Origin of the sequence: Selenomonas ruminantium subsp. ruminantium ATCC 12561, from assembly GCF_000424065.1 — a bacterium.
Lineage (GTDB): Bacteria > Bacillota > Negativicutes > Selenomonadales > Selenomonadaceae > Selenomonas_A > Selenomonas_A ruminantium.
On sequence record NZ_AUJE01000001.1, the window covers coordinates 114889 to 172559 of the forward strand.

The window sequence follows — 57671 nt, forward strand, 5'->3', positions numbered from 1 at the left end:
TACGCCAGTGCGCATCATGGAGAATGGATTGAGGAGCTGGAGAGAGAGGAAGAACACCGGGATACGCAGGAAGGCAAGGAGGCGTTGGAATTCTAAATAACTAATGCAAATTATCTGAAAATCTCATGGCTGGGTGATACAAGTCACTATGCCATGAGATTTTTTTTGTTATAATAAATTAAATTGGGATATTAGATGTTCGAGAATATGGAAAAGGAAGTGTTAAACATGATGGGGCAAGAAACGATTGCTGGCGTAATCCAGCTGCATTTGCGCAGGATTTTTCTGATGGTGGCAGCAGTGGTGGCGATTGTAGGCTTCAGCCTGTATCTGTTCACCAGCTATGTTGCACTGGTGAATGATGCCGGTGTTGTCCGCGGCGGCAGCCAGCGGATTGTAAAACAGGTGCTGGCAGGAGCAGATGCCAGCAAGACCACGGCGAAGATAGAGGGACTGCTCTCCGGGATGAGCAGCCGCATGCATATCGGCAGTTTCCCTGCCCGTAGGGACGAGGTAGAAAAATACTGGCAGGGAGAGGTTAAGCCTGCTATAGCAGATTATCAGCAGAGCAAAAATCCTGCTCATCTGTTGGAAGTAAGTGAAACTTATTTTGACAAAACTAATGCCATGGTGGATGCAGCCCAGACTATGGTGGATGTGATGGCGGTAATCCTTTATGTCCTGCTGGTGGCCTTTATCGCTGCCGTGTATCTTGTGCTGAAGCGAGTGACGGGAACTTTTGAAGAACGGGTGGTGCAGCCGCTTTCAGCTTTAGAGAGCAGCGTGAACCAGCTGGCTAAAGGGCATATGTCACAAAAACTCAGTTATCCCCGCAAGGATGAAATTGGTGCACTTTATGACCTGCTCAACGAAATGCGTCAGGAAATCCTCGGTTATGTACAGGATATCGAAAAGAATCTCAACACTATGGCAGGTGGTGATCTGGTCACGATTACAGATATGAAGTATATTGGCGATTATGCACCCATACAGGAAAATATCGCGCATATCCGCAGAACGCTGTGTCAGGAAATGCAGAGCATGGGTGATATGGCTGGCATGGTGGCAGTCAGTGCCGGCGAAGTATCCAAGGTTTCCCAGAGCCTTGCCGAAGGGGCCATGAAGCAGAATGAAACGGTGCAGGACCTTCAGACCAAGATTCAGGAAGCCATCGATGAAAATGCGAAGGTGGATTCGCTGGTGGATAATGCCTTAGAGGCCCGCAGGCAGACGAAGGACAGCATTGCCGCCACCCAGGAGCAGATGGATAACGTGGTAAAGGCCATGCAGGAAATCGGCACGGCTTCACAGGAAATCCGCACCATTTTGAGCACGCTGGATGAAATCAGCAGCCAGACGGCGCTGCTCTCGCTGAATGCGTCCATTGAGGCGGCAAGGGCAGGCGAAGCCGGACGGGGCTTTGCCGTGGTAGCGGAAAATGTGAGAAAACTTGCCGAACAGTCGGCAGACTCCACGCAGAATATCCAGCAGCTTATCTCCAATGCGCTGGCGGCTATTGACCGGGGGACGGAAGTGGTAAATAAAGCTGCTGAGTCTTTGGCCGGTACTTCACAGAATACTGCGGTAGTGGATGAAGCCTTCCAGAAGATGAAGGAGCAAAGCCTTACCCAGCAGAGCAAGATGGAAGAAGTCGGGGCGCTGTCGCAGGATATTTTAGGCGTAGTCACCGACAACAGCGCCGTATCCGAAGAATGCGCTGCTTCCAGTACGGAGCTGTCCAACTTCTCGGATTCCTTGAAGGAAAGTGTAAATAAATTCCGTACGGCTTAATAGGCTGATGAGGAGATGTATGCGTATGGCTTTGAGCAGTGTATTGCTGAAAATGAAAAACGGTCAGGAGGAACATGTTCGTTCCTGTTTGGCAGAGATTCCCGGCGTAAGCGTTGAGACGACGGCGCCGAGCGGGGAATTAATCGTAATCGTGGAAACGGATAATATTCAGGAGCTGCATAAACAGTGTCTGGCTATTGAACGCTTGGAAGGCGTGCTGGGCGTTTATCCGAGTTATGTTACCACGGAGGATGAATCAGAGGCTGAGAAAAAATAATTTTGAAGTGGTGACTCTGGCAACATAAAGCTGTGCTTAAATAGTATATAATGATAATGATAGCGAAGAAACAGAAGTAAGGGATAAAGGGGGGCGTTTATGGAAAGACGGTCTCTGATTAAGATGCTGCTCGGGGGCGGCATCTTCGGTTTGCTATTGGGAAATAGCAGCTTGCGAAAAGGGGAAGCTGGTTTTATTCGTCCGCCGGGAGCAGAGCCGGAAGAACTCTTTTTGGCAACCTGTGCCCGTTGTGGTAAGTGTGCCGAAGTTTGTCCCCTCGGCTGTATTAAGATTGCACATGGAGAACAGGGACTGGCTATCGGTACACCTTATATCGTGCCGGTAGAAGGCTATTGTGACCTTTGCATGAAATGTACGGAAGTCTGTACAACGGGGGCCTTAAAGCCTGTGCCGAAGGAGAACGTACGCATGGGACTGGCTGAGATCGACAAAGATATCTGTCTGGCCAGAAAAGGGGAGGACTGCAGGGTGTGTCATGCAGCATGTCCTTTCTATGATAAAGCGATAAAACTGGAAAATTACAAGTACCCTACGGTGGATCCGGATTATTGTACCGGTTGTGGACGCTGTGAAAATGTATGCATTGCCAGTCCGCAAAAGGCTGCTACCGTGAAGCCAAGGAATGATTAGGGGGTGCGGTATGAGGTCGTCCGTACGATTTGTTCGCAAAATTATCCAAATTTTCTTTATTGTCATATTACTGTTGCCGATATGGTATGTGGACCTTTTTTGGTATGGTACGTATATTTCGGCAGATTTAATGGGAACAGCTTTGACTGACCCGCTGACGGCGTTGGAAATCACTTTTGCAGGCAAGAGACTGTGGATGCCCTTGCTGCTTTCTGCTATACCGTTGACTGTGGCAGCCATCTTGGGCGGACGCTTGTTTTGTGGTTATGTCTGTCCGTTGAATTTTCTGTTGGAGCTTATTCCTGTGCGAAAAAAGAAAAATTTGCGGGAAAAACGGCTTCCCTTGCTCGCCTTAGGGATAACCCTGGCGTTGTCGCTGCTCATATCCCTGCCGGTATTCAATACGGTATCGCCGGTTTTTGCATTGATGCGGATGTTGCTTTTCGGTGTGGGACTGGAAATGGTATTGCTCTTGCTGGTCTTAGCTGCGGCCTTTGTCTGGGGGCAGAAGATATGGTGCCGTACGCTTTGTCCTTTGGGCGCTTTGTATGGTTTGCTGGGGAGCAAAAGGATTTTCACTGTTCAGGTCGATAAGCGTAAATGCACCCATTGCGGCAAGTGTGCAGCCGTTTGTTCCATGGGCACAGCTCCGGGGAAAAATAGCTGGGATGATCATATGCTCTGTACGAATTGTGGAGATTGCATTGATATATGCAAAGAAGGAGCGGTAAGGTTTACCGTGAAAAGGCGCTAGCGCCAATAAGGAGGGTGTATTATGAGTTTGGGAGAGAAAAAAATAAAACTGAAACATCTGGCTATAGCAGGCTTGGTTTGTATTATTGCCTGTACAGGAGCTTATGGCATGATTGAAGCGACGAATCAAAATACATTTTGCGGGGAACAATGCCATGAGATGGACCCCATGTATGTGACTTGGCAGCATTCCAATCACAAGAATGTGGATTGTGCGGATTGCCATGAACAGCCAGGCTTCACGGGCATGGTACAGTCGAAAATGAAGGGAACTAAGGAACTTATTTTGCATGTGACAGGTAATGTTCCGGACCCAATCAAGGTGCAGGATACCAATGAAGTAAATTGCTATAATTGTCATCAGGATAAAATCAAAGATGCTGAGGTTGCCGGGCTGCGTAAAGACCCTCATACGGCAAAGCATTTTGAGAATGGCATGAATTGTGTCACCTGCCATACGGGCATTGTGCATAATGATGCCGTCAACAAGGAACTGCCCAGCCGTGAGCGCTGTTATACCTGTCATCTGGATGCCATGGGTTCACTGTAAGGAGGGTCGGCAATGGATATGAAATTTACCAGACGTGATTTTTTGAAGGCTATGGCCATTTCGGCAGCCATGTTTACGGCAGGCTGCGGGACAAAGAGAGATACGCACAAGGGCCCTGTAGAGCAGAAGGATGCGGAAAAGTGGGTCAAGGGGGTCTGCCGTTACTGTGGCACCGGCTGCGGGGTGCTGGCTGGTGTTACCGGCGGCAAGATTGTGGCTGTAAAAGGCGACCCGGATTGTCCGGTCAACAAAGGCAGGCTGTGCGTGAAGGGCATCTTGCTGCCGAAGATTATGGATACCAAGGACCGCCTGCTGCATCCGCTGATAAGAAAAGATGGTCAGCTCGTGGAAGCCAGTTGGGACGAAGCCATGAATCTGGTGGTGTCCAAATTCAAGGAGGCCATTGAAAATTACGGCCCGGATTCCGTAGGCTTCTATGGTTCCGGTCAGACCTTTGCCGAAGAAACTTACACCATGCAGAAGATTTTCCGTGCGGGCATTGGCACGAACAATGTGGAGGGCAATCCCCGTACCTGTATGGCAAGTGCCGTGGCGGGCTTTGTTACCACCTATGGCGCAGATGAACCCATGGGAACCTATGCCGATATTGAGGCCGCCGATACCTTCTTCCTGATTGGCTCGAATTCTGCGGAAGCGCATCCGGTGCTCTTTTCGCGGATTATTGACCGGAAAAACAGTGACCCCAATGTAAAGATTATTGTGGCTGACCCCAGAAAGACGCGTACCGCAGATATTGCGGATTACTATCTGCCCTTCATTCCCAGCCGCGATTTGGCACTGATGAATGCCATGGCTTATGTCATCATCGAAGAAGGTCTTACCAATGAACAGTTTATTGCTGAGCATACAGAATTCATGAAAGGCGCCAGCGATAAGATTACCTATGATGAATATAAGGCCTTCCTGCAGGATTATGCGCCGGAGAAAGTGGAAGCTGCCTGCGGGATTCCGGCAGCAACCATCCGTGAGGTGGCCAGATTATTTGCTGACCCCAATCGCAAGACCATGTCTATGTGGTGCATGGGCTTTAATCAGCGTACACGCGGTGTCTGGGCGAACAATCTGGTACACAATCTCCACCTGCTCACCGGCAAAATCTGTACGCCGGGCAATACACCATTTTCCCTTACGGGACAGCCTAGTGCCTGCGGCAGTGTTCGTGAAACAGGCGGCCTTTCGCATATTTTGCCAGCACATCGGTTTGTGGCTAATGAGAAGCATCGCAATGAGTTGGAAGAAATTTGGGGTGTGCCTAAAGGAACACTGCCCTCTAAGCCGGGATATCATACTTTGGAAATGTTCAAAGCAGCTGTTACCGGCGATTTGAAATGCCTATGGGTGATGACGACCAATCCCGGCCAGTCTTTGCCTAATCTCAATTATTATCGGCCTGGCATGGAGAAAACCTTTATGGTGGTTTCGGAAACCTATCATCCAACCCGGACATCGGAACTTGCCGATGTGGTACTGCCGGCTGCACTTTGGATGGAAAAGGAAGGTGTTTATGGCAATGGCGAACGCCGCACCAATCATATTGCCAAAGCGGTAGAGCCGCCGGGAGAGGCAAGACCGGATTTGGATACCATCATTGATTTTGCCAAGCGCATGGGCTATGAAAAATTGGTGCCTTTCAAGACACCGGAAGAAGTCTGGGCAGAGTATCAGAAATGTCAGGAGGGTACGGACATGCAGATGGCCTCCTACAAGCGGTTGCGGGAAGGCCACGGCTTTACCTGGCCGGTACCCGATGACAATTCGCCGGAGACCTATATCCGCTATGCCGAGGGGTATGACCCCTATGTAAAACCGGGTGAAGGCATAAAATTCTATGCCCGCAAGAACAACCGTGCGGTTATCTATGCCCGTCCACAGATTGACGCGCAGGAAATGCCGGATGCAGAATATCCATTCTTCCTGACCACAGGACGTATGCTGGAACATTGGCACACGGCTACGATGACCGGGAATGTGCCGGAATTAAAGAATGCGGCGCCGGAAATGTATGTGGAAATCAATGAGGAGGATGCCAAGCGCCTGGGGATAAATGATGGCGATTTGGTAAATATCACTTCACGCCGGGCAACTTGCAAATTCAAAGCCAAAATCAATGGCCGCGGCAAACCTATGCCTGGTCTGGTATATGTATCCTTCCATGACAAGGAAGATGACCGTTTGATAAATAAGGTGCTGCTGGATGCATTTGACCCTGGTTCTAAGCAGCCGGAGTATAAAATCTGTGCAGTACAAATCAGTAAGGCTTCGTAAATTTTTCTCAATCGCAAAAAAGTAGCAGTTCCATAACACCTGGGACTGCTGCTTTTTGTTGTGCGGTGTTTCGCTTGTTTTGTTTTTATTGACATTTTTGTAGAATGGATTATAATAAAAAAGGTAGTTAGCCAACTAACTAAAATAGAGGGGGATATTATGAAACGGGAAATGATTCCCACTTTTGCAGAGCTGGAACGGCATAAACAAATGGTGCCAGAGATAAATCCGGCGGCGGTTATCGCCATGCTGAGCATAAAAAACGCCAGCGAAAATATACAGCAGTCCATACTCGATGTGCTGCAGCAGAACTATCATTTGTCAGAGGGAAAATTTTGTACGCTGATTGTTCTTCATCAGCATGGTATGCAGGGCATTGCCCCTTCGGAATTGGCGGCCAAAGTCGGCGTAACCCGGGCAACCATCAGCAATATGCTTCAGCGCATGGAACGTGATGGCCTGATAGATGTTCGTCCTGCAGCTCAGGATGGCAGAGCCAAGGTGGTCAGTCTGACAGAAGCTGGCTGCAATTTCATGGAGAAAATCCTGCCACCGCATTATTTGCGAGTCAGCAAGCTGATGGAGAAGCTGACGGAAGACGAACAGAAGCAATTGATTTCGTTATTGGAAAAATTAAGTGCGTAATGCACTTTATTTTATCTATATAGTTAGCTAGTAAACTAATTGAAGGAGAGAATAGAGGATGAACACAAAAGAAAAAGCCAAGCGTACAGGGATGATATTTATTGCCCTGCTGATTATTGGCGGGCTGGTGCTGATGTACAAGGGCAATGATGCACTGGTGCTGGCTACGGAGAAAAAGGAAGGGATACTTACCGCTGAACAGGTGAAGATGTCCTTTGATTCCGTCAGCGGGCGGCTGATTAAAGAGGCGGTCAAAGAAGGGGATTTCGTCAAAAAGGGCGATGTCATCATGGAACTGGATTCCACGGATACTGACCTTGCCATTGCCAAATTAAAGACACAGATTGCGCAGATGGAAGCGCAGATTGCGTCCACAAGCGGCACGCAGGGGATTAACTTTATGAAGGCGGATACCGATGAAAGTCAGAGTTATCGTGGTATTGACCAGCAGCAGGCGGCCTTGCAGTCCGCAAATGTCACGCTGAAAAATGCACAGCTTGACTACAATCGTAAAGCATCTTTGGTGCAGGCCGGTGCCATTGCTCAGTCCCAGCTCGATGATGCGGAAATGACCCTCAATGTGGCCCGGGCTAATGTGGAACAGCAAAAACAGCTGCTCAGCAAATTGACTGCCGCCACTAATGGCAGCGGTACGGACAGCATTGCGCAGGAACGTCTGGCAGCATCCAATATGGCTAATGACGTAGAAGCCCTGCGCCAGCAGAAAGCGGCCCTCGAAGTGCAGTTAAAGGAACTGGAAGTGGCTAAAGAACGTCTGACCCTGCGGGCACCGGAAGATGGCAAAATTCTCAAAGTGCTGGCTAAAGAAGGGGAAATGATTTCGCCGTCTACGCCAGTGGTATTGCTCGAAAGCAACCGCAGTTATTACGATATCTATGTCAGCGAAAAGCAGGCTGCAGGCCTCTCGGAAGGTATGGAAATTACCGGTACGACAGTAGCCGGCGAAAAGCAGGTTACGGGTACGGTACGTCTCTTGACGCAGGCTCCGGGCTTTGCCGATTTGAAACAGAGCCGCGAAAAAGGGCAGTCGGACCTTTCCGCGTTCCAGGTGCGCATTTACATTGACAAGCAGGATGGCATTTTGCCGGGCATGACTATTGGGGTGAAAGACAGTGAATTCACTAAGAGATGAAATTAAGTTCCTGTTTTCCGGTCAGGGCATGCCCTATGAAAAGGTCTGCATCATGGTGGCCATGGTCATCACGTTATTTGTGTCGGTACTGCTCACTGGCAACATTGCCAAGGATGTTAAAATCGTTGTTATCGATTTGGATAATTCGGCTTATACGCGCGAATTGACCAATCGCATAGATGCGTCGGAGTTTATGAACGTGACGGCAGTCTTAAATACGGCACAGGACCCCAAGGATTTATTCTATCAGGACAGGGCTTTTGCCGTGGTATATTTCCCCAGAGGTCTGGAAAAGGATAGATATACGGGGGTAGCATCCAATATTGGCGTGTTCTACGATAACACGAACTCGGCCAATACCAGTAACATCAAGGAAGCCTTAAATGAAATCGTGGGGCTCGATAATGCGGCCGCAAATGGTGATGTGGGCAGTACCAATGACAGCATTTACGGTAGTGTGAGCCTTGCAACCCGTAACCTCTTTAATCCGCAGGAATCTAAGGACAACGGGGAAACCTTAGGGTTTTTGTTCTTCTTTGGTTCCATGTTCTTTACCTTTGCGACCATTGGTATGATACCGCGTCTTAGGCTGACCCATCAACTGGACAAAGTATTACTTGAAGGTACGCCGTGGGATTTGCTGGCAAGGCTCATTCCCTATGCCTGCTGTCTGCTGGTATCCTGGGTGCTGGGGTTGGCAGTCCTGCGTGTATGGGGCGATTTGACCTTTTCGGGTAATCTGTTTACGTTTATTTTTGTGCAGATTTTCTATATCTTTACGGTGGGAACGCTGTCACTGATGTTTGGCTGGACGGCGGCCAACCCTGGTATTGCGTCAAGCCGCATGATTCTCTTTATTCCCGGTGGTTTTATTTTGGGCGGCGGTGCCGGGCCAACCACTTTCTTTGCGGATTGGGTGGTGAAGTTCAGCCATGTATTCCCGCTGACCTGGGAATTTCATTTTGAACGGGATATCATAGCCCGTGGAGCAGGTTTTTTTGATATTACGCAGACCTTTGGCGCATTCCTCATCTATATGGGGATTGTGGGGATTTTATTCTGTCTGCGGTTTAATGCGTCCCGCAAGGAACTTTTGGCAAAACAGGCAGATGCAGAACGTCAGCATAAACAGATGGCAAAACTTGCCAAAGAACTGACAGAATAGGGGATGACGTTATGGAAACAGCACAGATGGACACAGCTGCGATTATTGAGGAAATCAAAAAACGTCCCAAACAGGCGATAAAATGCGACCGCATTCTTCTGCCTACGGATGGTTCGGGGCAGGCATTTAAGGCCGTCAGTGAGGCCATTCATTTGGCGGCGGTGACAAATGCTGAAGTCACCCTGTTGATGGTCGTGGATTACAACAAAAATGTGGCGGCTTTTGAACAGGTCAGCCTGAGTGGTTATGTACCGGCGGAGCTTAAAATAGCTGCTTATCAGTTCTTAGCGGAACTCATGCATGTGATTCCAAGTGAAATCAAAGCGCATACCCGCGTGGAAGTAGGTGACCCTGGGGAGGTCATTTTGAACGTGGCCGAGGAAGAAGAAAGCGATATGATTATCATGGGGACCCATGGTTTCGGCACCTTCCGCAGTCTGCTGCAGGGCAGCGTATCCAGCTTTGTCACGCAGAATGCCAACTGCCCGGTTATGTTGTGCAAGGGGATGCCGGATGACTGGGATGATGAGGAACATTACATCAAGGGAAAATAACATAAGCGTAAAAAAATACCGTGCGGACATCATGTGTCAGCACGGTATTTTTTATGAAGTTTTACTTAGCCAACCAAAGTCTGGCCGAAGTAAACGATAAGGCCCATTGCGATAACGAAGGGCAGATAAACCTTAGCGGCAAAAGCCAGCAGCTTGCCGTCAGCACCAGACGTTTTGATAGCGGCTACAGCGATGGCAATACTCTGAATGGAAATCATCTTGCCGGCGCAGGCGCCCGTAGCGTTAGCCGCAGCAATCCATGCCTGTGCGGCAGGTGTAGCACCGATAGCCTGAGCAGCTTCGGTCTGAAGTTTGCCAAAGAGTACGCAGCTCGACGTTGCCGAACCGGTGATGAAGGTACCGATGGAACCGATAAAGGCGGCAATCAACGGATAAGCCGTGCCCGTTGCGGCAACAGCAGCTTCGGCAATCTCATGCGTCATGCCGGCATAGCCCATGACCTTTGCGGTCGCGATAACGGAGATAATCGTGAGAATGGTGAAGCGCAGGCCGTATACGGTCTTTTGGAGCACGCCGAGCATTTCGCCGAAACCTGCACCCTGCTTGGCACCGCCGATGAAGGCAGCCAGGAAAATCAGAACGCCCGGGGTAGCAACCCAGGTAAAGGTGTAAGGTGCGCCGCCTTCGCCATCATAAATCAGTACGGAGGACTTAATGAGATTCAGCGGGTCATGGATGGCCGGAATCAGTTTGGACGTAGCCAGCAGGAAGACGAAGATGAGAATGAATGGCAGCCATGCGGTAATGGCTTTGCCAGCCGTCAGCTTTTCGCCGTCATCTTCATGGGCGGGCATAGCGTAAGCCGGGTCATTGACCGGGAACATCTTGGCACAGGCCACGATAGCACCCATAGCGCCGATAGAACCAGCGACAACAGCCAGTTCCGGGCCCATGGTAGCAGCTACGGCCAGTTCCGGAATGAGGAAACCAAAGGACGCACCAAGGCAGGTAGCAATCATGCCTTTAAGAGCCTTCAGGGAGCCGCCGGCAACCAAAGTCATAATGAACGGGCAGAGGATAGTCAGCGGTGCCAGCTGCAAACAGGTATAAGTAGCGAGCGTCGTAGCATCGTTGCTGGTGACATTGCCCAGCGTAACCAGAGGAATACCGATGGAGCCGTAAGCAGTCGGCACGGAGTTGGCGACCAGGCAGACGCTGGCGGCTAAGATAGGATTGACGCCGATGCCAACGAGCATACTGGCAGGAATGGCGATAGCCGTACCAAAACCGGCCATGCCTTCCATGAAGCCGCCGAAGCCCCAGCCGATGAGCAGAATCAGCACGCGGCGGTCATTGCTGACGGAGGTCAGCATTTTCTTGATACCGTCCATGCCTTTCGTGTGTTCCGACAGATTGTAGGTAAAGATAGCGGCAATGATAACCAAAAGGATTGGCCAGCAGGCCAGAGCCACACCTTCCAGGAAGGCCTGGAACGCATGAATGGTGGTCATGTCGTAAAGACCGATGCCTACGACCACCGAAAGCAGGAGGGCCAGCAGGCAGGCCTTGTGAGGCTGCATGTGCAGTACGCACAGCGCTACAGCCAGCCAAAGGATTGGTGAAAGCGCAATCAGAAACAAAAAATCAAGTCCTTTCTTAATATAAGACCATGAAAATAATATGAATAAGATACTTCATTATATAAGCAGGTACTAAAAAATGTCAATGGGAGAATTAAAGGTTCTATCTTAAAAAAAGTGTGGAAAATCTAACAACTATCATAAATAAGTCATAAAAGTGGCACCGGCCCATGAGGTCTTATTCCTGCGTTAGTAGGTGCAGAAGTGACACCAGCCCATGAGGACTTATTCCTGCGCTAGTACGCGCGGGGCGCGTAAATCGCTTAGGAACAAGTCCTCATGGGCCGGTGAAGTTCATTGGTTACTATATTGTTTTCGCTAATGGCAGTATATTTAGCCTTCCATGGCAACTTCGAGTTCTTCGAGTGTTTTCTGTTTGCTTTCCTTGCCGAGCAGGATAACAACTGCTGAGATAATGACAAATACCGAAGCGAACATCAGGAAGATGGTGTTCATGCCGAAGGCGTTGCCGAGCATTACGCCGACCAGCATGGGGGCCAGCATGCCGCCGATGCGGCCAAAGCCGGCGGCCCAGCCGCTGCCCAGAGCGCGGATAGCGGTGGGGTACTGTTCCGGGGTGTAGGTGTAGATAACGCCCCAGGCACCGAGGTTGAAGAAGCTCATAGCAGAACCCCAGGCGAGTAATGCAGTGGAGGTTTCGGCGTTGCCGAAGAAAAAGGAGCAGACGCCGGAGAGCAGCAGGAACAGGGACAGGGTGTACTTGCGGCCAATCACATCTACGAGCCAGGCGGCGGCATAATAGCCGGGCAGCTGGGCAAGGGTCATGATGAGGACATATTCAAAGGTCTTGACGACTGCAAAGCCCTGTGCATAAACGATGGAGGGCAGCCACATGAAAATGCCGTAGTAGCTGAAGACGATGCCGAACCAAGCGAGCCAGAGCATGGCTGTACGGGTGCGGAACGGTGCACTCCAAAGTGCCGTGAATTTTGGCTGAGCAGATTTTTCCTGACGGGTCAGTTCAGACAGGTCAACTTCCCCCGTAAACGGCTGACTTTGAACGCCGAGTTTTTTCTCGAGCATCAGGATAACGTCCTGCGCCTCTTTTATGCGGTTTTTCGTCAGCAGGTAGCGGATGGATTCCGGCATATGCAGGCGGATCAGGAAGACATAGAGGGCGGGCAGGGTACCGATGACGAAGGCAATCTGCCAGCCAAAGGCGGGAATCAAGAGATAAGAGATGCAGGCAGCCACCAGCCAGCCTACGCCCCAGAAACTTTCGAGCAGGACGATGAAACGGCCGCGCAGATGTGCCGGCGCGTATTCGCTCATGAGGGTTGCGGCAACCGGCAACTCACCGCCGAGGCCAAAGCCGACAAGGAAACGGAATACGAGCAGGGATTCATAGCTCCAGGACAGGGCACACATACCCGTAGACAGACTGTAGAGCAGAACGGTTAAAGAAAATACCCGCTTGCGGCCAATGCGGTCCGCCAAAGTTCCGGCGAGCACTGCACCCAATGCCATGCCGATAAGCCCGATGGAACCAATCCAGCCCACCTGTGCAGGCGTAAGTGCCCACTCTTTGGCCAGTACAGGCAGGACAAAGGCAATAAGCCCCGTGTCCATGGAGTCAAAGAGCCAGCCAAGGCCCGTCAGTAACAATAGCTTGTAATGAAATGTGCCCACGGGCAGGGATTCCAAGCGCTGCAAAATCATAATGAATACCTCTTTCCTAAAATGCGACAACTGTCATGACAATGAAAAATAACAATATGCATTATACACTGTCTTGACACCTGTCGCAAGAGCGTTTTACTGATGTTTACGAATTTACGCGTTTTTTTTCCAAAAATGTAAACTTTTTTGGGGAAAGCAGTTGCAGGAAGCATGCAGGCTTGTTAAAATGTAAGATACGAAACTTATTGACCGGAAATAATAGCGGTTGAAGATGCCGCAGGAAATGGTAGATAAAATAAGGATTTTTAGGGAGGACAAACTATGATTAGAGAGCATCGGAGCCGTGCTAAGCTCGAAGCCTATTATGAAAAATTTGCCCGTGATGGTGTACTGGACCCTAACGTACATCCATGGGTGGCGGATTCCTGGCAGCAGAGCAAAAAACATGGCGTGGGAACGGAAAAGATGGCCATTCATCATCTGCTGTCGAAAGAGGCGTTTCACGAACTGCAGTTGAAGCATGCAGATGCCATTGAATATTTAAGCGACCTCAGTGATGGTATCAAGGAATTTTTCCAGGAATACAATCTGAGCCTGTTGCTGATTGATGCGGATTGTACGGTTCTCAAGAGCTATTCCCTGCCCTTTTATCAGATGACCCCCGGTGAAATCGAGGGGGCTAATGTAGGCATTGATCAGGTGGGCACTTCTTCCATTAGTGTCGCCTTGGAGCATAAGGCACCTTTTTGGATGTTCGGCCCGGAAATGTGGGTCAAGGAATGTCAGCTCGGCGATGCCTGTTCGGCGCCGGTGATTGTAGCCGGTGAACTTACCTACATTATCACGCTGGTTTCCATGGAACAGGTGGCCATGCCGCAGGATGCGGTTATTTCCCTGCTCTTTACCATGCGCAAGGCGTTGGAGCGTCATCTGAGTGAAGCCGTTCGCATCAAGGCTGAAGAAGCGATTTTGGATGCGACTCCCTTTGCGGTATACCATGTGCTGCCCGGCGGTGAAGTAGCCTATGCTAACCGCCTGGGCCATACCCGTTTGGAAGGTATTGGCGCCAAGCGTGATCCTGGCACGCGCCGCAGTGCATCCAACCTCAATGATGTGATTATGAACTATCAGCATACGCCGATTTATAAAGGTTTCCGGGGAATCCCTTCTTATAATAAAGAAGTGACCTGGATTACACCGGCCAAGACTTATGAGGATATTACCACGGTCGTGCCGTTGGAACGTGACGAAGACCAGGCTGTACAGAGTGTGGTTGTCGTTTCTATGCCCATTGAAGATTTGCGAACGCTTGTAGCCCATGCGGCTGGTTATACGGCTAAATACAGCTTAGGTTCCATGGTCGGTGAGGGCACAACCTTTGCCAGCGTTCGCAATAAGGCAGCCCGCGTAGCTAAGAACAAGCATCATGTGCTGATTCAGGGCGAGGCCGGAACCGGCAAGCAGCGTATGGCCCATGGCATACATCAGGGCAGTCCGCGGGCTGCCGGACCGCTGATTACCCTGCGCTGCGGCGATACGACACCGGAACTTCTGGAGCAGGAACTCTTCGGTGTGGTGCTGAATTCTGAGGTCAGCCATCAGGGGCGGTTGGAACTAGCCTCAGGCGGTACGTTGTTCCTGGACGAAATCGAAAAAATGCCGAAAAGCATCGCTAAAGAATTGGCAGCAGCTTTGAATACGGGCAAGGCCTGCCGGGTGGGCGAGCAGGTAGAGCGCAGCATTGATGTGCGCATCATTGCTGCCTGCGACAGTGATCTGAAACGTCTGACGGAGCGCGGCCTCTTTGACCGTGATCTCTATGATGCCCTGTCCAAGAGCATTGTGCGTGTACCGGCCCTTCGCAGCCGCCGGGAGGATATTCCCAAACTGGCTGCTCATATCATCAGCGAACTGGCTGAACAGCATCAGATGGCGCCTAAGAAAATCCTGCCGGAAACGGAAGAGGTGCTGCGCAATTACGATTGGCCAGGCAATATCAAGCAGTTACAGAGCGTGCTGGAGTATGCCTTCTTCAATACGACGGAGTCGGAGATCAATCCTCATGACATCAGCCTGATGGGCGATGTGAAACCCGACAACAAGTGGAAAGAGGACAAGGAAGTCTTTGTAAAGGCCTGGCAGGCGGCAGGCGGCAATGTAAGCCGTCTGGCAAATCTCTTGAATGTCAGCCGCGTGACCTTGTACCGTTATTTGAAGAAGTATGGATTGGAAAAGAAGTAAGGAGAAAGATTGTGCGTTTACGTAGAAAGCCTTGGGTAGATGAAGCTATCCATGAATTTGATGCCTTTGTCATCAGCAAGGACCAGGAGATTGGCGAGGAGAAAAAAGGCCAGTGGAGTGAAATCTTTGGCCGCAAGGCGCCGCTGCATGTGGAGCTTGGAACAGGTAAGGGGGATTTTATCACGCAGCTGGCTGAACGCAATCCTGAGATTAACTATATTGGGATTGAGGCTCAGCAGGATGTACTCTATTCTGCTGCGAAGAAAGTAGCAGAAAAGGGGCTTACCAATATTCGTTTATTGGTATTTGATATCAATAATATTGAAAACATCTTTGCGGAAGGGGAAGTTGACCGTTTCTATGTGAACTTCTGCGACCCCTGGCCGAAGAAACGTCATGCCAAGCGCCGTCTGACCCATGTGGGTTTCCTGGAAAAATACCGCAAGCTCCTGAAAAAGCCCGGTGAGCTGCATTTTAAGACAGACAACCGTCCGTTGTTTGATTTTTCGTTGGAACAGTTCGAGGAGGCCGGCCTTAAAGTGCAGGATGTTTCCTTTGACCTGCATGCGGAGAACCGTCCGGATAATATTATGACGGAGTATGAGCGTAAGTTCAGCGGCTTCGGCGAGAAAATCAACCGCTGTGAGGTTATATTCGCATAAGCGAAGGCACAAGGAGGCTTTTTCGTGCGGATTCGGAAAAAGATTTGGAATAACGATGCAGAACCGATAATCGTCATTATGGTGGTACTGATGGTGCTGGGGACGATTAATGTTTTTAGTTCCAGCTTTGTGCTGGGGACTACGGACTACGAAAATCCTTATCATTTTTTGCGACGCCATGCCATCGTTATGGCCGCAGGTTTGTTTCTGTTTTTTGTGTTCAGGAAGATAAACTATCGGCGCTGGCGGCCCTTGCAGGGGCCGTTGATGCTGGCGTTTATCGCCACGACCTTCCTGTCGCTGGTGGCGGTGTTGGTCGTTGGTACAGAGGTTAATGGTGCCAGACGCTGGCTTTTTGGTGCTCAGCCCGCAGAGCTGGCCAAGTTGGTATCTTTGATGTTGGCGGCGTCTACGCTTTCCTCCCGGATAAAGCGGGGGAAAGCAGATTCCATTTTTAATGTAGTTAACCCGAAATACGGCATAATTGTTCTTATGGCGGTGCTGATTGAGTTGGAGCCGGACATGGGCACTGCTGCTATCGTGCTGGGGGTACCCTTGATTATGGCCGTGGTGGCTGGAATGTCGATGAAATACGTTATGGGGCTTTTGGGGCTGGTGGTGGTTGCTGTTGTTGCCCTGGTGTGTTTGCAGCCTTACCGTATGGCACGCGTGAAGGTCTGGTTTGATCCCTGGGCCGATGCGCAGGGCATGGGCTATCAGACGGTACAGTCGTTGTCTACTATCGGCTCTGGCGGTTTCTGGGGCATGGGCCTTGGCGAAGGTGTCAGCAAGTATGAATACCTGCCTGAAGCCCATACGGACTTTGCCTTTGCCATCTTTAGCCAGGAGCATGGCTATATGGGCGCCTTCATGGTGTTTCTGCTGTTGGCACTTTTGGTGCTGTTATGTGTGCGTATTGCCAACCGTGCGCCCGATGAATTCGGGCAGATGCTGGCAACAGGTATCATGGTGCTCATTGCCGGACAGGCTATTGCCAATATCATGATGGTGGGCGGACTGCTCCCTGTGGTTGGTGTGCCATTGCCATTTATCAGTTATGGCGGTTCATCCCTTATCGTCACCATGGTGGCGATGGGAATGCTCTTGAATATCTGTGACCATGGGCGAACGCTGCGGGAGAATTACGATGGGCCGGAGATGGCCGAAAAAGAACCTAAGGATAATAAAACGCATTTGCGGTTGGTGAAATAAGTTTCACTGCTATGCTAAAAGACGCGCGGTGACTGGTAATACCTTTCCTTCGCCATAGACAGGCTTGTCAAAAGCTGCGGAAAGGCATAACCAGTCACCGCGCTTAGTGCGTACATTACAAAGATATGCAAAGGACGCCCGGTGGCTGATAATCTTTTTCCTCTGCTTATGCAGGCTTGCCTAACGCGACGGAAAAGCATTATCAGCCACTGGGCTTAGTGCATACGTCACAACGATAGGTTAAGGCGCCCGTGGGAACTGGTAATATTTTCCTTCGCCATAGACAGGCTTGTCAAAAGCTGCGGAAAACATCACCAGCTTCCGCGGGCTTACTTCATATATCGTTGTATGGGTTGCAGCGAAGTGCTAATCTTAGGGCTGGCAGTGAGGAGGGAGGGGGCGGGGATGGCTTTCGGACGCGTTTGACAAGCTTGTCTAAGCAGACGAAAGTTATTGCCGCCCCGCCACTCCGTCTTTTTGTGTATAACTTTTTTGCAAAATACATTGCCCTATCTTAACAAAAAAAGTATAATAAACCTAAATAGTTATAGAAACTATGAGTTTTTCATATAGTAAGAAAGAGGCAGGAAATGGACATCAAGGATATGCGGGCGTTTTACGCCATTGTAGAGGAAGGAAATATCAGTCACGCGGCGCAGCGCCTGGATATTGCCCAGCCCGCTTTATCACGGCAGATGAAACGGCTGGAATCTTCGTTGGGGGTGCAGCTTTTTGAACGGGGCAGCCGACGCATCCGCCTGACTGATGCCGGACGGGTCATGTATACCCGGGTAGAGCATATATTGGGCATGGTTGATGGCACTGTGCGGGAAATTACGGAAATAGGTTCTGGCATTGCCGGTTCCATTCGTCTGGGGACGATTACGACTTCGGGGGCGCTTTTGCTGCCGGAACTCATCTCGGAATTTCACTCGCGTTATCCCAATGTCACCTATCAGATTTGGGAAGCCGAAGGCGCCCGCATATTGGAACTTCTCGACAATCGGGTGATTGAAATTGGCATTACGCGCACGCAAGTGGATTCCAAGGTCTATGAGTCCATTGTCCTGCCCAATGAGCCTCTAGTGCTCATTATGAACAAGGAGCAGGAAATCGGTGCCGCCAGCGACAAGGTGGAACTCAAGGAACTCAAAGACCAGCCGATTATCATTCCGCTGCGCTGGCAGTCGGTCTTTATCGCAAATTGCCGCAAGCTGGGCTTTGAACCGAAAATCATCTGCGTCAGTGACAGTATTGTGCAGGATTTGCTGCTGGCCAAGATGGGTATGGGGATGGCGCTCTTGCCCGTGTCCTCCAAGACGCTTTTGACCGATGGCAATCTGATCTATAAAAAACTGGTTGAACCGGAGATGAGTACGCATACGGTAATCGCCTGGCTGAAAAACCGCACCCTCTCATCTTCCAGTGAGCATTTAATTCGTCTGTTCCGGGAGATGTTCCTCGGAGAGAAAGGAGTTTAATATGGAGCTTACACAGGTAAAGGCAGGATTGAAAAACACCGTCAGCGAAGAGGTAACGGAAGCGAATACAGCATTGGCTATGGGCAGCGGCAGTTTGCCGGTCTATGCTACGCCAGCCATGACCTGTCTGATGGAAAAGGCGGCCACAGAAGCGGTGGAGCGTTTCATGCCGGAGGGCTGGACAACTGTAGGCATCAGCCTGCATGTGGCACACAAAGCGGCTACACCTGTGGGGCTTACCGTGCGGGCCGAAGCAGAGGTTACAGCGGTAGAGGGACGCAAGCTTGTCTTTACCGTACGAGCCTATGATGATAAAGAAGAAATTGGCGTGGGCACCCACGAGCGCTTTGCCGTAGCCAGGGAGAAATTTTTGGCTAAAGCGGCAGGCAAGGTACAACATTAAATTTCCATTATAAATGCGTGGCAAGGCTTTTCAAACCTTGCCCTTCGTTATATTATATAAACAGACCGTTTTATTAATAGGAGGGAATTTGCATGGCGAACCCGAAGATTTTTATTGTGGAAGATGAACATCGTATTGCCCGTTTTTTACAGATTGAACTGGAACATGAAGGGTATGACACGGCTCTTGAGGATAACGGCCGTCATGCTTTGGATAGAATCTTAAAAGGTGGTTTTGACCTCGTACTTTTGGATGTAATGCTGCCGGAAATGGACGGCATGGAGATCTGCCGCAGGGTGCGGGAAACCTCGGATGTTCCCATCATTATGCTGACGGCGCGGGATGATGTATCGGATATGGTATCGGGGCTTGATTTGGGGGCTGATGATTATATCACGAAGCCCTTTGATATGCAGGAACTTTTGGCCCGTATTCGCCGTGCACTGCGCAGCCATTACAAGGAAAGCACCACTGAGGATGATGACAATGAACGTCTGACCATCAAAGACCTCATCATGATTCCCAGCCGTTATGAAGTGCGGGTTAAGGGCGAATTTGTCCAGCTGACCAAGAAAGAATATACGCTGCTGGAATTCCTTCTGCGCAATAAGCGCAATGTTCTTTCCCGTGAGCAGATCCTGCAGGCGGTATGGGGCTATGACTATAGCGGGGATACCAACGTGGTGGACGTGTATATCCGCTATCTGCGCTCGAAGATTGATGAACGTTTTCAGGAGAAATATATTTATACGGTTCGGGGCATAGGTTATGCAGTTCGGGATTAAGGCCTGGCTGCGGCATCCCAAGATGATGCTGAATCGCCTGCGCTATGCCCAAATTTCGACTAAGATTACCTGTTTTTATGCGTCAGTGCTCTTGCTGGTATTGCTTCTGACCAGTGGCCTGACCGGTTTGGGGGTATTCTTTTCCTTTTACCATCAGGCCGAAGTGGAACTGGAAATCAGCATGAATCATGTGCTGAAGGTTATGGAGCAGGGGCGTTCCATTGATATGGACTTTGGCCGTGATGATCTCGTTCTGCCCGGTGTGGTATTGCGTATTGTAGACAGCCGGGGAAAAATCGTCTATGAAAATGATGTACATTACCCGCCGATTAAACGGATTGAGGAAAGTACGGTAAAAAATCCGCCTTTCTGGGCCAACAAAAATATGCAGGTTGCACAACTGCGGAATGCAACCCTGTATCATGCCCGCATGGATGTGGAATATCGTGGGCAGATTTACCAGATGCACTTCTTCAAGACCATTACGGCGGAAAAGCACTTTTTGGAGACCCTGCAAAAGATTTTATTTCTGATGACCATTTTGGGCTTTCTGCTGGCACTGGTGGCGGGGTTCTTTGTGAGCCGCCGTATATTGCAGCCCATTCGGGAGATGACGGCGACCGCCCGCAAGATAGAAGTGGAGAAGATGGACAGGCGCATTGCTGTTCCGCCGGCACGTGATGAACTGGCCGAGCTTGCCGAAACCTTCAATCATATGCTGGATAGATTGGAGGGCGGCTTTGAACAGCAAAAGCGTTTTGTGTCTGATGCCTCGCATGAGCTGCGCACACCGGTAACGGTTATCCTAGGCTATTCGGATCTGCTTTCCCGTTGGGGGCGTTCGGACGAAGCTGTGTTGGATGAAGGCATAGCGTCCATTCGTTCGGAAGCGGAAAATATGCAGCAGCTTATCGAAAAACTCCTTTTTCTAGCCCGCGCTGATCAGAACCGTCAGGTCCTGCACAAGGAAAATATTGAGCTCAGTGAACTTCTTGCCGATATCATCAAAAAGATGAAGCTCGTAACCAAAGACCATACGGTAGAACTTTTGCAAAATGATGATGGCATGATTTATGGCGATTTGGTCACTGTGCGACAGATGTTCCGGATATTTTTGGATAACAGTACGAAATATACGCCCAAAGGGGGGCGTATTGTCGTGGTTTCCCAAAAAGTGATTAATGCGGAAGGTTCCTTTATGGAGGTCGATTTGTCGGATAATGGCATCGGTATTGCCAAGGAAGACCAGCAGAAGGTCTTTGAACGCTTCTACCGCGTGGATACTTCCCGCACCAAGGTGCAGGGAGGCGTCAGCGGTACAGGCCTGGGGCTTTCCATAGCCAGCTGGATTGCCGAGCAGCATGGTATAGAAATTTCGCTCACGAGTGAACTGGGCGAGGGTACAACCATTCATTTACGAATACCGCTATGTGAATAAGGGGCAAATCTGGGCCGTTGTTTCACGGATATGCCCTTTACATTTTTTCTGATGTATGCTAAAATTGCTTATAGTTTAGTAGTGTTCGATATTATTTGGATGGTGACATTGAGTTGGCCAAACCTTCAAGACGCATATATGCTTTTTGGAGGGGTAGTTATGTTTAGAGAGATGAAGGCAAAATTTACTTGACGGGGCGTACTGTCAGGTTGTTTTGCCTTTTTATTTTGCCGTATTTAGGATTCCAAAGAAGTTCAGGGGGAAAAATCGTGCAGATAAAAAAGATATTGAATAATAACGTAATCGTAACGGAAGATGAAAACGGCTGCGAAGTCGTGGCCATGGGCAGAGGTCTTGCCTTTGGCAAAAAGAATGGCGACAGCGTGGAAGATGGCAAGGTTGATAAGGTTTATCGGCTGAGTGACCATGAAATGCTGGAAAAATTCAAGGAACTGCTTTCCGGATTGCGTGTGGATTATCTGGACGCCAGCACGGCTATCATTGAACTGGCGGAAAAAGAGCTGGGCGTAAAACTCAATGAAACGGTGTATATCTCCCTGACCGACCATATCCATATGGCGATTCACCGTCTGCGGGAGGGCATCAATATCCGCAATATGATGCTTTGGGAAACCCGGCGCTTTTATCCTAAGGAATTTGCCATTGCCGAAAAAGCGGTGCTGATGCTTGAAGCGCAATTCGATATTGATATTCCCGAAGATGAAGCCGGCTTTATCGCCATGCACATCATCGACGGCCAGCTCGATATGAAACAGCCCATGGCCGATAAAATTGTGACCCTGATTGATGAAATAACAAGCATCGTCCGTCGTTTCTGCGGCATCGAATTTGACCGCGAATCGCTGGCTTATTATCGCTTTGTCACCCATTTGAAATTCTTTGCCCAGCGTATGTTCAGCGGAGCAACCCCTAACGGCGATGAAATCGACGAAGAGATGGAAGCCATGGTGCAGAAAAAATATAAGCTGGCCCATGAATGTGTTGACCGTATTGTGGCCTTTTTGGCGAAAAAATATCGCTATGCAGTCAGCGGGGAAGAACAGTTTTATTTGATGATTCATGTGGCCAAGGTTATCCGCAAGTGTCAGGAGCAGGCATAAGCCTGTCCATATAAATGGAGATTAACGAAAATCAGGGTGTGTACCTTCGGGGGAGGGGCAGCCCTCTGATTTTCGGGAAAGTGAGTTGATGAAGCAGGAACGAACCCCGGTTGGATGGTGACATTAAGTTGGCCAAACCTTCAAGAATTTACAATTAAGTAATTTTTTGGAGGAATTGAAATGAAGACTTGGAATCTGCTGAATGCAGGAAAAATCGGTACGGCAGCGGTTATGACGGCGGCTGTTGTAAGCTGCGAAGCCAGCGCGGAAGCGGCAGGCGGCTTTTTGACGGAGGTACCGGCAGGTGATTGGTCGTACACTGCGGTGAATGAGCTGATTGCTGCCAAGGCGGTGCCGGATTATGCGGTAACGATTCCAGAAGGCAGGGTGCTTAGCCGTTTGGAAATGGCCATGATTGTGGATAGTGCCATGAAAAATCAGGCCAATATGAGCGACGTGCAGCAGGAGAAGCTAAATCAGCTGAATAGTGAGTATTACTACGACATAAAAAAACTCACCCTTCTGAATCGTCTGGATAATCTGGACAATGCGCAGATGGATAAGCTAAACGACAGTCAGAGTGGCGAAACCTTGACGGCTGAAGAAAAGGCCGGATTGAAAAAGGCGGCGGCATTGGCCGATAAATTATCCGTCAGCGGCTATGCCCGTATCCGTAATGACCATTATCTGAAGGACACAGGCCGTACCACGCGGGCTAATATGATTCATATTGCCGTTAACAGCACCTATAAAGTCAATGATAATTGGGCGGCTCACGCCGATATTGGTTATCGTAACAGTTTCAGCGGTTTTGATGAGACGAAAAGCCTGACGCCTAACGAAAATCAGACCGGTCTGACTGTGGACGGCTATGTAACCGGTAAGTTCCCCAAATTGGGACTGGAAGCTAAAGTCGGTAAATGGAACGAATGGAACATTTACGGCTGGGGCATGGACATCGACTGCGATTTCAGCGGTATTCAGCTGGTGCAGGGCAAGAAGAAGTTTAAGACATTCTTTACTGCCGGGCAGATGGATCTCTGGGATGATGCTATGGGCGGTACCCGTACGCAGGAAAAAGTCACCAGTCTGCGTTTCTTCTATCCTTTCGACGCCAAGAATGATATCAACTTTGGTGTATCCTACAGCTCGGCTATGGCCAGTCGTTATCAGGACCCCGACCAGGGCAGAGTGTTCTACTATTACACCCATGCGCATCACAAATTCGACAATAACTGGGGCGTGCGTGCCGGTATCATCAACAGCAATGCAAAACGTGACCCCAATAATACCGTGGCCGGAACGAAAACCAAGAAACCGGGGCATTGGCTGCAGCTTGACTACAAAGGTGCCAAACTCGATAAAACCAACAGCTATGGCGTTACCCTCACTTACCGTTATGAGCCGGCGCTTTCCTGGCCGACGGTTACCGACTGGTGCGGCTTGAACGAAAAGTTCGTCCGTTTGGGCTTTAGCTATGTTCCTTACAAGAATATTCTTTTGGATACCTTCTACACCTGGGGCCGTGAAATTGACACGGGCGCTAGAAGTGACCTCTATCGTTTCCAGGCACAGTTCTTCTTCTAATGTGGACTGTGGCTTAACATGAATAGATGAAGTCTAGGAGGCTTGTAACAATGAATAAAAAGAAGTTGGCGGGGTTAATCCTAGGAACATTGGCGCTGGGCGCCATTTTACCACAGCACAATGTTGCCGCGGCCAAGGAGCGTCCGCAGACGGTCGTGATGACCGATGGCGAAGTGGACGATATGGATTCCTTCCTGCGTTTTTTGCTCTACACCAATGATGTGGATGTCAAGGGCATAATCTACACGAGTTCCATGTGGCACTACAGCGGCGACGGCAAGGGCACGTTGTTTGAATCCAATATGGATTGGATAAAAAAATATCATCCGGGGAAGCATACGGATTTGCGCTGGTGCGGTACGGATTGGATTACGGAGTATATTGAAAAATATCGCAGTGTTTATCCGAAGTTATCCCAGCATGACAAGGATTACCTAGCACCGGATAAATTACAATCGTTGGTCAAAGTCGGCAATATCGACTTTGAAGGTGAAATGGCCAAGGATACCGAAGGCAGCCGCTGGATTGAACAGCTGTTGCTTTCGGCGGATAAGACTCCCATTCATTTTGAGACATGGGGCGGCAGCAATACTTTTGCCAGAGCCTTAAAATCCATTGAGGATAAGTATAAGGGAACAGCTCAGTGGGCGAGCATTTATAAACAGGTAAGTCAGAAGGCGATTCTTTACAACATCATGAATCAGGATGAGACGTATAAGAATTATATTGCCATTAACTGGCCGGATATCAAGGTGGCATTTAACGAACTGCAGTTCGTCAGCATTGCTTATGCCTGGCCGAAAGTTGCACCGCCCTCGCAGAAAAAATATTTTGGCGGGGAATGGATGCAGAAAAACATTCTTAAAGGTGCGATTGGCGGCAGCTATATGACTTATGGAGATGGGCATAAGCTGGCCGGTGACCCGGAGGATAAATTCGGCTCGCTGGAATTTGCACAAAAGGCAGGTTATCAAAAATATGACCTCATTTCCGAAGGCGATTCGCCATCGTATCTATATTTAATCGACAATGGCCTGCGTTCGGCAGAGAATTTCAGCTATGGCGGTTGGAGCGGGCGGCTGAGTCCGTCCCGGGCAGTGCCGAACCTTTGGGAAGATAACATTGCTTCGTATGACTACAATCCCGAAACGGGGAAAAAAGATAGATTTTATTCCCAGACACGCTGGATAAAGGATTTCCAAAATGATTTTGCCGCCCGTGTGGATTGGACGATGAAGGATTATCAGGAGGCAAACCACGCACCCAAGGTGGAAATCGTTGAGGGGCTGAATCAGCAGGTAAAACCGGGGCAGAAAATCACACTGCATGCGAATGTGTCTGACCCCGATGGCGATAAGACGAATTGCTGCTGGTATGTCTATGAGGAAGCGGGTACGTATGGTGCTGCCGTACAGATAAGCGCTAAGGGAACGGAAGCAAGCTTGGTGGTTCCGCAAAACATTGGCAGTGGCGAAACGATTCATGTAATCTGTGAAGTGACGGATAATGGTCAAATTCCGTTGACCCGTTATGCCCGTATTATTTTGACTGCTGAAGGAGAGAGCGAATTATGAACATGAAGAAAACAAATGCTTTGGCGTTGGCTATTAGTTTGTGTTTAATGGGACATCAGGTGCAGGCGGCAGATGTCCAAGAACAGACGACCGCTGATGGCTATACGCTGGTATCGCAGCAGGGGGCTGAACTGGCGTATTCCAAGGAATCCGGTGTAAAACTTTTGCAGGTTGACGGCAAGGTATTCAAGGATATGAACCGCAATGGCAAGCTGGATGCCTATGAAGATTGGCGTCTTACGCCGCAGAAACGGGCGGAGGACTTGGCCAAACAACTGAGTACGGAAGATATCGCAGGACTTATGCTCTACAGTATGCACCAGCGCAATCTCAAACCGCAATTGACGGACGATCAGAAAAAAATGCTCTCCGCTGACCATGTGCGCACGGTACTCAATGCCGACAGCACGGCGAGCAACGAAGTGACGGCCCAGTGGAACAATGCCCTGCAGGCCTATGCGGAAAGCCTGCCCTTTGCCATTCCGGCCAATACCAGTTCCGACCCCAGAAGCGATGCCCGCGGCAATGGCGTGTATCTCAAAGACGTGACGGGCGGCGTATCCCGCTGGCCGAGCAATCTGGGCATAGCGGCTACCTTTGACCCGCAGATTGCCAGAGAGTTCGGCGAGATTTCCTCCAAGGAATACCGCCTCTTGGGCATTGGCACTGGTCTTTCCCCGCAGATTGATTTGGGCACCGACCCACGCTGGACGCGTTACTACGGCACCTTTGGCGAAGACCCCGCGCTGGCCCGTGATATGGCCAAGGCCAATATGGACGGCGTGCAGTCCACGATTGAAAAAGGCAAGGACATGGGTTGGGGTAAGTATAGCGTCAACGCCATGATGAAACACTGGCCCGGTGACGGCGTGGGCGAAGGCGGCCGTGAAGCGCATTCCAAATACGGCAAGTATGCTGTCTATCCCGGCGGCCAGTTCAATACGCAGCTGATTCCCTTTGTCGATGGCGGCCTTAAACTCACGGGCAAGACGAAAATGCCCAGTGCCGTGATGTCGTCCTATTCCATTGCCTGGAGTGAAGACGGCTCTTTGGGGGAAAAGGTCGGCAGTGCCTTCTCCCGTTACAAGATTGGCCTGCTGCGCGACAAGTACAACTATGATGGCGTTATCTGCACCGACTGGTGCGTGACCCATGATGTGCCGAAAAAACTGGGCGAAGGCAATATTTCGACCGCCTGGGGCGTGGAGAACGATACGGAAGTAATCCGTCACTATAAAGCCCTGATGGCTGGTGTTGACCAGTTCGGCGGCAACAACGATATCAAGCCGGTACTCGCCGCCTATGAAATGGGCGTCAAGGAACACGGCAAGGACTATATGGACAAGCGTTTCCAGCAGTCGGCTGTGCGCCTTTTGCGCAATATTTTCCAGATTGGCCTGTTTGAAAATCCCTATCTCGATGTCCAAAAGACCGTAGCGGAAGTGGGCAATCCTGCCGACAAGGCCAAGGGCTATCAGGCACAGTTAAAATCCATTGTCATGCTGAAAAACAAGGGCAATGTGATTCATCAGGCCGAAGCACAGAGCACGAAGCCTGTGGTCTATATCCCAATGATTTATCGTCCGGAGCAGGAAAACAAAACCTTCCATACCTATAGCCCGGCGCATTGGGCACTGCCGGTTGACCTCAAGGTGGCCAGCGAGTATTTCACGGTCGTTACCGATAAGGTCAAAGAACTTACGGCCAAAGACCGGGACGGCAAACCGATGGCGTCTGTAATGGATATTGAGCGCCTGGCCCCAGCAGAAGTCGCCAAGGCCGATATGGTGCTGGCGGTTATCGACAATCCCACCGATGCAGGCAATCAGTTTGATGGCATCGGCTGTGATGAACAGGGCGGCTTTATCCCCCTGTCCCTGCAGTACAAGCCCTATACGGCTGATTCGCAGTATGTACGCAAGCAGTCCATTGCCCATGATGAAGGCGAAAACCGCAGCTACTTTGGCAAGACGGCACGCATCATCAATGCTACTGACCTCGACAGCGTGGCTTATGGCCGTGAATGTGCAGCCAAATCCGGCAAAAATATGCCGGTAATCACCATGGTACACGCCTTGAAGCCCATGATTTTCAGCGAGGTTGAACCATTGTCCGATGCTATTCTCGTTGGCTATGGTGTCAGCGATGCTGCGTACTTCGATATCCTCACGGGCAAATTTGAGCCGCAGGGTTTCCTGCCCATGCAGCAGCCCAAGGATATGGAAGCTGTGGAACGTCAGCTGGAAGACACGCCCCGCGATATGGAATGCTATAAAGACAGCGAAGGCCATACCTATGACTTTGCCTATGGCCTGGATTGGAAAGGTCAGATTAAAGACGCCCGTACCGCAAAATACGCTGTACCGGTATTGAAGAAATAAGGAGTGACTGAACATGATCAGCAAAAAATTAAAACGAGCAGTTCGTTTAGGTCTTTGCGGCGTAATGCTGGCAGGCTTTATGACGGCAGGCGATATCGCCTCCGCCGCTGTGCCCACGCAGCAGCCGTCCTATAAAACCGTAACGGAAACCTTTGACTGGGGCCCGTCCGTGTCCAAGGTCATTGTCAACTTGGGCAGTACGGTAAAGAGCAGCGAACTCAATACCGGCATGTTCAAGGTGCATGTGCGCCGTGAATTGGCGGAAGGGGCAATCTCGCCTGCCGAAGCCATGCGGGAAAAGAAAGATGCCTTTATTTCCCTGGGGGCAGAATCGACTTCCAACAAGGATATCGAAGGTGACCGGCAGGTAACGAAAGCTTATGTATCGGATGCGCAGGGCAATCCCGTGGACAGCGGCGAATACGTGACGCTGGAAATGGCGGTAAGCCCTACGGATACATTGGGAGCGGCACTGAACTTTGATTTGCACACGCTGTTCAACAACTGGGTTAAACCCCATTACACCATTACCGATGGCAATCGTCTGGTGGTAGACAATAATCAGGGGGATATCCGCCCGCAGGCCGATAAGTTCAAGTACAATCACAAACTGATTGGCATTCACGATTCCTACCCCTATGCAAGCTTCGAGCCGGAACAGGCAAGCGCACAGAACAAAAAGCCGCTGATCATCTGGTTGCATGGCATGGGCGAGGGCGGCAACTCGCCGTCTCTGCCAATCATGGGCAACAAGGCCACGCAGTTTGCCGATGCGTCCATCCAAAAATACTTTGACGGAGCTTATGTGCTGGCGCCGCAGGCGCGTACCTATTGGATGCATGGCTATAACGGCTTTGCCGATGGTACGAGCATCTATTCCAAGACATTGATGGAATTCATCAAAGCCTATGTGGCAGAACATCCGGGCGTGGATGAAAACCGCATCTATGTGGGCGGCGACTCCAACGGCGGCTATATGACCATGCTGCTGGTGCGGGATAATCCGGGCTTCTTTGCTGCGGCTTTCCCGACCTGCGAAGGCCTCAAGGACAGCCTGATCAGCAAGCAGGATTTGGCCAACATTGCCAAAACGCCGATATGGTTCACGGCGGCCAAGACCGATACGGTGTTGCCGCCGAAGGACTATGCCGTACCGACCGTGGAACGGCTCAAAAAAGCCGGTGCTGATGTGCATTTCAGCTACTTTGACAATGTTATCGACACCAGCGGCAAGTATAAAAAAGCCGATGGCACGCCCTATGAATATATGGGGCATTGGTCCTGGATTTATGTCTACAATGACCAGTGCGAAGACACGATTAACGGCAAGAGTGTAAAACTCTTCCAGTGGATGGCAGAGCAGAAACGTAAATAAAGCCTTGTTTTTACCATAAAAGGCGGACCGCTGACTGGAAATAGTCGGCGGTCCGCCTTTGTTATGGGGGCGTGTTGATTCACGCCCCTTTTGACGTTTACTTTTTGCACAGCGGCAGGAACAGTTTCAGTTCTGCACTGTGGGTAAGACCAGTTTTCTTGAGAATATTGGAGATGTGGAAACGGACTGTGCGTTCCTTGATGCCCAGTTCCTCGGCAATGGTGATGGCGGTTTTTGCTTCCAGAATTCCCGTGAGTACATCCAGTTCACGTCGGGTGAAGTCAAATTTCTGCTGGTAATAGGCAAGGTCATGGGTGACTGCAGAAAGGCTGTCACCGCTGGCGGTGATTGTCTCCGGCAGCGGGAGGGCAGCCGCCGGAATGGGGGCACCTGTAGGTTCTACAGGTATGACAGGGGCGGGGACTTCGGCGGCATTTCGTTCATAGGTGGGAATTTCCAGCCACTCACGGAAGGCGGCATGGTAGAAAAAGAGATTTAAGAGCGCCAGTATCAGCACATAGGCCGCCATAAAGCCGGGTAAGGAAAAATTATCGAGAATCAGGGCAAAGACATTGGCCGATAACGCCGAAATGGGCAGCGCAAGCGTGCGTCCCATGCCCGCCCATAAAGATGGCTTGTCCGATAGTGGCGCAATATCCATAAAGTAGAGCGTATAGCTCATGATGCAAAAGGAATCAATAAAGTATTCGGTGCTTTGGGCGAGGAAAAACATATCCTGCGTGTTTGTCGTAAGCAGGCTGATTATGCGGAGCAGCAGGGCAAGGGCTGTAACACTGAGAAGATATTTCCGCTGGGCATAATCTGCTACACAGCCCGCAGCTATGATGCCTGCGGGAAAAAACAGACGCGCCGTATCATGAAAAAGGGATTCGTCAAACTGCGCATAGTGTTTCAGTGCCATGATGTCACCGCAGCCGTGCAGTGCTGCCAGGCAGGAAACCATGACGATCAGCATGGCGATAAAACGTGGCGAAGGTGGAACATTGCGCTCGTTCATAGGGGACTGGTCATTTGCGGCAGTTTGCAGGCGGGCATCAAGCGCTGTAAATGAGCGGAAGGCAAGAAAAGACAGACAAAGCAGCACCAGCATGAGCAGATACCCTGATACGTCCTTGCCGCCGGATGAGAGCAGATACTGAATCAAAACGGTCAGCGTGATGGCACCGCCCAGAAACCTTCCACGGAAAGGGGCGGGGATGGTCATGGCACTGACATAATGGGCGCCGCCGGCAAAATAACCTGCTGTCAGCATGAGCAGGCCGAGGGCGGGCAGCGAAGCAGTTGTTCCCATACTGCTAAAAATGGCCAGAACACCGGCAGTAGTCACAAGTAAGAGGTGCTTACGCGCCCAGGAAAAAACACCGACTCCCCCGCGGTGGACAGCAAAGAGTAAAAAGCCACCGGCGACCAGAGAATTGGTGTAGAGCCACAGCCGCACACTGCGTTCCGCCGCATCAGTGCCGAACCATAGCGGCGGTGTCTGCGACTGGGACAGGGCATAAGTCATATATATGTAGAGCATGGAAGCCGCATAATAAAGCAACGGGGGCAGCCAAGCAGGCATGTGCATCATCTCCTATCGTATATGGTTTAGTATAGCAAAGCCAGATTTACATGACAAGGTGCATTAAGGAACCTGTAGACCCTGCAGGTAAGGATTAGTGCGCTATTTTTTTGGCAAATATAAATTTTAGAAAATTTTTTGTAAAATCCTGTAGACCCGTCAGCAGACAAAAGGTTTTTGAATGGTTAGAATAAATGAAAGTGATTGTAACATTATTCCCAAGGAGGGTTTGCCCCGCAAGGGGAGAAAGGAATGTGAGCGAGATGAAATCACCCAAAAAACTAAGACAACAAGTGGCCCTGGCTATGATGCTGGGCGTAGTGGGCTTCTTTCACAGTGCCTATGCTTTGCCGCAGATTGATGGTGCGGCACCTGCCGGTGTGACCATTGCCAGTGAAGGCAGTACCATGAATATCGGCAGTTCGGCTGCGAATAATGTGCTGAACTGGAAGACTTTCTCCATTGGCGAAAGCGAAAAAGTGGCTTTTGATGCGCAAAACTATCTGAATCTCGTCACCGGAACGGAAGCGTCCAGTATCTTAGGACAGCTTACCGGCGGGGGTAGTGTTTACCTGATCAATCCCAACGGCATTCTTTTTGGTGCCAATGCCAAAGTGGATGTGGGGGCATTTTATGCATCTACTCGTAGTATTGAAGATGTGAATACATCAGCTTTTGCCGCTAGTGGTACCAATCCTTTGTTGACTACTGTCAGTGAGGTCGGGGGAGATATTATCAATAGGGGCACCATTGCTGCCAATCAGATTGTGCTGGAGGGGGATCATATCTCCATTCAGAATTACGAAAATATCCAAAATAGCGCAGGTGAGGTATTAAATAGCGATGCCGTTACCCTGAAAGCCACAGGAAGCGGTAATATCCATGTGGGGTATAATATCACTAAATACAGATACGATAACAATATTAATATGGATTATGACTATGATGGAAATTATGCCGCCACATCTACAATGAAAAAAAATGGTGTTGATGCCAACGGCATGTATTATTGGGGAACGAGTCAGGAGAATAACCATCCCACGTTTAATTATGCAGCAACGACCTTGGATGGTACAGCCATAACGGCTACGCCCTACGCCTTGATCCATAACATCTATGAGTGGGAAAATCTCAATCAGGTCAGCTGGGGCTCCAGCAATTTCATGCTGGCTAATGATATTGACGGTACAAACTATACATATACGCCGATAACATCCTTTGATGCACGCACACCGCATCTTGACGGCCTTGGCTACACCATCAAGAATTTGTCTTATGAGGCAGTTTCTGGCGGCAGTCCTGCGGGATTGTTCATTACTCTGAAAGATGCCACAATGGAAAATCTGAATATCGCCAGCAGCACTTCATTCAAGGCGTATCAGGAAGATGTTTCAGCCGGCTGGCGTCATGCGGGCAGCTTGGCCTACGAGACCAAGGGAAATGTTCTCCTGCGTAATGTCCATAGTAGTGCCAATGTCACAAATGGACGCACCATTGGCGGACTTGTCGCCTTTAATCAAGGTGGCGGGCTGACCATAATGGATTCTTCCTTTGATGGCACCGTGACCGGTTCAAGTGACGTGGGCGGCTTAGTTGGCTCGCATGCGGGAAGTAGTATCTACGATACAGGAAAATTGACCATTAAGAATTCCTATAATACGGGCAGTATCTCCTACGATACCACCAATGCTTCTACAAGTGATGCATTGCATATGGGCGGTCTGGTTGGTACTTCGGCAGGAGGTCTTTCCATCGTCAATAGCTATAATACAGGCACGATAGACAGTAGTGCCGCAGAAAATATTACGGGTAGTGTGACATATGTTGGCGGCCTGGCAGGATATGTAAATCAGACAAGGGGAAAAGACAATTATACCATCGAAAAATCCTATAACACTGGTGATGTTATCGCCTATAATCCCAATAGCGAAAGCTATGCCTTTGCCGGGGGCCTGTTTGGCTATTATCAGAACGATAGTGACACGGCCTTGGCCATTTCAGAGGTTTATAATGCCGGCAATGTCAAAGCTCAAGCGACAGCTGTCAACGGTACTAAAGGAAACCGGGCTATCGGTGCTTATGCCGGCGGCTTAATCGGCTACAGCAAGGGGAGTGATGGCAGCGGCGAAGAAGCATTCACCATTAAGAATGCCTATGCAGGCAAACTGGCGGGGGGCGCAACGTCACCGGTTACCATCAGCGGCGGCATCAAAGGCAGTGGCGGTATCATAGGCTATGTGGATGGCGAAGATGGCAAGACCAGCATCAACAACTCCTATTGGTATTCTTCTGCAGGTATGGGGGCTTATGGGGACCGTATTACTAGGGATGGTAATGATTCTCTTGCAGGCAGTGAGTATATCACGGTCAATACCTCCGGCAATTTGGACTATGCAAGTGCATTGGATGCTTATAAGGCAGATAGTGATTCCAAACCCAATCCCCATGCCCTTGCCACGTATACCGCTTTGGGCTGGGATATCGGTAATAACGGCGGCGAAAGCACCGTCTGGCGTATCTTTAACCTTCATACCCCGCCCATGCTGCGTACTTTCCTGAAACCAAAATCCGTGGCGGCTAATGTCACGGTGACCAAGGAATATAACGGCACGGCACAGAGCGTAAATTACAGTGACCTGAATGCCTTGGGCATCTACGGTGACACTACAGGCTCTTTAGGCAGCACTGCCTTTGGCAGTCAGACAAATGCCGGAACGGCTGTCATCGGCTATAACGATAATTCGCCAAACAGTTTGTCCGCACTTACCTGGTCGGGGCAGGATGGCGTGGATTATGATGACATTAATTTTACCATCACGCCGAAGAATGTAAGCGTATCCTTTGCCAATCCCACCAAGGAGTATGACGGTACTGCAACAGCTTCCAGTGCCAATCCTACGTTAACGGGGCTTATCAGCAGTGACAGTGGCAGTGTCAGTGTCAGCGCAGCCAGTGCCGCTTATGACAGTAAAAATGCAGGAACGGGCAAAATAGTGACCTATACGGGGCTTACTTTGGCCGGGGACAAGGCCGCGAACTACAGTCTGACCAATAATGCTGTTAAGGGAACGGGAACCATTACGCAAAAAACGCTGAACGCCAGCTTAGAGGCGATTTCCAAGGTCTATGACGGCACCACAAATGCAGCTGCACCTACACCGACTTTAACCGGTGTGGTAGATGGTGACAACGTCAGTGTAACGGCCAGCGGCAGCTATGACAGCAAAAATGTCGGCAGCCGTACGGTCAATTACACCCTGAATCTTAGCGGCACGGATGCGGCAAATTATAGTCTGTCCGGCACGGCTACAGGAGAAGGAACAATCCATCAAAAGGCGTTGACTGCAAATGTAGAGGCAATTTCCAAGGTCTATGACGGCACCACAAATGCAACTGCACCTACACCGACTTTAACCGGTGTGGTAGATGGTGACAGCGTCAGCGTAACGGCCAGTGGCAGCTATGACAGCAAAAACGCCGGCAGCCGTACGGTCAATTACACCCTGAGTCTTGGCGGCACGGATGCGGCAAATTATAGTCTGTCCAGCACGGCTGTAGGAGAAGGAACAATCCAGCAAAAGGCGTTGACCGCAAATGTAGAGGCGATTTCCAAGGTCTATGACGGCAACACAAATGCGGCTGCACCTACGCCGACTTTAAGTGGTGTGATAGATGGTGACAATGTCAGTGTAACGGCCAGTGGCAGCTATGACAGCAAAAACGTCGGCAGCCGTACGGTAAATTATACATTGAATCTTAGCGGCACGGATGCGGCAAATTATAGTCTGTCCGGCACGGCTACAGGAGAAGGAACAATCCAGCAAAAGGCGTTGACTGCAAATGTAGAGGCAATTTCCAAGGTCTATGACGGCACCACAAATGCAGCTGCACCTACACCGACTTTAACCGGTGTGGTAGATGGTGACAGCGTCAGCGTAACGGCCAGTGGCAGCTATGACAGCAAAAATGCCGGCAGCCGTACGGTCAATTATACATTGAATCTTAGCGGCACGGATGCGGCAAATTATAGTCTGTCCGGCACGGCTACAGGAGAAGGAACAATCCATCAAAAGGTGTTGACTGCAAATGTAGAGGCAATTTCCAAGGTCTATGACGGAACCACAAATGCAGCTGTACCTACACCGACTTTAACCGGTGTGGTAGATGGTGACAGCGTCAGCGTAACGGCCAGTGGCAGCTATGACAGCAAAAATGCCGGCAGCCGTACGGTCAATTACACCCTGAATCTTAGCGGTACGGATGCGGCAAATTATAGTCTGTCCGGTACCACTACAGGAACGGGTACAATCACTTTGCGGCCTGTTATTTTGACGGCAGAGGCAACAGAGATTATTCGCGGCGAGGCAATTCCTGAATTAACAGGTAGTGCTTCGAATATGGTAGCCGGTGAACCGGCACCCACCTGGAGTACGACAGCTGACTCGTCCAGCCGTTCCGGGCAGTACCCCATAATCGGTGCATTGGACAGCTCTATTGCCGGTAACTATGAGGTTACGCAGGCCTCAGGCAATGCTATAGCATTGACCATAAAGGTCAACCCGGATATCCCTGAAGGACCTACTCCGGAAGAACCTACCATCATTCCCACGGAGCCGAAAGAGATTGCCGGTGTAATGGCTGACAGAAGTATTTATCGGAATAATCCGGTCAATGTCGGTCAGGATGCTGCCGTTGTTGCTGCGAAGGAAAGCAGTACCCCTGCTTCGCCACAGGCAGCTGCAACAAGCGTTACAAGTGGTGAAAACACTTCGGTGATGACTGTAACGGAAGAAACGGGCACCACAGAAGTCAAAGATAATGCCGACAGCGAAAAAAACAAATGAAAATTCTACGGACAATATTGAAGGCGAATAAGCATAATGGTTAATTTTCAGGTATATTCTCCTCGGTTCACGGGGAGAATATACCGAAAATAATAGCTATTCAAAGGAGATTTTTTCAATGAACAAACAACTATCAAAAGCAGCACTTACAGCACTTTTGTTATTGGTACCTATGGAATGTAATGCAGCAACCGCCTTAGAGGAACCGGGCGTAAATTTGCCTGCTGCCAAAGAAGATCCTGCAATAGGCAGCGAGGAAACTGCTAAGAAGGACGCGGTCAGTGGTGCTGAATTTTACCTGCACAAGGTTGAACTCATGGACAAAGGTGGTATTTCCGTCAGTGAAAGCAAATTGTTAACTTTTGCTACGCCTTATGTCAAGCAAGTTACCGATATGGCAAAACTGAACGCCATGACCGAAGAAATGACTCGCTACGTCCGTGCGCATGGTTATCCAACGGCTTTGGTATATGTACCTCAGCAGGAAATAACCCGTTCAACCTTGAAAGTGGCAATCCTGCCGGGACGTATTGACAAGGTAAACATCGACAATCAGGCCAAACTTGATGGCAAGGTAGTACAGCGCCTCACCAAAGGCCTGCGTTCCGGCGATATTATCACTTCCCGTTCTATGGAAACTGCGCTTTATAATCTGAACAACTTGCCGGGAGTGAAAGCAGCGGGAGTTCTCTCTCCGGGGAGCACTCAGGGAACCAGTGATCTTACCATAACGGTACGGGATGATAAGCAAAACCAAACCCTGCTTTACGCAGAAAATTATGGCAGCAAATATTCCGGCCGTTATCGTTACGGATTTCAGGAGACATTCAACAATCTTACTCGTCAGGGGGATATGCTCAGAGTGGGGACGCTTATCTCCAATGGCGATTTGCGCAATTATTATGCAGCTTATGAAATGAATGTGGGGCACAGTGGTTCCACGCTGGGCTTGAGCATCAGTCACATGAACTATGAATTGGGAAGTTACCTGGCGAATTTGGGGATGAAGGGCAAGGCGAATACCGTGAGTCTCTATGGAAAAACGCCCCTTTTTCAAACTGCCAGAAGGTCATTGGCCGTAACTTATGGTTATGATTATCGGAAGTTGGAGGATGAGATAACCAATCCTTCATGGAACAGTGAACGCCATTCACATGCGTTGCATGTGGGACTTAGTGGCTCGGCACGGCAGCAAAATTCAGCATTGTTCTACGATCTCACACTTACGCATGGAACATTGGGCACGGATTCGGTTAATGCCGAACAATTAGACAATATCAGTCATTTTTCCGGAAAGTTCACCAAGGGTAATGCCAATATCACCGCTGTGCAGGCATTGGGGCATAGTGTAGATATTTTGTTCAAGGGTCAGGGGCAAATGGCCAGCAAAAATCTTGATAGTTCCGAGCGATTCTATTTGGGTGGCGCTCAGGGAGTCAGAGCGTATCCACAGGGCGAAGCCTCCGGTGATCAAGGAATTTTAGGAACTGCAGAACTGCGGTATCATACACCTGTGCGAGGGTTGACGCTGAGCTGCTATTTGGATGGTGGTGAAGTACGTTTGCAAAAGAGTGGCACTGGCACGACATCTCTTATGGGCTGGGGGATCGGCGTAAGCTACAGCAAGCCGAACAGCTGGTTTGCCCGCCTTGACTATGCAAGACGTATCGGCGGGGATGCTAATCTGTCCGATGCAGCCAAAGCTAAGGACAGAACATGGTTTATTCTGGGGAAAATTTGGTAATAATTTCATATAAAAAGCCGCCGGTCTCCGGTGGCTTTTTTAGTCCCCATATTTTTCTTGACAATTCTGTATTGATTTGTTATTATTTATCTTGTACGAAGCGGGATGGTTACGCAGAAGCGGCCAAACCTTGCAGGCGAAGTATGCCTCTTGGTTAATCCACGCTTTTTTTGTATGTTTAGGATGGTTACATTCAGTTGGCCAAACCTTCAAAGTTATTTAATTTTGGAGGGATTTAAGATGAAGAAGTATGAAGAGCTGGCAAAGGACATTGTCCGGCATGTGGGCGGCGAGGAAAACGTCATCAGCCTTGCCCATTGCATCACGCGGCTGCGGTTCAAGTTGAAGGACGAAGCCAAGGCCGATACCGACTATCTGAAGGCACGCGAGGGCGTGGTGACGGTCATCCAAAGCGGCGGCCAGTATCAGGTGGTTATCGGCAATGAAGTGGCCGATGTTTATGACACGGTGCTGGAGGTCAGCAATATATCCGGCAATGCGCCCAAAGCAGGTGAGGAGGAAGAGGACAAAAACCTCAGTCCGCTCGATCGGTTTATCGACCTGATTTCCGGCGTGTTCCAGCCGGTACTGAGCGTGCTGGTGGCCACGGGTATGATTAAGGGCTTTACGGCGCTCTTTATGGCTACAGGCCTGGTAGCCAAGGACAGTGGCACCGCGCAGATGCTCAATATCTTAGGGGATATGTTCTTCTATTTCCTGCCGATTTTCTTAGGACTCACCGCCGCCCGCAAGTTCAAGATGAATGAATTCACGGGTATGGCGATTGGTGCGGCGCTCGTTTATCCTACGGTGTCGGCCATCATGAAGGGCGACACCCTGTACACGCTCTTTGAAGGCACGATTTTCCAGTCGGCCATTCATATGGAGCTGCTCGGTCTGCCGGTTATCCTGATGAATTACGCCTCCAGCGTTATTCCCATCGTCGTAGCGGTATGGTTCGGCTCGAAGGTGGAACGGCAGATTGCCAAGGCTATGCCCACGATGCTCAAAGGCTTTTTGACGCCGTTTTTCACGCTGCTCATTGTCGTTCCGCTGACCTTTATGGTGATTGGGCCGGTGGCAACCTGGGCTGGTCAGCTGGTCGGTGCAGCTGCGATGGCGATTTACAACGTCAGCCCGGTTGTGGCAGGTCTCTTTATCGGTGCTTTTTGGCAGGTATTCGTCATGTTCGGCCTGCACTGGGGCCTGATTCCCATTATGATCAACAATATCACGGTATATGGCTATGACCCGCTGGTCGTTACCTATTTTGGCTGCTCCTTTGCGCAGATTGGTGTTGTTCTCGGTATCTTCCTGCGCACCCAGGACAAGAAACTCAAGAGCATTTCCTTGCCGGCCTTTATCTCCGGTATCTTCGGTGTAACGGAACCCTGCATTTACGGTATCACCCTGCCGCGGAAAAAATACTTCATCATTTCCTGCATTGGTGGTGCTATCGGCGGTGCCCTGATGGCTATGCTGTCCGTTAATCTCTATATGTTCGGCGGTTTGGGCATCTTCGGTTATCCGACCTTCATTGACCCGAAAACGGGTGAACTTGCCGGTATGTACGGCGGCATGATTGCTTCGGCTGTTTCCTTTGTCTTTGGTCTGGCGGTTACGGCGGTTCTGTACAAAGACGCTGCGCCTGCAGAAAAACTGACGGTAGTAGCGGAAAAAGCAGACGGTACTGCTGAGCGGGAAATCATCAAGGCACCGCTGGCTGGTAAAATCGTAGCATTAGAAGAAGTTCCTGATGAAGCTTTTGCCATGGGCGTACTGGGCAAGGGCATTGCCATTGAACCCAGTGACGGCAAGGTAGTCGCTCCGGCAGACTGTACGGTGATGACGCTGTTCCCGACCGGCCATGCTATCGGTCTGGTTACGGATAAGGGCGCAGAAATCTTAATCCATATCGGCATGGATACGGTGAAGCTGGAAGGCAAATACTTTACCACCAAGGTAAAGCAGGGCGACCATGTACAGGCTGGCACGACTTTGATTGAATTCGACAAGGACAAAATCGCCGCAGCCGGTTACAATACCATTACACCGGTGATTGTCACCAACCATGCCCAGTATATGGATATGGTCGTAACGGATGAAAAAGACGTAGCAGAAGAAGCAAACTTATTGACGGTTATCGCATAAGAAGAGGGTAGAAAAAATGGCATTTCCTAAGGAATTTTTATGGGGCGGCGCAGTAGCCGCCAATCAGTGTGAAGGCGCGTACAACGAGGACGGCAAGGGGTTGGATATTCAGGATATCATGCCCAAGGGACTCAAAGGTGCGCCGACAGCAGAGCCGACTGAAGACAATATGAAACTTGTAGCGATTGATTTCTATCATCGCTATAAAGAGGATATCAAGCTCTTTGCGGAAATGGGTTTTAAGGTGTTCCGCACCTCCATTGCCTGGAGCCGCATATTCCCCAACGGCGATGATGCAGAACCGAATGAAAAGGGGCTGCAGTTCTATGACGATTTGTTCGACGAATGCCACAAATACGGCATTGAACCGCTGGTGACGATTTCCCACTATGAAACGCCGCTCAATCTGGCCCAAAAATACAACGGCTGGGTCAACCATGACCTCATCGGCTTCTATGAAAACTATGTGCGGGTGCTCTTTAAACGCTACAAGGGCAAGGTCAAATACTGGCTGACCTTCAATGAAATCAACTCGGTGCTGCACGCACCACTCATGAGCGGCGGCATTATGACCCCGCTCTCCGAGCTCAGCAAGTCTGACCTCTATCAGGCCTGCCACCATGAACTCGTGGCATCGGCACTCGCCACGAAAATCGGCCATGAGATTGACCCGGACGCCAAAATTGGCTGCATGGTGCTCTCCATGCCGACCTATCCGCTGACGCCGAATCCGGATGATGTCATTGCCACTATGCAGGCCAATAACCTTAACGACTTCTTCGGCGATATGCATGTGCGCGGCGTTTATCCCGGCTATATGAAACGCTATTTCCGTGAAAACGGCATTGAAATCAAGACCACGCCGGAAGAATTGGCACTCCTGAAGGAACATACGGTCGATTTCGTGTCCTTCAGCTACTATGTCAGCATTTGTGAGTCGGCTGACAAGAAGGAAGAAGGCAGCGGCAATATCATTCAGGGCGTGAAGAATCCTTATCTCAAAGAATCCGAATGGGGCTGGCAGATTGACCCGCAGGGCATTCGCTATGTGCTCAACCGCTTCTACAACCGCTGGCAGAAACCGCTCTTTATCGTGGAGAACGGCTTAGGCGCTAAGGATGTATTGGTGGACGACGGCCAGGGCGGCAAGACGGTCAATGATGATTACCGCATTGCCTACCTTAACGACCATCTGAAACAGGTCGAAGAAGCCCTTGAAGATGGCGTGCCCGTGATGGGCTATACCACCTGGGGCTGCATTGACCTCGTCAGCGCATCAACGGCAGAACTGGCCAAGCGCTACGGTTTCATCTATGTAGACCGCAATGATGATGGCACGGGCACGCTCGAACGCTATCGCAAAAAGTCCTTCTATTGGTACAAGGACATCATTGCCAGCAATGGGGAAAAGCTGAAATAACGTAAAACGCAAAACAGGAGCTATGTGAGTGGAAAACAATCCAACTTCACATAGCTCCTTTTTATGTGTTAAAATAATCATAGAGAAATACGGAAGGGGCAAGTGTGATGGCATATTCCAATTTTGATTTTTTATCTGAAAAATTTCCATTACTGGCTCATTTAGGACGGCTGGCCGAAAAGTATGTGTACAGCGATTCCAATTCCTGCTTGTTCAAATTGGGCATGATGGGGGAAAACATGATTAAACTGATGTTTGATTATGATGGCATAGCCCTGCCTGCAGAGGACAAGGCTGTAAATCGTATCAACAAATTGCGGCGGGAAGAACTATTGGATGATGATATGGCATCACTGTTTCATGCCCTGCGAAAAGTACGCAATCAGGCAGGTCATGAAGGATATGAATCCGTAGCTGAGGCCAAAAATTATTTGGGCATTACCTATAGTCTTTCCGAATGGTTTATGCAGACTTATGGCGATTATAATTATCAGAATCGCCCTTTTGTGATGCCTGCCCCGCAAGCGGAACCGGTCAAAAAAGAAATCGCTGATGAAGAAAAATTGGAAAAGCTGCTCATGCAGCAGGCGGCGGAAAAGGCGGCCAAAGCCCCCAAGGTAAAGAAAGCCGACCGGCAGAAATACGCGCAGAAAGCTGCGGGTAAGCGTTATAAATCCGAAGCGGAAACCCGTGTCCTGATAGATGAACAGCTACGGCAGGTAGGCTGGGAAGCCGATACCGAGCGCCTGCGTTACAGCAAGGGCACAAGACCGCAGAAAGGCAGATGTATCGCCATTGCCGAATGGCCTACGGATTCTGCGGACGGCAAGGGCGGCTTTGCCGACTATGCCCTGTTCATTGACTTAAAATTAGTGGCAATTATCGAAGCCAAGGCGGAACATAAAGATGTAGCTGCAGTTATTGATGGCCAGTGCAAGACGTATCCGAAGTTCATCAAGGCTGAACATCAGGAGTACGTTATGGACAGGTGGGGGGAATATCAGGTGCCCTTCACCTTTGCGACCAATGGCAAGCCATACTTGGAGCAGCTTCGCACAAAATCCGGTATTTGGTTTCTGGATTTGCGGCAAAAGACCAATCGCCCGGAACCACTGCGCGGCTGGTTCAGTCCTTTGGGGCTTACGGAATTGTTAAATCGCAATGTAGAAGCAGGGAAGAAAAAACTCAAAGACCTGTCCTATGCCGTATTACAGGACCCGGATGGGTTGAATCTGCGTGCTTATCAGATAGCCGCGATTCAGGCGGCAGAACAAGCTGTTCTGAGTGGTCAGCAGGCTATCCTGTTGGCAATGGCAACAGGTACCGGCAAGACGCGTACCGTGCTGGGGATGATTTATCGTTTCTTAAAGACGCGACGTTTTCAGCGCATTTTGTTTCTCGTTGACCGCACTTCACTGGGAACGCAGGCGCATGATGTATTCAAGGATGTGAAGCTGGAAGAACTCATGTCCCTGAATCAGCTTTACAACATCAAGGGATTGGAGGAAAAACTCATCGACCGGGAAACGCGGGTGCAGGTGGCAACCGTACAGGGCATGATTCAGCGCATTCTGTTCAACGATGATGAACGCAAACCGGCTGTATCGGACTATGATTTAATCATCGTGGATGAAGCCCACAGAGGCTATACGCTGGACAAGCTGATGGCGGAGGAAGAAATTGCCTATCGTGACCAACGGGATTTCCAGAGCAAGTATCGGGCGGTTATCGAGTATTTCAAAGCGGTGAAAATCGCCCTGACGGCTACGCCTGCCCTGCATACCACACAGATTTTCGGTGAACCGGTGTTCAAGTACACCTATCGTGAAGCGGTCATTGATGGGGTCCTCGTGGACTATGATGCGCCGCATATCATCAAAACCAAACTGAGCGAGAGCGGCATCCATTACGGCAAGGGCGATACCGTGGCAGTTTATGACCCTGCGACTGGGGAAATCACCAACAGCGAAGCCTTGGAAGATGAGCTGGACTTTGATGTGGAAAATTTCAATCGGCAGATTATCGTGCCGGACTTCAACCGCAAAGTGCTCGCAGAAATTGCCAAAGATATTGACCCCACGGACGAATTAAGCGGCAAGACGCTTATCTATGCCGTAAACGATGCTCATGCGGATATGATTGTGGACATCCTGCGCCAAATCTATGCCGAAATGGACATTGACCAGGATGCCATCATGAAAATAACGGGCAGTATCGAAAACGGCAATCCGAAGAAAATACAGGAGGTTATCCGCACCACCCGCAACAATCAGTATCCGAGCATTATCGTGACCGTTGACCTCCTGACTACGGGCATAGATATTCCCGCCATCAGCCGTCTGGTCTTTATGCGGCGGGTGAAATCCCGTATCCTCTTTGAACAGATGCTGGGGCGGGCTACGCGCCTGTGTCCTGCCATCAACAAAGACCATTTCGAGATTTATGACCCTGTGGGCACCTTTGCCAGTCTGGAAAAGGTCTGCACCATGAAACCCGTAGCGGCAAATCCCAATATAACCATTACGCAGTTGATTGATACTCTGCCGCAAGATGGAGAAAAAGCGGAGAGCGAAGCCGTGCTGACGCATCAGCTTGCGCAGATTCTCGCCAAAATCCAGCGCAAGGGGCGGACGATTACCGCAGAGCAGGAAGAACAGTTTAAGGCGATGACCGGGGCGAAGTCCTATGCCGCCTATATCCGTGATTTAGCGGAACAGGAGGATAATACCATTTGTGCTAAACTCCTAAAGGATAAGGAAGCGTTCAGCTTTTTGGAAAATGTTATCCGTCCGGGCATGGCACAGGTGGTGTCCGATGCCGAAGATGAAGTGACTTATCACGGGCAGGAGTACGGCAATGAGGGGCGGCGCCCGGAGGATTATCTGGAAGAATTTACCGTCTATATCAAAGAGCATATCAATGAAGTGGCGGCACTCAGCATTATCTGTACCAGACCGGCGGAACTCACCCGCCAAAGTTTGAAGGAGTTGTCGTTGCAGTTGGATAGGGATGGCTATGCGCCGACACAGCTCGATTCGGCGATAAGTGCCATCAATGCGGAAGAAGCTGGTGCCGATATCATCAGCATTATCCGCCGCTATGCCATTGGCGCCCGGCTGATGAATCATCGGGAAAAGGTGGAGCAGGCGGTGAAACGCCTGCGGGCCAATCATAACTTTACGAAGATGCAGGACACTTGGATAGAATTGATGAAAAACTATCTGCTTAACGAGCCAGTGCTGAATCGGGCGGCGTTTGACGAGGACTTTCGCCTGCGCAAGCAGGGCGGCTCTGCACGGGCAGACAAACTGTTGGACGGACAGCTCAATCCGATTATTGCGGAACTGAATGAATATATGTATGACGATGGAGGAAAAAGCGCGTGACAACTCAGGAAATAGTAGGCAAATTATGGAAACTTTGCGATGTACTGCGGGATGATGGTATCACCTATCATCAGTATGTAACGGAACTGACTTATATTCTGTTCCTCAAAATGGCGAAGGAAACAGGCACCGAGGACACCATTCCCGCAGGTTATCGCTGGGATGATTTAGCCGTATTGGACGGTATGGAACTGAAAAACTTTTACAAGGAACTGCTGGAATATCTGGGCACAGAATGTCAGGGGCGCATCCGTGAAATCTATAATGGTGCATCCACGAGTATTGATGAACCGGCAAACCTCAAAAAGCTCATCACGTCCATTGATGAACTGGACTGGTTCAGTGCCAAAGAAGAAGGGTTAGGCAATCTGTATGAAGGTTTGCTGCAGAAAAACGCCGAAGAAAAAAAATCCGGTGCCGGACAGTATTTCACGCCGCGCCCGTTGATTGATGTGATGACGAAACTCGTGAAACCACAGGCCGGCGAGAAATGCAATGACCCCGCCTGCGGTACTTTCGGCTTTATGATTTCCGCCTTCCAGTACGTTTACAAGCATACGAACAACTTTATGGACTTGGATAGCGACCAGGCGCAGTTTGAATACGAAAAAGCTTTCACAGGTTGTGAACTGGTGCATGACACACACCGGCTGGCGCTGATGAATGCCATGCTCCATGAAATCGAGGGCAAGATTACCTTGGGCGATACGCTCTCACCCTTGGGGAAATATCTGGATGACTATGATGTGGTACTCGCCAATCCGCCATTTGGCACGAAAAAAGGCGGCGAACGCGCGACCCGCGATGATTTGGATGTCATCACCAGCAACAAACAGCTCAATTTCCTCCAACACATCTATAAGAGTCTCAAAAAGAATGGCAAGGCGCGGGCGGCGGTAGTTCTGCCGGATAACGTGCTCTTTGCCGATGGGGATGGCGCAAAAATCCGCGCCAATCTCATGGATAAATGCAATTTGCATACCATTCTGCGCCTGCCCACAGGCATTTTCTATGCGCAGGGGGTTAAGACCAATGTGCTGTTTTTTACCAGAGGAACAACCGACAAGGACAATACCAAGGAAGTGTGGTTCTACGACCTGCGCACCAATATGCCGTCCTTTGGCAAAACCAATCCGCTGAAACAGGAACACTTTGATGGTTTTATGAAAGCCTATGAAGCCGAGGACAGAACCAAGGTTGAGGACGAGCGTTGGAGTGTGGTGAGCCGTGCAGAAATCGAAGCCCGTGGGGACAGCCTTGACCTTGGGCTGATTAAGGATGACAGCATCGTAGACTACGAAGACCTGCCCGACCCGCTGGAAGCTGCCGAAAACGCCGCCGATACCTTGGAAGAAGCTGTGGATATGCTGCGGGCGGTGGCTAAGGAACTGAAACAGCTGGAAGTGTAAATATTGATTTTGATAGTGTTCCATGGTACAATATAAGCAACAAAAGGGCTTCTCCATGTGCCCCAAGATACATGGATTGATACAAAAGGGTTTCCCGGTGTACCCCAAAGCACATCGGCTTTGAATCAAATGGGTTTCCCAATGTGCCCCAAGATACATTGGCTGAGAGGGGGAGGCTGCGGCTTCCCTCTTTTATTTTGCTTAGGAGTTGATTGTGTGGCTGTTATAAGGAATGGAATTTATTTTTTGAAACAGGATTTTTATAGTGTGATAAAGAAAGTTGGCGGAATTTGTCAGGATAGAAAAAAGCGCCCTGTGATTGCTCTGGTACCATCTTTGGAAGATTGTAGGATATATTGGGCTATACCTATGGGAGATTTTAGCCATCGAACGCCAAAACAGATTGAGCGATTAGAAAAATTTATGAATAGTCCTAAGTCAGAATTACGTTCTTGTTTTTATCATGTAGGCAATACGGATAAGAAGTCGATTTTCTTTATCAGTGATGTACTTCCAGTTACGGAAAAATATATTGAACGCGAATACATAGCACATAATCAGCCGGTAGTTATCAAGAATAAAAATCTTATCGTAGAGTTAAATCGTAAGGTATCACGAATACTAGCTTATGAGAAAAGTTATTTGCGTGCGAAGGGAAAAGCGTTCTTTCGACAAAATATATATGGAATTTATCATGAATTGCTGCAAGAGACAGATTGAAAGGTGCCGATTACCATGGCAAAGAAGCAACTGACAATAGAAGAAAAATTACAAGCGGCACTGGTGCCGGCAGAGGAACAGCCATATAAGGTGCCGGAGAATTGGTGCTGGGTAAGGCTGGATAAGTTATATCGTGTAAATCCTAAGAATGAAAATACTGATGATGATATGAGAGCTTCTTTTATTTCAATGGCTAATATTGATGGGGGCATGGCAAGTAACTTTACTTATGAAATACAACCTTGGAAGCAAGCGAAAAAAGGACATACGCAAATGGCAGATGGAGATGTGGCGTTTGCAAAAATAAGTCCATGCTTTGAAAATCGGAAATCAATGATAGTTGAAGGATTAGAAAATGGTATTGGTGGAGGAACGACAGAACTTATAATACTACGTCAGCCTAATGTTAATAAAAAATATACATTTTGGCTGGTATCAACGGAGGAGTTTATAAGTAAAGGTCGCACTACTTATTCAGGGACAGTAGGTCAGCAACGGATAAGCATGGATTTTGTAAAAAACTATCCTGTTCCGTTGGCACCGTTAAAAGAACAGTCCCGCATAGTTGCTCGTATCGAATCCCTTTTCGCCAAGCTGGACGAAGCCAAGGAAAAAATACAGGAAGTTCTCGATGGAGCCGACCTGCGCCGTGCCGCTATTCTTCATCAGGCTTTCACAGGCAAGTTGACGGAGAAGTGGAGAAGGGAAAATGGTGTAAGTGATGATAGCAGAGAAACATCTAATGTTAAAAGTATTTGTAATTCCTTGAAGTATGGAACGGCAAAAAAATCAGTTCAAGATGGTGACGTAGCTGTTTTACGAATGGGAAATTTGCAGAATGGGGAGATAGATTGGGGGTCGTTGGTTTATTCGAATGACCAAGATGATATAGAAAAGTATTCATTAAAAGATGGCGATGTTTTATTTAATAGAACAAACAGTGCAGAATTAGTGGGGAAAACATCCATATATCGAGGAGAAAGGCCTGCTATATATGCTGGCTATTTGATAAAGTTGGATTATAAGCGCGATAAAATAATTGGTGATTTTTTTAACTATATGTTAAATAGTCCAAAAGCCAAAGAGTATTGTAATAAGGTTAAGACAGATGGCGTAAATCAATCTAACATTAATGCAAAAAAAATAGGTGCATTTGAATTTGATGTGCCGACAATCCTTGAGCAACAAGAAATCGTCCGTCTGTTGGACAATCTGCTCTCCCGCGAACAATCCACCGTCACCGCCTGCGAAGAAGCCCTGACCACCATCGACACCCTCAAAAAATCCATCCTTGCCCGCGCCTTCCGTGGTGAACTGGGAACAAACGACCCCTCCAACCCCAGTGCCAAGGAACTGTTGCGGGAAATTCTGTCAGCGTAATTCAGTGATAGTAGTAGCCTAAAATTTCACATAACATACATCTTGAAGTGTTTTGGCGGCTGTGATATACTTTTTATAAGCGACAAACCCGATTTGTCAAAGAGGTACAAAAGGAACCCCCCGGAAGGAATGCGACTCCAACCGGGGGGTTCTTGCATAATTGGCGGCTATGCCAGACCGAGCCTATGTCACCCAAAGATTAATGTGATTAACAAGTCTAGGCATTTAGCGAGGTAATATGCGACAACACTCGCAGCGACTGAAACCACAAAGTCCCGAAATGTCAAATTGGCACCCCCCTTCCTGTTACCAGTATGGGGCGGGCAACATATCTAGTATAGCATAATCAAATATTACAGAAAAGCCCATGAACTTGTGCGTTCAGGGCTTTAGATGTGGAAAGGAAGTAGCATTGACACTCCTCCCTATGGATAAATTATCATAAAGTAATGGACTTACGCCGCCAACCGGCTGTGCAGTATGGCAGGCTTTCCTTGCGGGTTAGTTTCGTGCATGTTGCCGGACTGTTTATCGGCAAGCAGCATTTTGTATTTCCGCAGGCGCATGTCCTGGGCAATGGTGTAGGCGGCGAGGCAGACCACCAAAACAATCAGGATAATGTTCATAATTACTTCGTAATGAATGATTGCGTTCGTCATAGTGATACCTCCGTAAAATGATATGGGGAAAAGGATAATCCCTGTATTATTGCGTTATATCTTTATATGGTTATATACGATTGAAAAAAATCTTTATTACAGCCTAAGAAAAAATCATACGCGAATTTTTTTGAGAAACTGGCTGTCAACGCTGTCACTGGGGCGGATATCGTAGCCGAGTTTTGCCATTTCCTGTAGTTTTATCAAGGTCAGATTGATGTTGCAGTTCATCTTCTGGGCGAGTGTGAATTCATCACAGCCTTCCTTTAGTTCGGCGTAAACCGCGTCCGTATCCATCAGCAGATGGGCGGCAAAGGCGTTGGCTTCGTATTCGGTGCGGCTGTTCAGGCGGAAAAGTTCAAATTCGTGCATCTGCTGATGTTTGGCAATGTCACGGTGCAGCTGGTCATGACCGATTTCATGCGCCAGAACCATGTTCTGCCAAATATCATCTAAATTGGTGTTGAGAAAAATAAAGCGGTTGCGCCATTGGCAGAAGTACATACCTAAAAGTTTCGAGAAGTTTTCATTATAAAGAACCTTGATGTTGAGTTCCTTGGCTACCTGTCGCATATCCCGGCGGCCAACTTGCCGGATGATTTCCCGGGCACGTTTATGGCACTGTTCTGAATCCATGGAATCACTCCTTAGATTTTTTTCGGTACTTCCGGTTTTCCTTTTTTGCCAGCCAGTAAGCCTCCTGCAGGGATTGCATAACGGCATCCCGGTCTTCTTCGCTGAGCTCGCCCCCCGCAAAGAGTCCGGATAATTCATTAACCAGCATGGTTGCCTGTTTCATGCCTGTGCGGCCGTATTTTTCTCTAGCTTGACTTAAAAAGTCTTCGTTTTCGGTGTAGAGGTAGTTGGTGTCTACACCAAACAACTCTGCCAATTTTGCATAGCGTTCCCGGGTTTTGGGATAGCGGCCATCACGTTCATAGGAAACATAGGTGCGACGGGTTACGCCGATGGCTGTAGCTACAGCCTCCTGACTCATTCCTTTCTGGCTGCGCAGCTGCCGTAATTTTTCTGCGAAGTTCATGATAATCAAACTCCTTTATAAAAGTGAAATTAAGTTACTCGTAGTGTAACATAATGGCAGTTGAAAATCAAGTCTAAGTTTTTCTTGACAATTCTTTATTGATTTATTATTGTTTATCTTGTATGAAGCAGGATGGCTGCGCATAAGCAGCCAAACCTTGCAGGTAGATATGTCTCAAGGAATTTCATCAGGGAAGTTTTTGTAGAAAGAAGGAGATCTATATGGATACCATTGCGTTGATTGCTCATGATAAGAAAAAAGAAGTAATGTTGGATTTTGCTTCTCATCACAAAGCTTTGCTGGAGAAATTTCATTTAGTAGCTACCCATACTACGGGCACATTGCTCAAGGAAAAGCTGGGGCTGGATGTGGAAACGATGATGTCGGGGCCGTTGGGGGGCGATCAGCAGATTGGTGCTTTAGTAGCCACGGAAAAGGTACAGTATGTCATTTTCCTGCGTGACCCGTTGACTGCACAGCCTCATGAGCCGGATATTAATGCTTTGTTGAGACTTTGCGATGTGCATAATATTCCCTTGGCTACAAATCGTAAGAGTGGCCATATTTTGCTGGAATATGCAGACAAGAAACTTAGCTGTTGATTTTTTGAGAGAATAAGCAGGTGTTTTGCTATTTATGGCGAATTAATAACTGTATATGATTTGCAAAGGAGGTGTAAATGATGGCAGATTGTATTTTTTGCAAGATTGCAGGCAAGGAAATTCCGTCCACGGTAGTCTATGAAGACGAAACGGTGCTGGCGTTCAAGGATTTGGAACCGCAGGCCCCTGTACATGTGCTCGTGATTCCGAAAAAACACGTGGAAAGTGTAGCCGCATTAAAGGCTGAGGACAAGGAACTGGTTGCGCATATTCTGGTCGAGGTGATTCCGCAGATTGCACGTGATTTGGGTGTAGCAGAATCCGGTTTCCGTGTGGTTGCCAATACCGGCGATGAAGGCGGTCAGACCGTGAAACATCTGCATTTCCATCTCTTAGGCGGTCGCTCCATGCAATGGCCCCCAGGCTAACGATTTGTGCGGATTTGTGTTGACAGGCTCGCCATCTCTATTGTATAATATCGTGGTGTAGTTTTAGAAACACAAACTCCCATGTTAAGTGGAGGGGGGGAAAAATAGATGGCAAACGAAATTAAAGTTGGTAAAAACGAATCAATCGATAGTGCTCTCCGCCGCTTCAAGCGTATGTCCCAGAAAGCTGGCACGCTGGCTGAAGTGAGAAAACGTGAACATTACGAGAAACCGAGCGTTCGCCGCAAGAAGAAATCTGAAGCAGCTCGTAAACGCAAGTTCAGATAATTTGCGCGAGACACCTGCAGGTCGTAAGATTTTCAGGTGTCTTTTTGTTATATGGATTTATAATGGAGGAAGAAGACATGTCGTTAAAAGAACAGCTTACCGCAGATATGAAAGAAGCCATGAAGAACAAGGAAAAGGAACGTCTGGCCGTTATCCGTATGGTGCGCGGTGCTATCCGTCAGCAGGAAATTGATGGCCAGAAGGAACTCGGCGAGGAAGATGTAATCGCGGTTATCAGCAAGGAAGTAAAGATGCGCCGTGATTCCATCGAGGAATTCCAGAAGGGCGGCCGTGAGGATTTGGTGGAAAAGACGCAGGCGGAAATCGATGTGCTCCTGCCTTACCTGCCGGCTCAGCTGTCTGAAGATGAAGTGCGTGAACTCGTGAAGGCTGCGGTAGAACAGACCGGAGCTGCTACGCCGAAGGATATGGGCAAGGTTATGGGCGTGCTGATGCCGAAGGTTAAGGGGCGCGCTGATGGGAAGATGGTTAATACAATTGTGAAGAGCTTCTTGCAGGGGTAAGGGGAACATCGTTGCAGGAAGGCGCCCGCGGGGGACTGGTAATATTTTTCTTCGCTTAGACAAGCTTGTCAAACGCTGCGAAAAACATCACCAGTCCCCCGCGGGCTTAGGCTGTAGGTTACATAAATGATAAGGTGCCCGTGGGGGCTGGCAGTATTTTTCCTCCGCTGAGACAGGCTTGTCAAACGCTACGGAAAAACACCGCCTTCCGGGGTGTCCACTGGACACCCGCGACTATGTCGCCCCCCACGGGCTTAGTACGATACGATTGCTCCGCTAAGACAGGCTTGTCAAAAGCTGCGGAAAAACATCACCAGCCTACATGAGCTTAATACGATGTGCTTGTATTTTGCAGGATTTTTTGTAGGATATGTGGAAATACTCTCAAGGGGGTGAGGTTATGGATGTGGCGATTAATATGCCGGTGCTGCAGATGCTTTTGCTGGTGATTATGTTTTTGGCTATTATGGTCGAGATTAAGACTGGCGGCATGGGTGCGGGCATTTTGTTGGGGCTGGTGGCTGCTGGCGTCTTTTGGGGCAGTCAGTATGTGAAAGGTTTGGTTTCGCTTTATCAGATTGCCATTTTTATGGGTGGTATTATCTGTATTATCGTGGAAATGCTGCTGCCGACAGTGGGGCTCTTAGCTGGACTGGGTGTAGCGGCGATGCTCTATAGTGTGGTATTGGCTTTGGGCGGTGACATTCATGCGCTGTATGCCATGCTGATTTCCTTTGTGGCGTCGATTGTGATTTTTGCCCTGATTGTGAAACGTCTGCCATCGAGCAAGCTGTGGAATAAAGTGGTGTTGAAGGACGAATCACGTTCTGAGCGTGGGTTTGTCAGTGCGGCACCGCGTGAGTCTCTGCTGGGAACTGTTGGGGAAGTGCTCACGGAGCTGCGTCCTTCCGGCAGCGTGCGGCTGAATGGCAAGCCTGTGGATGTGGTTTCCGAAGGTGCTTTTGTGCCGAAAGGTGCACAGGTTCAAGTGGTGGCAGTCGAAGGAAACCGTGTAGTTGTACGACAAGTTTAAGGGGGTTTTTGTTTATGGGCGGTTTGATTGGAACAGGTTTTCTGTTAGTCCTGATTATTGCGTTTGTCATGGTGTTCCTGCATTTTGTTCCCATTGGGTTGTGGATTTCCGCATTGGCGGCCAATGTGCGGGTAGGTATTATGACGCTGGTCGGTATGCGCATGCGCCGTGTACCGCCGAATAAGATTATCCTGCCGCTCATCAAGGCCAATAAAGCCGGTCTTGATGTAGCCGTTAATCAGCTCGAGGCACATTATCTGGCAGGCGGCAACGTGGATAAGGTCGTGGATGCCCTTATCGCGGCTCATCGTGCACAGATTCCACTGCCCTTTGAACGCTCAGCGGCTATCGACCTCGCTGGTCGTGATGTGCTCGAAGCGGTGCAGATGAGCGTTAATCCGAAGGTTATTGAAACGCCGGTGGTTTCGGCTGTAGCGAAAAATGGTATTGAACTCAAAATCAAGGCGCGTGTGACGGTTCGTGCCAATATTGACCGTTTGGTTGGTGGTGCTGGCGAACCCACGATTATTGCCCGTGTTGGCGAAGGTATCGTCACGACGGTTGGTTCTTCCGAAAGCCATAATGATGTGTTAGCCAATCCGGACGATATTTCCAAAACTGTATTGGGCAAGGGGCTTGATGCCGGTACGGCCTTTGAAATCCTCTCCATTGATATCGCCGATGTGGATGTAGGCCGTAATATCGGTGCTGAACTGCAGACCGACCAGGCTGAAGCCGACAAGCGTATCGCCCAGGCAAAAGCCGAAGAACGCCGTGCGATGGCTGTGGCCAAAGAGCAGGAAATGAAGGCTTATACGCAGGAAATGGAAGCCAAGGTCGTCGAAGCACAGGCCGAAGTTCCGCATGCAATGGCACAGGCTTTGCGGGAAGGCAAGCTCGGGGTTATGGATTACTATAATCTCAACAATGTGCAGGCCGATACGGATATGCGCAACGCCATCAGCACGAGCAGTGCAGGCAGCAAGCTGCAGGCGCCGGCGGCACCGGTAAAATAAGGGGGGATTCCCATGGACTCCTTTTGGGTCATCGTCCTCTTTATTCTCTTTGCCATTTTTTCTGACCGCAAAGACAAGAAAAAGCCTGTTCCCAAACGCCGTGTACCGGATTTTCCTCAGCGTCCATTGCCGGACATTCCGCAGCCTAATCGGGAACGCAGGAAAATCGAAATCCCGGAACTGCGGGGGGCGCCGTCCCTGCCGGATATTCAGACAACCGCAGAAGTGGAAACACAGGATGCGATTTGGGCACAGCAGGAACGTTATCAGGAAATGCTGCGCAAAAAGAAAAAACAGCAGCGGGAGCAGACTGAGAACCGCGCAGAAAAGCAGCTGGCTGAACAAACGCCAGCTCCGCAAAACACGGTAACATTAAATAATCTGCAACAGGCCGTTATCTGGGCAGAAATACTCGGCAAACCAAAAGCAAGAAGATAGTAGTTGTTGGCAGTTAGGTTTACAGTCTGCTATACAGGACGCCCGTGGGGCTGGTAATATTTTTCCTTCGCCATAGACAGGCTTGTCAAAAGCTGCGGAAAAATATCACCAGCCCCGCGGGCTTTGTTCGTACATTACATCTATAGGAAAAGCCGCCCTGAGGACAGATAATATTTTTCCTCTGCTGAGACAAGCTTGTCAAACGCGCCGGAAAAACATCATCTGTCCTCAGGGCTTTTGTTCGATTTTGCTCGATGGAAAGAAAATATTAGAGCACGATAGCAACTTCAAAAGAGACGGTGAGGCTTCCCAAAGCGAAGCGTTAGCCACAGGACGTGAAGAAAATTATTTTTAGTCCTGAGGCGCAGCAGAGCGTGGGAAGTCTCACCGTCTCTTTTGGCTCGAATAAAATCCTCCCCAGCCCTTGCATTTTCACGCAATAAAGTTGATAATAGAGTATATGTGTCCGTTAATGGAGGGATTCGATGAGACGTATTTTCTTCTATATACATTTGCTGCTGTTGACGACTTTATGCCTGCTTATGCCCCTGTCTGCTGCTTCGGCTGAGGAAGGGGATTTTAGTGAGCGCGTAAACCGTATGGCGGAAATCACTGGCATCCGTGACAGTTTTGATGGGAATAAGACGCGTATTGTCATTGACGCCAGCAAGCCTGTCCAATATAAAAAGATGGTGCTGTCTAATCCGGACAGAGTGGTGGTGGATATAGAAAACGCCTGGCTTTCGCCTGAGGTGAATAAGCATATCAGCATAGAAAACCGCTTTGTCGGCGGTGTGAAAATCGCTCAGTTTGACCCGAAAACCGTCCGTGTGGTGGTGGAGAGCAAGGTGGGGGAAAACAATTACAAAGTCTTTGTTTTAAACGGTGGAACCATACCTGGCCGTGTAGTTATGGACTTTGGTAACCTAACGGATTCGTCTGGGGTGCAAATTGATATGTCCAAGACCGGTTCACAGACAGCTAAGCCGCAAACGGATAATGTCAAGCCAAAACCTGCGGAAACGCCTGTTGAAGAACCTGCTAAGCAGGAAGAACAGGAAACGACAGATAATGGCGATGTAGACGGAGAACTTTCTGGGATTACGGGCTTAAAAGGCCGCAAGATTGTTCTTGACCCCGGTCATGGTGGCAGTGATTCGGGAGCTATCGGCCCTACGGGGGTTATGGAAAAGAGTGTCACCCTGCGTGTGGCCAATGAGCTCAAACGTCTGCTGGTAAAAGAGGGCGCGGAAGTATATATGACCCGCAGTGCGGATATCGAGGTTTCCAAGAAACGGGCCAAGGCCACGGATATTGAAGAATTGCAGGCGCGCTGTGACGTGGCTAATGAAAAGAATGCCGATATCTTTGTTTCCATTCACATGGATTCCTTTACCAGCAGCGCAGCTCACGGGACTACCGGCTATTACTATTCTTTGGGTGATAAACGTTCCCGTCAGCTGGCTGACAAAATCCGTGTTGCCCTCATTGACCAGCTGGGCACGCAGAGCAGAGGAACGCAAAGCTGTAATTTCTATGTAGTAAAGCACACCGATATGCCTGCTACGCTCGTGGAAGTTGCCTTTATCTCCAACGAGAGCGAAGAAAAACTCATGGACAGCGAAGAGGGCATCCGCAAGGCCGCTCAGGGCATTGCTGACGGTATTGCGGATTACTTCGGCTGAACCCAACAATTACATTAAAACGATTACCCTTAAGATACGGAAAGAAAGGATTTTAGAATTACCAATGGAAGACCAGAAAAATGAATTGACTCAGGCTGAGACCCTTGCGCAGATGATGGAAGCGGATATGGAGGAGCGAAAGAAAGCTCTTTACCGCCATAAGATGCCGGAGCAGAACTCGCTTAAGGAAATGCTGAACACCATGACCAAAGCGGAGCTGGACGATATTCGCTATAATCTCAATATCAGCGGTGCAAGCTCCCTTAAAAAGGCAGAATTAGTAGAGAAGCTGGCGCCGGAAATCCTGAAGTTTGCCCGCATCTGGCTGCCGTCAATTCTGCTTGAGGAATACGAATGCTTCCAGCACTTTATTCTCGAGAAGGGCAAGAGTGCCAAACTTCGTGATGACGATGTGCGGCTGGATTATCTTCGCGGGCTGGGGCTGTTGTCTTGTGGAAAAGTAGGGGACAAACTGGTCTGGTATATGCCGAAGGAAATCCGTGATGAATTCAAGAAGCTGGATTCTCCTAATTTTGAAGCGCTCGCGACCATGAATACGGAAATCACCCGCCTGACGGCCGGCTACCTGTTCTACTGCGGTTATATGGATTATGAAACACTCTATACCAAAGTGGCTGGCCAGTTGGAAGCTGACCAGCGGGAAAACCTCTCGTTCAAGGATTTTGTGGGTGTCATGCTCAACGCTTCCTGCTGGACGAATACCATTGTGGCTCTGCCGCAGGGTGTGAAGTATTATACGCTGATTGATGAAAATGCTTTAGAGGACGAACAGCGTAAGCACAGCAATCTGGACTTTGCCGAATTTGGCTATCAGCAGCTTTTTGAAGCCGGGGCCGACAACCATATTGACGATACCAATGAATATAAAGAACTGGCGCAGTTCTTTATGAAGGAACATGGCTGTGATGTGCTCAAGGCTGCCGATATTGTGGGCGAAATCTTTATCCTGCTGCAGAATGGCGGCACGATGACGGAAGCGGCTGAATATCTGGAACAGTTGGGGATGATGGAGGACGAAGCCAAGATGAGGGCAGTAGTTCCTCTGCTCATAGCCTACAATAACGAAACCCATCTCTGGCCGCTCAAAGGTCATACGCCGAGCGAGCTGTTCGAGAAGAGTGGTATGGGACAGGTGATTCCCTTTGCTGAAGTGCGCCGCCAGAAGGCTGGGCGCAATGACCCTTGTCCCTGTGGCAGCGGCAAGAAGTATAAGAACTGTTGCCTCGCGAAGGATGAAAACTGATGAAACAGACCTTTGGTTACCAGGCAAAAGCACGACAATTCTTTGTGGTGCTTTTGCCCATCTTTATAACCCAGTTGTCGTTAATGGCAACAGGGTTTTTTAATACAGTAATGGCCGGACATATCAGCCAGCAGGATTTGGCTGGCGTGGCCGTGGGGGTTAACCTCTTTATGCCGTTTTTTGGCAGCTTCCTGGGGATTATTTCCGGGCTGACGCCGACCATATCCCAGCTTTATGGTGGCGGCAAACAGGAAAAAATCGGCTTTATCGTCAAGCAGGGCTTTTATTGGGCGTTGGCGTTAGGTGTGGGCTTTGTGTCCTTGGGCTGGCTTACGGTTCCCTATATTTTGCCGCTGTTGCATCTGGAGACGCGGGTGGAATACATCACGAGCCATTATCTGATGTTCCTGTCATTGGGGATTATTCCCATCTTTATTTCTTCGGTGCTGCGCAACTTTATTGATGCCCATGGCTATACGCGGCTTACGATGTGCGTGACCATGTGTACGGTGCCGACCAATATCACCCTCAATTACATCTTTATGTATGGGCTTTTGGGCATGCCGGCGTTTGGCGGCATCGGTGCGGGGATTGGTTCGGCGGTAACGTTGACGTTAAACCTTGTCCTGAATATTATCGTGGTCAGTCGCATGCACCCCTTCAAGGACTATCATGTGTTCCGTCATCTGCCGGGAATCCATCTGGCAGAGTGGAAAAAGCAGCTGG

General features: G+C 49.4%; 47 protein-coding genes and 1 pseudogene (2 of these 48 only partly in view). 42 read left to right on the top strand and 6 right to left on the bottom strand.

Going from position 1 to position 57671, the window contains the following annotated elements; genetic code table 11:
• The 11 genes and pseudogenes from G598_RS16575 to G598_RS0100605 all read left to right on the top strand — a co-directional run.
• A protein-coding gene (locus G598_RS16575; protein WP_051179732.1) for a formate dehydrogenase subunit gamma crosses the window boundary here: on the top strand, positions 1-96 show its end. 591 nt of this gene lie to the left of the window's left edge; the window shows 96 of its 687 coding nt (coding positions 592-687); the start codon falls outside the window, past its left edge; it ends in the stop codon at positions 94-96.
• 132 nt (positions 97-228) lie between these two features.
• On the top strand, positions 229-1791 hold the full coding sequence (locus G598_RS0100560; RefSeq protein WP_026765284.1) for a methyl-accepting chemotaxis protein: 1563 nt from the start codon (positions 229-231) through the stop codon (positions 1789-1791).
• Between the two features lie 25 nt (positions 1792-1816).
• Complete coding sequence (locus G598_RS0100565; RefSeq protein ID WP_026765285.1) at positions 1817-2068, top strand: chaperone NapD; 252 nt, start codon at positions 1817-1819, stop codon at positions 2066-2068.
• A gap of 429 nt (positions 2069-2497) precedes the next feature.
• Positions 2498-2653 (top strand): annotated as a pseudogene (locus G598_RS20415) (4Fe-4S dicluster domain-containing protein); the annotation flags it as partial.
• A gap of 139 nt (positions 2654-2792) precedes the next feature.
• Positions 2793-3473 carry a 4Fe-4S binding protein gene (locus tag G598_RS0100575; RefSeq protein ID WP_245582714.1) on the top strand — a complete coding sequence of 227 codons (681 nt, stop codon included), beginning with the start codon at positions 2793-2795 and terminating at the stop codon, positions 3471-3473.
• Positions 3474-3494: 21 nt separating this feature from the next.
• Positions 3495-4022, top strand: a complete 528-nt coding sequence (locus G598_RS0100580; protein ID WP_026765288.1) for a cytochrome c3 family protein — start codon at positions 3495-3497, stop codon at positions 4020-4022.
• Positions 4023-4034: 12 nt separating this feature from the next.
• Complete coding sequence (locus tag G598_RS0100585) at positions 4035-6308, top strand: molybdopterin-dependent oxidoreductase (RefSeq protein ID WP_245582715.1); 2274 nt, start codon at positions 4035-4037, stop codon at positions 6306-6308.
• A 159-nt stretch (positions 6309-6467) separates the two neighbouring features.
• Positions 6468-6953, top strand: coding sequence for a MarR family winged helix-turn-helix transcriptional regulator (locus G598_RS0100590; protein WP_026765290.1), 486 nt, complete (start codon positions 6468-6470; stop codon positions 6951-6953).
• A gap of 58 nt (positions 6954-7011) precedes the next feature.
• Positions 7012-8106 carry an HlyD family secretion protein gene (locus G598_RS0100595; protein ID WP_026765291.1) on the top strand — a complete coding sequence of 365 codons (1095 nt, stop codon included), beginning with the start codon at positions 7012-7014 and terminating at the stop codon, positions 8104-8106.
• Positions 8087-9271, top strand: a complete 1185-nt coding sequence (locus G598_RS0100600) for an ABC transporter permease (protein WP_026765292.1) — start codon at positions 8087-8089, stop codon at positions 9269-9271. Before G598_RS0100595 ends, G598_RS0100600 begins: the two co-directional genes overlap by 20 nt.
• Positions 9272-9282: 11 nt before the next feature.
• A complete protein-coding gene (locus G598_RS0100605) occupies positions 9283-9825 on the top strand; it encodes a universal stress protein (protein ID WP_336433135.1) in 543 nt (180 codons plus the stop codon).
• 65 nt (positions 9826-9890) lie between these two features.
• Here the strand turns inward: G598_RS0100605 and G598_RS0100610 are convergent, their stop codons facing one another.
• Complete coding sequence (locus G598_RS0100610) at positions 9891-11426, bottom strand: L-lactate permease (protein WP_026765294.1); 1536 nt, start codon at positions 11424-11426, stop codon at positions 9891-9893.
• 333 nt (positions 11427-11759) lie between these two features.
• Positions 11760-13106 carry an MFS transporter gene (locus G598_RS0100615; protein WP_026765295.1) on the bottom strand — a complete coding sequence of 449 codons (1347 nt, stop codon included), beginning with the start codon at positions 13104-13106 and terminating at the stop codon, positions 11760-11762.
• A gap of 282 nt (positions 13107-13388) precedes the next feature.
• Here G598_RS0100615 and G598_RS0100620 point away from each other — a divergent pair, with 282 nt between their 5' ends.
• The 12 genes from G598_RS0100620 to G598_RS0100680 all read left to right on the top strand — a co-directional run bounded on the left by G598_RS0100620 (position 13389) and on the right by G598_RS0100680 (position 29327).
• Complete coding sequence (locus G598_RS0100620) at positions 13389-15308, top strand: sigma 54-interacting transcriptional regulator (RefSeq protein ID WP_026765296.1); 1920 nt, start codon at positions 13389-13391, stop codon at positions 15306-15308.
• A gap of 11 nt (positions 15309-15319) precedes the next feature.
• Positions 15320-15970, top strand: coding sequence for a tRNA (guanosine(46)-N7)-methyltransferase TrmB (trmB, locus tag G598_RS0100625; RefSeq protein ID WP_026765297.1), 651 nt, complete (start codon positions 15320-15322; stop codon positions 15968-15970).
• Positions 15971-15994: 24 nt separating this feature from the next.
• A complete protein-coding gene (locus G598_RS0100630) occupies positions 15995-17182 on the top strand; it encodes an FtsW/RodA/SpoVE family cell cycle protein (RefSeq protein ID WP_026765298.1) in 1188 nt (395 codons plus the stop codon).
• 590 nt (positions 17183-17772) lie between these two features.
• Positions 17773-18663: a LysR family transcriptional regulator gene (locus G598_RS0100635; protein ID WP_026765299.1), complete on the top strand. Its 891-nt coding sequence runs from the start codon at positions 17773-17775 to the stop codon at positions 18661-18663.
• Position 18664: 1 nt separating this feature from the next.
• The gene (locus G598_RS0100640) at positions 18665-19066 is read left to right on the top strand and encodes a thioesterase family protein (protein WP_026765300.1); all 402 of its coding nucleotides are present in this window, start codon (positions 18665-18667) and stop codon (positions 19064-19066) included.
• Between the two features lie 92 nt (positions 19067-19158).
• On the top strand, positions 19159-19851 hold the full coding sequence (locus G598_RS0100645; protein WP_026765301.1) for a response regulator transcription factor: 693 nt from the start codon (positions 19159-19161) through the stop codon (positions 19849-19851).
• Positions 19835-21289 carry a sensor histidine kinase gene (locus G598_RS0100650; RefSeq protein ID WP_037362708.1) on the top strand — a complete coding sequence of 485 codons (1455 nt, stop codon included), beginning with the start codon at positions 19835-19837 and terminating at the stop codon, positions 21287-21289. The genes G598_RS0100645 and G598_RS0100650 overlap by 17 nt, the downstream gene beginning before the upstream one ends.
• A gap of 269 nt (positions 21290-21558) precedes the next feature.
• On the top strand, positions 21559-22410 hold the full coding sequence (licT, locus tag G598_RS0100660) for a BglG family transcription antiterminator LicT (protein WP_026765303.1): 852 nt from the start codon (positions 21559-21561) through the stop codon (positions 22408-22410).
• 180 nt (positions 22411-22590) lie between these two features.
• Positions 22591-23997 carry a hypothetical protein gene (locus G598_RS0100665; RefSeq protein ID WP_026765304.1) on the top strand — a complete coding sequence of 469 codons (1407 nt, stop codon included), beginning with the start codon at positions 22591-22593 and terminating at the stop codon, positions 23995-23997.
• Positions 23998-24047: 50 nt separating this feature from the next.
• A complete protein-coding gene (locus tag G598_RS0100670) occupies positions 24048-25571 on the top strand; it encodes a DUF1593 domain-containing protein (RefSeq protein ID WP_026765305.1) in 1524 nt (507 codons plus the stop codon).
• The gene (locus G598_RS0100675; protein ID WP_245582716.1) at positions 25568-27952 is read left to right on the top strand and encodes a glycoside hydrolase family 3 protein; all 2385 of its coding nucleotides are present in this window, start codon (positions 25568-25570) and stop codon (positions 27950-27952) included. The genes G598_RS0100670 and G598_RS0100675 overlap by 4 nt, the downstream gene beginning before the upstream one ends.
• Before the next feature lie 13 nt (positions 27953-27965).
• Positions 27966-29327 (top strand): prolyl oligopeptidase family serine peptidase, encoded by a 1362-nt coding sequence (locus G598_RS0100680; RefSeq protein WP_026765307.1) that lies wholly within the window; start codon positions 27966-27968, stop codon positions 29325-29327.
• A 97-nt stretch (positions 29328-29424) separates the two neighbouring features.
• Here the strand turns inward: G598_RS0100680 and G598_RS16580 are convergent, their stop codons facing one another.
• Complete coding sequence (locus tag G598_RS16580; protein WP_037362711.1) at positions 29425-30912, bottom strand: helix-turn-helix transcriptional regulator; 1488 nt, start codon at positions 30910-30912, stop codon at positions 29425-29427.
• A gap of 263 nt (positions 30913-31175) precedes the next feature.
• Here G598_RS16580 and G598_RS0100690 point away from each other — a divergent pair, with 263 nt between their 5' ends.
• The 8 genes from G598_RS0100690 to G598_RS16585 all read left to right on the top strand — a co-directional run bounded on the left by G598_RS0100690 (position 31176) and on the right by G598_RS16585 (position 47966).
• Positions 31176-35756: a beta strand repeat-containing protein gene (locus tag G598_RS0100690; protein ID WP_245582719.1), complete on the top strand. Its 4581-nt coding sequence runs from the start codon at positions 31176-31178 to the stop codon at positions 35754-35756.
• Between the two features lie 118 nt (positions 35757-35874).
• On the top strand, positions 35875-37500 hold the full coding sequence (locus tag G598_RS0100695; protein WP_026765309.1) for a ShlB/FhaC/HecB family hemolysin secretion/activation protein: 1626 nt from the start codon (positions 35875-35877) through the stop codon (positions 37498-37500).
• 240 nt (positions 37501-37740) lie between these two features.
• Entirely contained in the window at positions 37741-39651 is a 1911-nt protein-coding gene (locus G598_RS0100700; protein ID WP_026765310.1) for a beta-glucoside-specific PTS transporter subunit IIABC, read from the top strand.
• 16 nt (positions 39652-39667) lie between these two features.
• Positions 39668-41071 (top strand): glycoside hydrolase family 1 protein, encoded by a 1404-nt coding sequence (locus G598_RS0100705; RefSeq protein WP_026765311.1) that lies wholly within the window; start codon positions 39668-39670, stop codon positions 41069-41071.
• A gap of 107 nt (positions 41072-41178) precedes the next feature.
• A complete protein-coding gene (hsdR, locus tag G598_RS0100710; protein WP_026765312.1) occupies positions 41179-44457 on the top strand; it encodes a type I restriction-modification system endonuclease in 3279 nt (1092 codons plus the stop codon).
• Positions 44454-45866 carry a class I SAM-dependent DNA methyltransferase gene (locus G598_RS0100715; RefSeq protein WP_026765313.1) on the top strand — a complete coding sequence of 471 codons (1413 nt, stop codon included), beginning with the start codon at positions 44454-44456 and terminating at the stop codon, positions 45864-45866. The genes hsdR and G598_RS0100715 overlap by 4 nt, the downstream gene beginning before the upstream one ends.
• Before the next feature lie 216 nt (positions 45867-46082).
• Positions 46083-46586, top strand: a complete 504-nt coding sequence (locus tag G598_RS0100720; protein WP_026765314.1) for a hypothetical protein — start codon at positions 46083-46085, stop codon at positions 46584-46586.
• A gap of 15 nt (positions 46587-46601) precedes the next feature.
• The gene (locus G598_RS16585) at positions 46602-47966 is read left to right on the top strand and encodes a restriction endonuclease subunit S (RefSeq protein WP_037362714.1); all 1365 of its coding nucleotides are present in this window, start codon (positions 46602-46604) and stop codon (positions 47964-47966) included.
• Between the two features lie 455 nt (positions 47967-48421).
• On the opposite strand, the gene G598_RS0100730 is transcribed toward G598_RS16585, so the two are convergent.
• From G598_RS0100730 to G598_RS0100740, 3 genes are all read right to left on the bottom strand, one after another.
• A complete protein-coding gene (locus tag G598_RS0100730; RefSeq protein WP_026765315.1) occupies positions 48422-48625 on the bottom strand; it encodes a hypothetical protein in 204 nt (67 codons plus the stop codon).
• Between the two features lie 114 nt (positions 48626-48739).
• Complete coding sequence (locus G598_RS0100735; protein WP_026765316.1) at positions 48740-49261, bottom strand: ImmA/IrrE family metallo-endopeptidase; 522 nt, start codon at positions 49259-49261, stop codon at positions 48740-48742.
• A 4-nt stretch (positions 49262-49265) separates the two neighbouring features.
• Positions 49266-49667, bottom strand: a complete 402-nt coding sequence (locus G598_RS0100740) for a helix-turn-helix domain-containing protein (protein WP_026765317.1) — start codon at positions 49665-49667, stop codon at positions 49266-49268.
• A 221-nt stretch (positions 49668-49888) separates the two neighbouring features.
• Here G598_RS0100740 and G598_RS0100745 point away from each other — a divergent pair, with 221 nt between their 5' ends.
• The 11 genes from G598_RS0100745 to G598_RS0100790 form a co-directional block, all read left to right on the top strand.
• On the top strand, positions 49889-50269 hold the full coding sequence (locus tag G598_RS0100745; RefSeq protein ID WP_026765318.1) for a methylglyoxal synthase: 381 nt from the start codon (positions 49889-49891) through the stop codon (positions 50267-50269).
• An 80-nt stretch (positions 50270-50349) separates the two neighbouring features.
• Positions 50350-50697, top strand: a complete 348-nt coding sequence (locus tag G598_RS0100750) for a histidine triad nucleotide-binding protein (RefSeq protein WP_026765319.1) — start codon at positions 50350-50352, stop codon at positions 50695-50697.
• Positions 50698-50805: 108 nt separating this feature from the next.
• Complete coding sequence (gene rpsU, locus G598_RS0100755) at positions 50806-50985, top strand: 30S ribosomal protein S21 (RefSeq protein WP_014425320.1); 180 nt, start codon at positions 50806-50808, stop codon at positions 50983-50985.
• A 77-nt stretch (positions 50986-51062) separates the two neighbouring features.
• The gene (locus G598_RS0100760) at positions 51063-51509 is read left to right on the top strand and encodes a GatB/YqeY domain-containing protein (protein WP_026759209.1); all 447 of its coding nucleotides are present in this window, start codon (positions 51063-51065) and stop codon (positions 51507-51509) included.
• Positions 51510-51909: 400 nt separating this feature from the next.
• Entirely contained in the window at positions 51910-52542 is a 633-nt protein-coding gene (locus G598_RS0100765; protein WP_026765320.1) for an NfeD family protein, read from the top strand.
• Positions 52543-52556: 14 nt separating this feature from the next.
• Positions 52557-53558, top strand: a complete 1002-nt coding sequence (gene floA / locus G598_RS0100770) for a flotillin-like protein FloA (protein WP_026765321.1) — start codon at positions 52557-52559, stop codon at positions 53556-53558.
• 12 nt (positions 53559-53570) lie between these two features.
• On the top strand, positions 53571-53996 hold the full coding sequence (locus G598_RS18360; protein ID WP_051179734.1) for a hypothetical protein: 426 nt from the start codon (positions 53571-53573) through the stop codon (positions 53994-53996).
• Positions 53997-54078: 82 nt separating this feature from the next.
• Positions 54079-54351: a hypothetical protein gene (locus tag G598_RS20000; RefSeq protein ID WP_211221436.1), complete on the top strand. Its 273-nt coding sequence runs from the start codon at positions 54079-54081 to the stop codon at positions 54349-54351.
• A gap of 130 nt (positions 54352-54481) precedes the next feature.
• Positions 54482-55681: an N-acetylmuramoyl-L-alanine amidase gene (locus G598_RS0100780; RefSeq protein WP_026765322.1), complete on the top strand. Its 1200-nt coding sequence runs from the start codon at positions 54482-54484 to the stop codon at positions 55679-55681.
• Positions 55682-55745: 64 nt separating this feature from the next.
• On the top strand, positions 55746-56945 hold the full coding sequence (locus tag G598_RS0100785; protein ID WP_026765323.1) for an SEC-C metal-binding domain-containing protein: 1200 nt from the start codon (positions 55746-55748) through the stop codon (positions 56943-56945).
• On the top strand, positions 56945-57671 hold the 5' portion of the coding sequence (locus tag G598_RS0100790) for an MATE family efflux transporter (RefSeq protein ID WP_026765324.1). Its footprint extends 629 nt past the window's final position; the window shows 727 of its 1356 coding nt (coding positions 1-727); the start codon lies at positions 56945-56947; the stop codon falls past the right edge of the window. Before G598_RS0100785 ends, G598_RS0100790 begins: the two co-directional genes overlap by 1 nt.

What these genes read in the sequence shown, in the direction of transcription:
- G598_RS0100560 (WP_026765284.1), top strand. Translation starts at nt 229, where the DNA reads ATGATGGGGCAAGAAACGATTGCTGGCGTAATCCAGCTGCATTTGCGC.
- G598_RS0100565 (WP_026765285.1), top strand. Translation starts at nt 1,817, where the DNA reads ATGGCTTTGAGCAGTGTATTGCTGAAAATGAAAAACGGTCAGGAGGAA.
- G598_RS0100580 (WP_026765288.1), top strand. Translation starts at nt 3,495, where the DNA reads ATGAGTTTGGGAGAGAAAAAAATAAAACTGAAACATCTGGCTATAGCA.
- G598_RS0100585 (WP_245582715.1), top strand. Translation starts at nt 4,035, where the DNA reads ATGGATATGAAATTTACCAGACGTGATTTTTTGAAGGCTATGGCCATT.
- G598_RS0100590 (WP_026765290.1), top strand. Translation starts at nt 6,468, where the DNA reads ATGAAACGGGAAATGATTCCCACTTTTGCAGAGCTGGAACGGCATAAA.
- G598_RS0100595 (WP_026765291.1), top strand. Translation starts at nt 7,012, where the DNA reads ATGAACACAAAAGAAAAAGCCAAGCGTACAGGGATGATATTTATTGCC.
- G598_RS0100605 (WP_336433135.1), top strand. Translation starts at nt 9,283, where the DNA reads ATGGAAACAGCACAGATGGACACAGCTGCGATTATTGAGGAAATCAAA.
- G598_RS0100615 (WP_026765295.1), bottom strand. Translation starts at nt 13,106, where the DNA reads ATGATTTTGCAGCGCTTGGAATCCCTGCCCGTGGGCACATTTCATTAC.
- G598_RS0100620 (WP_026765296.1), top strand. Translation starts at nt 13,389, where the DNA reads ATGATTAGAGAGCATCGGAGCCGTGCTAAGCTCGAAGCCTATTATGAA.
- G598_RS0100635 (WP_026765299.1), top strand. Translation starts at nt 17,773, where the DNA reads ATGGACATCAAGGATATGCGGGCGTTTTACGCCATTGTAGAGGAAGGA.
- G598_RS0100640 (WP_026765300.1), top strand. Translation starts at nt 18,665, where the DNA reads ATGGAGCTTACACAGGTAAAGGCAGGATTGAAAAACACCGTCAGCGAA.
- G598_RS0100645 (WP_026765301.1), top strand. Translation starts at nt 19,159, where the DNA reads ATGGCGAACCCGAAGATTTTTATTGTGGAAGATGAACATCGTATTGCC.
- G598_RS0100650 (WP_037362708.1), top strand. Translation starts at nt 19,835, where the DNA reads ATGCAGTTCGGGATTAAGGCCTGGCTGCGGCATCCCAAGATGATGCTG.
- G598_RS0100665 (WP_026765304.1), top strand. Translation starts at nt 22,591, where the DNA reads ATGAAGACTTGGAATCTGCTGAATGCAGGAAAAATCGGTACGGCAGCG.
- G598_RS0100670 (WP_026765305.1), top strand. Translation starts at nt 24,048, where the DNA reads ATGAATAAAAAGAAGTTGGCGGGGTTAATCCTAGGAACATTGGCGCTG.
- G598_RS0100675 (WP_245582716.1), top strand. Translation starts at nt 25,568, where the DNA reads ATGAACATGAAGAAAACAAATGCTTTGGCGTTGGCTATTAGTTTGTGT.
- G598_RS0100680 (WP_026765307.1), top strand. Translation starts at nt 27,966, where the DNA reads ATGATCAGCAAAAAATTAAAACGAGCAGTTCGTTTAGGTCTTTGCGGC.
- G598_RS16580 (WP_037362711.1), bottom strand. Translation starts at nt 30,912, where the DNA reads ATGCCTGCTTGGCTGCCCCCGTTGCTTTATTATGCGGCTTCCATGCTC.
- G598_RS0100690 (WP_245582719.1), top strand. Translation starts at nt 31,176, where the DNA reads ATGAAATCACCCAAAAAACTAAGACAACAAGTGGCCCTGGCTATGATG.
- G598_RS0100695 (WP_026765309.1), top strand. Translation starts at nt 35,875, where the DNA reads ATGAACAAACAACTATCAAAAGCAGCACTTACAGCACTTTTGTTATTG.
- G598_RS0100700 (WP_026765310.1), top strand. Translation starts at nt 37,741, where the DNA reads ATGAAGAAGTATGAAGAGCTGGCAAAGGACATTGTCCGGCATGTGGGC.
- G598_RS0100705 (WP_026765311.1), top strand. Translation starts at nt 39,668, where the DNA reads ATGGCATTTCCTAAGGAATTTTTATGGGGCGGCGCAGTAGCCGCCAAT.
- hsdR (WP_026765312.1), top strand. Translation starts at nt 41,179, where the DNA reads ATGGCATATTCCAATTTTGATTTTTTATCTGAAAAATTTCCATTACTG.
- G598_RS16585 (WP_037362714.1), top strand. Translation starts at nt 46,602, where the DNA reads ATGGCAAAGAAGCAACTGACAATAGAAGAAAAATTACAAGCGGCACTG.
- G598_RS0100730 (WP_026765315.1), bottom strand. Translation starts at nt 48,625, where the DNA reads ATGACGAACGCAATCATTCATTACGAAGTAATTATGAACATTATCCTG.
- G598_RS0100735 (WP_026765316.1), bottom strand. Translation starts at nt 49,261, where the DNA reads ATGGATTCAGAACAGTGCCATAAACGTGCCCGGGAAATCATCCGGCAA.
- G598_RS0100740 (WP_026765317.1), bottom strand. Translation starts at nt 49,667, where the DNA reads ATGAACTTCGCAGAAAAATTACGGCAGCTGCGCAGCCAGAAAGGAATG.
- G598_RS0100745 (WP_026765318.1), top strand. Translation starts at nt 49,889, where the DNA reads ATGGATACCATTGCGTTGATTGCTCATGATAAGAAAAAAGAAGTAATG.
- G598_RS0100750 (WP_026765319.1), top strand. Translation starts at nt 50,350, where the DNA reads ATGGCAGATTGTATTTTTTGCAAGATTGCAGGCAAGGAAATTCCGTCC.
- rpsU (WP_014425320.1), top strand. Translation starts at nt 50,806, where the DNA reads ATGGCAAACGAAATTAAAGTTGGTAAAAACGAATCAATCGATAGTGCT.
- G598_RS0100760 (WP_026759209.1), top strand. Translation starts at nt 51,063, where the DNA reads ATGTCGTTAAAAGAACAGCTTACCGCAGATATGAAAGAAGCCATGAAG.
- G598_RS0100765 (WP_026765320.1), top strand. Translation starts at nt 51,910, where the DNA reads ATGGATGTGGCGATTAATATGCCGGTGCTGCAGATGCTTTTGCTGGTG.
- floA (WP_026765321.1), top strand. Translation starts at nt 52,557, where the DNA reads ATGGGCGGTTTGATTGGAACAGGTTTTCTGTTAGTCCTGATTATTGCG.
- G598_RS18360 (WP_051179734.1), top strand. Translation starts at nt 53,571, where the DNA reads ATGGACTCCTTTTGGGTCATCGTCCTCTTTATTCTCTTTGCCATTTTT.
- G598_RS0100780 (WP_026765322.1), top strand. Translation starts at nt 54,482, where the DNA reads ATGAGACGTATTTTCTTCTATATACATTTGCTGCTGTTGACGACTTTA.
- G598_RS0100785 (WP_026765323.1), top strand. Translation starts at nt 55,746, where the DNA reads ATGGAAGACCAGAAAAATGAATTGACTCAGGCTGAGACCCTTGCGCAG.